This window comes from Synechococcus sp. OH30 (assembly GCF_047462175.1).
In the GTDB taxonomy this organism is placed as follows: domain Bacteria; phylum Cyanobacteriota; class Cyanobacteriia; order Thermostichales; family Thermostichaceae; genus Thermostichus.
In genome coordinates, this window is the sequence record NZ_JANSIP010000008.1 from 56,844 (window position 1) to 114,514 (window position 57,671).

The 57,671-nt window shown below is 60.3% G+C and carries 49 protein-coding genes and 3 tRNA genes (2 of these 52 cut by a window edge); 31 read left to right on the forward strand and 21 right to left on the reverse strand.

Annotated features, from left to right (window positions below; all coding sequences use genetic code 11):
• Positions 1–736: the 3' portion of an iron-containing alcohol dehydrogenase family protein gene (locus tag NW830_RS09695; protein WP_414362533.1), read on the forward strand. The gene continues 386 nt to the left of window position 1, outside the view; only the last 736 of its 1,122 coding nucleotides appear in the window; its start codon lies off the left edge, out of view; it ends in the stop codon at positions 734–736.
• A gap of 6 nt (positions 737–742) precedes the next feature.
• On the opposite strand, the gene NW830_RS09700 is transcribed toward NW830_RS09695, so the two are convergent.
• From NW830_RS09700 to NW830_RS09710, 3 genes are all read right to left on the reverse strand, one after another.
• Positions 743–1,642, reverse strand: coding sequence for a DMT family transporter (locus NW830_RS09700; RefSeq protein WP_414362467.1), 900 nt, complete (start codon positions 1,640–1,642; stop codon positions 743–745).
• Between the two features lie 198 nt (positions 1,643–1,840).
• Positions 1,841–2,959 (reverse strand): glycosyltransferase family 9 protein, encoded by a 1,119-nt coding sequence (locus NW830_RS09705; protein ID WP_414362466.1) that lies wholly within the window; start codon positions 2,957–2,959, stop codon positions 1,841–1,843.
• 79 nt (positions 2,960–3,038) lie between these two features.
• A complete protein-coding gene (locus tag NW830_RS09710) occupies positions 3,039–3,740 on the reverse strand; it encodes a hypothetical protein (RefSeq protein WP_414362465.1) in 702 nt (233 codons plus the stop codon).
• Positions 3,741–3,770: 30 nt separating this feature from the next.
• Between NW830_RS09710 and NW830_RS09715 the strand changes: the two genes are divergently transcribed.
• From NW830_RS09715 to NW830_RS09730, 4 genes are all read left to right on the forward strand, one after another.
• Positions 3,771–3,989, forward strand: a complete 219-nt coding sequence (locus tag NW830_RS09715) for a hypothetical protein (RefSeq protein ID WP_414362464.1) — start codon at positions 3,771–3,773, stop codon at positions 3,987–3,989.
• Between the two features lie 261 nt (positions 3,990–4,250).
• Complete coding sequence (locus NW830_RS09720) at positions 4,251–5,522, forward strand: DUF4912 domain-containing protein (RefSeq protein WP_414362463.1); 1,272 nt, start codon at positions 4,251–4,253, stop codon at positions 5,520–5,522.
• Positions 5,523–5,627: 105 nt separating this feature from the next.
• Positions 5,628–5,701, forward strand: a tRNA-Met gene (locus tag NW830_RS09725).
• Between the two features lie 49 nt (positions 5,702–5,750).
• Positions 5,751–6,047, forward strand: a complete 297-nt coding sequence (locus tag NW830_RS09730) for a BolA family protein (protein WP_414362462.1) — start codon at positions 5,751–5,753, stop codon at positions 6,045–6,047.
• An 18-nt stretch (positions 6,048–6,065) separates the two neighbouring features.
• Here NW830_RS09730 and NW830_RS09735 read toward each other — a convergent pair whose 3' ends face one another.
• Positions 6,066–7,190 carry a PP2C family protein-serine/threonine phosphatase gene (locus NW830_RS09735; RefSeq protein WP_414362461.1) on the reverse strand — a complete coding sequence of 375 codons (1,125 nt, stop codon included), beginning with the start codon at positions 7,188–7,190 and terminating at the stop codon, positions 6,066–6,068.
• 481 nt (positions 7,191–7,671) lie between these two features.
• On the opposite strand from NW830_RS09735, the gene NW830_RS09740 reads away from it, so the two are divergent.
• From NW830_RS09740 to NW830_RS09825, 18 genes are all read left to right on the forward strand, one after another.
• A complete protein-coding gene (locus NW830_RS09740; RefSeq protein ID WP_414362460.1) occupies positions 7,672–9,369 on the forward strand; it encodes a hypothetical protein in 1,698 nt (565 codons plus the stop codon).
• 81 nt (positions 9,370–9,450) lie between these two features.
• Positions 9,451–10,491: an NADP(H)-dependent aldo-keto reductase gene (locus NW830_RS09745; protein ID WP_414362459.1), complete on the forward strand. Its 1,041-nt coding sequence runs from the start codon at positions 9,451–9,453 to the stop codon at positions 10,489–10,491.
• A 126-nt stretch (positions 10,492–10,617) separates the two neighbouring features.
• Positions 10,618–12,090 (forward strand): S-layer homology domain-containing protein, encoded by a 1,473-nt coding sequence (locus tag NW830_RS09750; RefSeq protein ID WP_414362458.1) that lies wholly within the window; start codon positions 10,618–10,620, stop codon positions 12,088–12,090.
• Positions 12,091–12,290: 200 nt separating this feature from the next.
• On the forward strand, positions 12,291–13,154 hold the full coding sequence (locus NW830_RS09755; protein ID WP_414362457.1) for a hypothetical protein: 864 nt from the start codon (positions 12,291–12,293) through the stop codon (positions 13,152–13,154).
• A 62-nt stretch (positions 13,155–13,216) separates the two neighbouring features.
• Positions 13,217–14,437, forward strand: coding sequence for a DUF445 domain-containing protein (locus NW830_RS09760; RefSeq protein ID WP_414362456.1), 1,221 nt, complete (start codon positions 13,217–13,219; stop codon positions 14,435–14,437).
• A 56-nt stretch (positions 14,438–14,493) separates the two neighbouring features.
• A complete protein-coding gene (locus tag NW830_RS09765) occupies positions 14,494–16,155 on the forward strand; it encodes a bifunctional metallophosphatase/5'-nucleotidase (protein ID WP_414362455.1) in 1,662 nt (553 codons plus the stop codon).
• A 149-nt stretch (positions 16,156–16,304) separates the two neighbouring features.
• Complete coding sequence (gene grpE, locus NW830_RS09770; protein WP_414404680.1) at positions 16,305–17,030, forward strand: nucleotide exchange factor GrpE; 726 nt, start codon at positions 16,305–16,307, stop codon at positions 17,028–17,030.
• A 178-nt stretch (positions 17,031–17,208) separates the two neighbouring features.
• Entirely contained in the window at positions 17,209–19,017 is a 1,809-nt protein-coding gene (gene dnaK, locus NW830_RS09775) for a molecular chaperone DnaK (RefSeq protein WP_414362453.1), read from the forward strand.
• An 85-nt stretch (positions 19,018–19,102) separates the two neighbouring features.
• Entirely contained in the window at positions 19,103–20,281 is a 1,179-nt protein-coding gene (dnaJ, locus tag NW830_RS09780) for a molecular chaperone DnaJ (RefSeq protein ID WP_414362452.1), read from the forward strand.
• On the forward strand, positions 20,278–20,541 hold the full coding sequence (locus NW830_RS09785; protein WP_414404681.1) for a sulfurtransferase TusA family protein: 264 nt from the start codon (positions 20,278–20,280) through the stop codon (positions 20,539–20,541). The genes dnaJ and NW830_RS09785 overlap by 4 nt, the downstream gene beginning before the upstream one ends.
• Entirely contained in the window at positions 20,538–21,659 is a 1,122-nt protein-coding gene (gene rsgA / locus NW830_RS09790) for a ribosome small subunit-dependent GTPase A (RefSeq protein ID WP_414362450.1), read from the forward strand. The genes NW830_RS09785 and rsgA overlap by 4 nt, the downstream gene beginning before the upstream one ends.
• A gap of 280 nt (positions 21,660–21,939) precedes the next feature.
• Positions 21,940–23,478, forward strand: a complete 1,539-nt coding sequence (locus tag NW830_RS09795; RefSeq protein ID WP_414362449.1) for a hypothetical protein — start codon at positions 21,940–21,942, stop codon at positions 23,476–23,478.
• A 182-nt stretch (positions 23,479–23,660) separates the two neighbouring features.
• Positions 23,661–24,776, forward strand: coding sequence for an RNA-guided endonuclease InsQ/TnpB family protein (locus NW830_RS09800; protein WP_414404682.1), 1,116 nt, complete (start codon positions 23,661–23,663; stop codon positions 24,774–24,776).
• Complete coding sequence (locus NW830_RS09805; RefSeq protein ID WP_414404683.1) at positions 24,757–25,152, forward strand: zinc ribbon domain-containing protein; 396 nt, start codon at positions 24,757–24,759, stop codon at positions 25,150–25,152. The genes NW830_RS09800 and NW830_RS09805 overlap by 20 nt, the downstream gene beginning before the upstream one ends.
• Before the next feature lie 34 nt (positions 25,153–25,186).
• Complete coding sequence (locus NW830_RS09810) at positions 25,187–26,173, forward strand: pentapeptide repeat-containing protein (RefSeq protein WP_414362816.1); 987 nt, start codon at positions 25,187–25,189, stop codon at positions 26,171–26,173.
• Positions 26,174–26,268: 95 nt separating this feature from the next.
• On the forward strand, positions 26,269–27,777 hold the full coding sequence (locus NW830_RS09815) for a sensor histidine kinase (RefSeq protein WP_414362817.1): 1,509 nt from the start codon (positions 26,269–26,271) through the stop codon (positions 27,775–27,777).
• A 72-nt stretch (positions 27,778–27,849) separates the two neighbouring features.
• A complete protein-coding gene (locus NW830_RS09820) occupies positions 27,850–28,629 on the forward strand; it encodes a sensor histidine kinase (RefSeq protein WP_414362818.1) in 780 nt (259 codons plus the stop codon).
• A gap of 47 nt (positions 28,630–28,676) precedes the next feature.
• Positions 28,677–29,417 (forward strand): response regulator, encoded by a 741-nt coding sequence (locus tag NW830_RS09825; RefSeq protein WP_414362819.1) that lies wholly within the window; start codon positions 28,677–28,679, stop codon positions 29,415–29,417.
• Between the two features lie 45 nt (positions 29,418–29,462).
• Here NW830_RS09825 and NW830_RS09830 read toward each other — a convergent pair whose 3' ends face one another.
• From NW830_RS09830 to rnc, 8 genes are all read right to left on the reverse strand, one after another.
• Positions 29,463–31,109 (reverse strand): DUF3352 domain-containing protein, encoded by a 1,647-nt coding sequence (locus NW830_RS09830; protein ID WP_414362820.1) that lies wholly within the window; start codon positions 31,107–31,109, stop codon positions 29,463–29,465.
• Positions 31,110–31,191: 82 nt separating this feature from the next.
• Positions 31,192–31,686: a ribonuclease H family protein gene (locus NW830_RS09835; protein ID WP_414362821.1), complete on the reverse strand. Its 495-nt coding sequence runs from the start codon at positions 31,684–31,686 to the stop codon at positions 31,192–31,194.
• A 300-nt stretch (positions 31,687–31,986) separates the two neighbouring features.
• Positions 31,987–33,096, reverse strand: coding sequence for a phosphotransacetylase family protein (locus NW830_RS09840; RefSeq protein ID WP_414362823.1), 1,110 nt, complete (start codon positions 33,094–33,096; stop codon positions 31,987–31,989).
• 64 nt (positions 33,097–33,160) lie between these two features.
• Positions 33,161–34,483, reverse strand: a complete 1,323-nt coding sequence (locus NW830_RS09845; protein ID WP_414362824.1) for a TrkH family potassium uptake protein — start codon at positions 34,481–34,483, stop codon at positions 33,161–33,163.
• Between the two features lie 162 nt (positions 34,484–34,645).
• Complete coding sequence (locus NW830_RS09850) at positions 34,646–35,332, reverse strand: potassium channel family protein (protein WP_414362825.1); 687 nt, start codon at positions 35,330–35,332, stop codon at positions 34,646–34,648.
• A gap of 41 nt (positions 35,333–35,373) precedes the next feature.
• Entirely contained in the window at positions 35,374–36,720 is a 1,347-nt protein-coding gene (gene clpX, locus NW830_RS09855; protein WP_414362826.1) for an ATP-dependent protease ATP-binding subunit ClpX, read from the reverse strand.
• Positions 36,721–37,137: 417 nt separating this feature from the next.
• Positions 37,138–39,171: an NAD-dependent DNA ligase LigA gene (gene ligA / locus NW830_RS09860; protein ID WP_414362827.1), complete on the reverse strand. Its 2,034-nt coding sequence runs from the start codon at positions 39,169–39,171 to the stop codon at positions 37,138–37,140.
• Between the two features lie 21 nt (positions 39,172–39,192).
• Positions 39,193–39,981 (reverse strand): ribonuclease III, encoded by a 789-nt coding sequence (gene rnc, locus NW830_RS09865; protein ID WP_414362829.1) that lies wholly within the window; start codon positions 39,979–39,981, stop codon positions 39,193–39,195.
• A 311-nt stretch (positions 39,982–40,292) separates the two neighbouring features.
• Here rnc and NW830_RS09870 point away from each other — a divergent pair, with 311 nt between their 5' ends.
• Positions 40,293–42,740, forward strand: coding sequence for a DUF3536 domain-containing protein (locus NW830_RS09870; RefSeq protein WP_414362830.1), 2,448 nt, complete (start codon positions 40,293–40,295; stop codon positions 42,738–42,740).
• Between the two features lie 6 nt (positions 42,741–42,746).
• Here NW830_RS09870 and NW830_RS09875 read toward each other — a convergent pair.
• Positions 42,747–42,820 (reverse strand) — tRNA-Pro (locus NW830_RS09875).
• Positions 42,821–43,147: 327 nt separating this feature from the next.
• Here NW830_RS09875 and NW830_RS09880 point away from each other — a divergent pair.
• The gene (locus NW830_RS09880) at positions 43,148–43,609 is read left to right on the forward strand and encodes an HHL1-like protein (protein WP_414362832.1); all 462 of its coding nucleotides are present in this window, start codon (positions 43,148–43,150) and stop codon (positions 43,607–43,609) included.
• Here NW830_RS09880 and NW830_RS09885 read toward each other — a convergent pair.
• From NW830_RS09885 to NW830_RS09905, 5 genes are all read right to left on the reverse strand, one after another.
• A complete protein-coding gene (locus tag NW830_RS09885) occupies positions 43,606–44,517 on the reverse strand; it encodes an alpha/beta fold hydrolase (protein WP_414362834.1) in 912 nt (303 codons plus the stop codon). The two genes, NW830_RS09880 and NW830_RS09885, sit on opposite strands and share 4 nt — an antisense overlap.
• Before the next feature lie 118 nt (positions 44,518–44,635).
• Positions 44,636–46,267 (reverse strand): alpha-D-glucose phosphate-specific phosphoglucomutase, encoded by a 1,632-nt coding sequence (locus NW830_RS09890; protein ID WP_414362836.1) that lies wholly within the window; start codon positions 46,265–46,267, stop codon positions 44,636–44,638.
• Between the two features lie 50 nt (positions 46,268–46,317).
• Positions 46,318–47,544, reverse strand: a complete 1,227-nt coding sequence (locus NW830_RS09895; protein ID WP_414362838.1) for a type II secretion system F family protein — start codon at positions 47,542–47,544, stop codon at positions 46,318–46,320.
• Positions 47,545–47,778: 234 nt separating this feature from the next.
• A complete protein-coding gene (locus NW830_RS09900) occupies positions 47,779–48,921 on the reverse strand; it encodes a type IV pilus twitching motility protein PilT (RefSeq protein WP_414362840.1) in 1,143 nt (380 codons plus the stop codon).
• Positions 48,922–48,976: 55 nt separating this feature from the next.
• Positions 48,977–51,034 (reverse strand): GspE/PulE family protein, encoded by a 2,058-nt coding sequence (locus NW830_RS09905; RefSeq protein ID WP_414362842.1) that lies wholly within the window; start codon positions 51,032–51,034, stop codon positions 48,977–48,979.
• Between the two features lie 178 nt (positions 51,035–51,212).
• On the opposite strand from NW830_RS09905, the gene NW830_RS09910 reads away from it, so the two are divergent.
• Positions 51,213–52,265: a dipeptide epimerase gene (locus NW830_RS09910; protein WP_414362843.1), complete on the forward strand. Its 1,053-nt coding sequence runs from the start codon at positions 51,213–51,215 to the stop codon at positions 52,263–52,265.
• A gap of 5 nt (positions 52,266–52,270) precedes the next feature.
• Positions 52,271–53,332: a DUF1611 domain-containing protein gene (locus NW830_RS09915; protein WP_414362844.1), complete on the forward strand. Its 1,062-nt coding sequence runs from the start codon at positions 52,271–52,273 to the stop codon at positions 53,330–53,332.
• A 2-nt stretch (positions 53,333–53,334) separates the two neighbouring features.
• On the opposite strand, the gene lpxB is transcribed toward NW830_RS09915, so the two are convergent.
• Positions 53,335–54,525 carry a lipid-A-disaccharide synthase gene (lpxB, locus tag NW830_RS09920; protein WP_414404684.1) on the reverse strand — a complete coding sequence of 397 codons (1,191 nt, stop codon included), beginning with the start codon at positions 54,523–54,525 and terminating at the stop codon, positions 53,335–53,337.
• Complete coding sequence (gene lpxA, locus NW830_RS09925) at positions 54,522–55,454, reverse strand: acyl-ACP--UDP-N-acetylglucosamine O-acyltransferase (RefSeq protein ID WP_414362847.1); 933 nt, start codon at positions 55,452–55,454, stop codon at positions 54,522–54,524. The genes lpxB and lpxA overlap by 4 nt, the downstream gene beginning before the upstream one ends.
• Positions 55,455–55,788: 334 nt before the next feature.
• Here lpxA and NW830_RS09930 point away from each other — a divergent pair, with 334 nt between their 5' ends.
• From NW830_RS09930 to NW830_RS09945, 4 genes are all read left to right on the forward strand, one after another.
• Complete coding sequence (locus NW830_RS09930; protein WP_414362848.1) at positions 55,789–56,034, forward strand: hypothetical protein; 246 nt, start codon at positions 55,789–55,791, stop codon at positions 56,032–56,034.
• A 95-nt stretch (positions 56,035–56,129) separates the two neighbouring features.
• Complete coding sequence (locus NW830_RS09935) at positions 56,130–56,690, forward strand: SRPBCC family protein (RefSeq protein WP_414362850.1); 561 nt, start codon at positions 56,130–56,132, stop codon at positions 56,688–56,690.
• Positions 56,691–56,785: 95 nt separating this feature from the next.
• Positions 56,786–57,220 (forward strand): 2TM domain-containing protein, encoded by a 435-nt coding sequence (locus NW830_RS09940; RefSeq protein ID WP_414362851.1) that lies wholly within the window; start codon positions 56,786–56,788, stop codon positions 57,218–57,220.
• Positions 57,221–57,325: 105 nt separating this feature from the next.
• A tRNA-Gly gene (locus NW830_RS09945) sits at positions 57,326–57,396 on the forward strand.
• Between the two features lie 272 nt (positions 57,397–57,668).
• Here NW830_RS09945 and hisN read toward each other — a convergent pair.
• On the reverse strand, positions 57,669–57,671 hold the 3' portion of the coding sequence (gene hisN, locus NW830_RS09950; protein ID WP_414362852.1) for a histidinol-phosphatase. It continues 792 nt past the right edge of the window; 3 of the gene's 795 nt are visible here — the last part of the coding sequence; the start codon falls outside the window, past its right edge — the gene reads right to left on this strand; its stop codon occupies positions 57,669–57,671.

Here is a 57,671-nt window from a genome sequence, read left to right on the forward strand (position 1 = left end):
GAGCGCCCTGTCCAACATCTACTCGGAGGCCGGAGCTTTTCAGCGGGATGTGGCCCTGGATCAGGCTCCCGCTGCTTTGATCCTGGACTATGACTTGATTCTGCAAGCACCAGCACGCACTCTGGTGGCCGGGATCGGAGATGCCTTGGCCAAGTGGTACGAGTCTTCTGTGAGCAGCGGCAGTTCAGAAGATGCCCTGGTGATCGGCGCTGTGCAGCAGGCCCGCGTCTTACGGGATTTGCTCTTGCAAAAATCGGTGGCGGCCCTGCGGGAGCCAGGTGGGACTGCTTGGAGGCAGGTGGTGGACGCCTGCATTTGCCTAGCGGGGATTGTCGGCGGCATGGGAGGAGCCAAGTGTCGCACCGTGGCCGCCCATGCTGTCCACAACGGTCTTACTCATCTGGTGGGCCACCGGGCCGCCCTGCACGGCGAGAAAGTGGCTTTTGGCATCTTGGCCCAGCTTCGCCTGGAGGAAATCCTGCAGGGAAGCCAGTTGGCGCTGGCCGCCCGCACCCATTTGCTGGAGTTCTACCGCCAGGTGGGGCTACCTCTTAACTTGCGGGATCTCCACCTGGGCCACCTGGGATCCGCCGAGCTGCTGCACGCAGCTCAAGTGGCCTGCCAGCCAGGCTCGGGCATCCACCACCTGCCCTTCCCTGTTAGCCCCGAAGCCCTGCTGGTGGCCCTTACCACCACCGACTTGACCAGCTCCAGTCCCGTCCTGCCGCGGCTCTAGGCTGGCCTAGGGATCTTCCCGCTTTCCCACTTTGCCAGTCCAGGCGGGGGTTTGGGCCCTCTGCAGCCGAGCTTCCCGGTAGGCGCTAGAGGTGGCGCCTGCCAAGACCAAGGCTCCGCCCATCCAAGTCCACCCATCCGGGATCTCGGCAAAGACCCAGAACCCGAGCAGGCTAGCCCAGAGGAGGCGAAAAAAATCAAGAGGCAGGAGCATCGTCACCTCGGCCAGCTTGTAGGCCTGCGTGAGGGCCACCTGGCCCAGGCTGCCCAGCAGCCCCATAGCTGCCATCCACAGCCACTGCTCCGGCGAAGGCCACCTCCAAACCCAGACGGCAGCCAGAAAAGAAAGAGGGGTCTGCAACAGGCCCATGTAGGCAGTGATCGTGAGGCTGGACTCGGTGCGGGCGAGGATCTTGAGCACGATGGTTACCCAGGCAAAGAGGGCTGCCGCCGCCAAAGCTAGTCCTGTCCCTAAGGAGAGCTCCCGAAAGCCCGGCCTTAGCATCACCAAGGCCCCGGCAAACCCCAGGCCCAACCCCAGCCAGCGGGAGGGACGCATCTGTTCGCCCAACACCCAGACCGCCATGAGGCTGGCAAACAAAAGCTGGACAAAGCTCAGCGCCGTTGCTTCCGCCAAAGGCAACAGGCTGGCTGCCCAGAAGGAAAGCAGCATCCCCAAGGTGCTGATTGCCGAGCGCAGGAGGTAGAAGCCCATCTTGGCGGTGCGCAGAGAGTGGATCCCTGCTTGCAAAAGCAGCGGCACTAGGGCAAGCAACCCAAATAGGTTACGCAAGAACACAATTTCAAAAGGGTGCAGGGCGGGCGTGTTGAGCCGGATGATCGCCCCCAAACAGGCAAAACAAAAGGTGGCCAGCAGCTTCAGGGCAACCCCTTGCCAGGCTCTCATTTGGCCCCCCTCCGCAAACCGGCCCACTGGCGCGTTCTCAACGTTACAGCTCACACCCAAACGTTTAAGTACAGACTTTTCAGCCTTGAACTCTCACCCTAAGCGGACTGTCAGGGATCCAACCTGCGCTCCTGAGCACTCCCTGCCCCCCTGGTCAGCAGGGAAAAAGACTTCAAGAGGAGCCACCGGCTGGAAGTCCTAGGTCTTCTTTAGAATCTCCTGCAGGTAGCCAATGACTGTTTCTGGCCGGAGGTGGGTCATGCAGGGGTGGCCTTCCACCAGGCAGGCTTCGTTTTTGAACTTGTTTTCCACGCAGACCCGGCATTTATAGGAAGTTTGGGTAATGTAAACATGGGGCAGGCGAGGCGCCCACAGCCGCACCGGGCTAGCTCCATCGCCATCGGCATCGTTGCCAAACAGAGCAATGGTGGGGCAGCCCACGGCCGCTGCAATATGCATCGGCCCCGCATCCACAGAGATACAGACCCGCGCCCGCTTCAGGGCTCCGGCCAGCTCGAGGAGGCTGGTTTTGCCCCGCAGGTCAATCATCCCTGTTTCAGCCATCAGTTGCTCTTCGCCGTCACCGTGGTAGAGGGATCGCTGCAGCTCGGGGGCACTGCCAATTAGCCCCACCTGCAGGCCCTGTCCCTGGCACCACTGGATCACTTGGCGCCAGTACTCGAGCGGCCACATCTTGGCACGGCGGGTGGTGGTGATGTGCACCAGGACTTCCGGCACGGGAAAGTCGGGATCCCGGCTGGGCAGCTCTAGGCGGAAAAAATCTGTTTCCACATAAGCCAGGCGGCAGAAGATCTCGGCAATGTAGTTGCTGGTGAGGATGTCTTTGTAGCGCTGCAAAAACTCCAGGCTGTTCCAGTCGTCGTCCTGGAGCATGCGCTGCACCGGGTCGGGGCCGGGATCCAACTTGCGGCGAAAGTCCAGGGTCAAGCAGGCGCCAGCAATGTACTGGGGGCGCAGGGCCGTCACCGCCACCAGGTTGAGCTCGCTAAACTCGTCGCAATTGATGGCCAGATCGTAGGGCCCGGCCTGGGCCACCCGTTCCCGTACTGCTGCTGTTAGGGCCTCGAGGTAATCGGGGCGGCGGCTGTAGAGGGGGAAACTAAAGTCAATGTAGGGGCAGTGGAGCTCAAAGTCGCGGGTAATCTCGCTGCCAAAAAAATCCAGCACACAGCCGGGGTATTTCTCCTTGAGGCCCCGCAGGAGGGGGACGGTGACCACAAAGTTGCCCACCTTGCTGGAAGAAAATACTGCCAGATGGGGCCGTTCCCGCAGGGGTTGGTTGGCAAAGCGCTGCATAGGGTTGGGATCCCCAGAAAAAGCTGTTTGCGTCCGCAGGGCAGAGCACCTTTTGTTAAGCTACCATCCCCAGGGCTACTCAAGGCCGGCTGGCCTGGCTGCCATCCCAGATGACTACCACAGCAAAGCGATCCAGAAAGCCATCGACGGCGTTCATCTGGCGCAGGTTGAAGGCATCTTCGGCGGAGATCACCAGGTCGTAGCCTAGCGTGCGCATGGCGCGGATGCGGTAGGGCCGTTCCCCAATGCGGTTGACTAGCAAGCGGGCCTGCTCTTCCGAGGTGGCGTAGGCGGCGGTGCCTTCGCTGCCCACAAAGGCAACATTGAGGTCCTGGCCAAGATTGGCGGGCGGGTAAACTGGGTTGCCGTCGGGATCCAAAAGGCGCATCGATTGGCTGGGCAGAAAATCCAGGCCGCGGGCATCCACGAGCAGCCCTGTTACCTGCGGGGTTTGCCGCCGGGATCCCGCCTCGAGGCCAGCTCCCCCCCCTGGCCCTTGGCCTGTGCCCACCCCCGAGCCAGGGCTGGAGCCGCGCCCCCCGCTCTGGCCGCTGCCGGGCCCGCTCCCTTCTCCCTGGCCAGAACCCGAGCCACCGCCCCCGCTGCCGAACTGGCGCAGCAACTCCAAATCGAAAACTGGCCCTTCCGACCTTGCCTCCTCGCTAGAAACTACCGACTCTACTTCCAACTGGTCAGGAGTAACTGGCCGCCAGGGCGTTTCTGCTGGGAGCGGTTGTCCCTCGACGACTGAAGCAGGGGGGCGGTAAAGGGGAGGGAACAACGGGGTTTGTGCCCAAGCTGTTTTTGTCCCATGGAGGGGAAGAATCCCTCCCGCCACCACCGTCACCAAGATTGCCCCGATCCCGGCCCTGTGCGGTCTCTCCTTCCAGCACCTCATGCCCACACCTTGTGGCCTGATGACCTGCGCCTCACCCCTCCCCATGCTAGCCAGACCCTGCCGGTTCGGCAGGGGATCCCGCGCAGTCCTTCCTTTGGCTTTTTCTCCCCTGCGGCGGGATCCTTGGCTTAGGGGGGGCTGGGAAAACGAGGTGTTGATCCCCAGCGATCCCCAGGCTCTTGACCAATAGGCAGAAATACGTGAACATGGGTTCATCATGCCCTTGATCCCCGTTGATCCCAAGCTGGGGTCATCAGCGGTTGGAAAGCACAAGGCAGGCTGTTACCCCCGTGAGCCAGGGGTTGCCCTTAGCCACAAGTGGGGATCGGCCTTTGGGTTAGCTAGTGGAGCGTGTGCACAAGCCCAATCTGTTGAGAACAGGAGACCCTGACCATGCCACCAGAGCGGATCCCGTTGGAAGAAATGACCATTCGGCAGTTGCGAGAAGAAGCTGCCCGCTATCAGATCCCCAAGTACAGCCGCATGACCAAAGACCAGCTTATCCAGGCTATTCGGGAGGCCCAGGCCAAGGCTGGTCCCCCCGGGAATGCAATGCCGGAGCCCAGTGGCCAAGAGGTAGTTACCGGGACGAAGTATGTCGGCCAAGTAGCCAGCAAGCTGGATCTGGCTGATGTGGACAAGGGGCTGGGGGATCTGCCCGGGGGCTATGGCGAAAGCCGCATTGTCCTGCTGCCGCGGGATCCCCAGTGGGCCTACGCCTACTGGGATGTGCCCAACGAAGCCAAGGAGAGCAAGCGCCGCGAGGGCGGCCAGCAGTTGGCGCTGCGTCTGTACGATGTAACCGATATTGATTTCGACCGCCAGCCGGCTCACAGCATGCAGGAGTACCCCTGCGATGAGTTGGCGCGGGAGTGGTACTTGCCAATCCCAGTGAGTGACCGCTCCTATTTGGTGGAGATTGGCTACCGGACGGCAGATGGTCGCTGGCTGATGTTGGCCCGCTCAGCGGCAGTGATGGTGCCGCCGGTCTTCCCCTCTGACTGGTTGGAAGAGCACTTCCTAACCGTGCCCTTTGACATGCCCCTCCAGGGCCGCACCCTCTACCAGCTCACCGAGCCCTACAAGCGCAGCGCTGCCGGCATGGGCGTGGTGGCCTACAAAGGCGACGAGCCGCAGCGGGAGGCGACAGCGGATCCCTTCCTGGAAATGGTGGGCGGTTTTGAGGCAATGCGGGTGGCGGGATCCCTGTTTGGCAGCCACCAAATGGGCAGCCGTCAACTGGTGCCCGAGCAGGCCATTAGCTCGTTTGTTATCCCTTCAGGTGTGGGCATGATGGGCATGGCAGAGGTGCCTGCTGCCCCTTGGATGGCTTCTGGATCGGGCCTGGGGCTGTTCTCCGGCGCTTCCGAAGTCCTGCCGCGGCGCTCCCGCAAGTTCTGGCTGGTGGCTGATGCGGAGCTGATTGTCTATGGAGCCACGGAGCCGGACGCCACCGTTACCATTGGCGGGCGCAAGATCCAGCTCAACCCCGATGGCACCTTCCGTTTCCACATGGCTTTCCCGGATGGCAACATCGACTTCCCCATCTTTGCCGTGGCTGCCGACGGCGAGCAAAACCGGGAGATCCACATGACCTTCGACCGCCGCACCCTCTCCCGCCGCACCAACCCCAAGGAGGAAGCCTTCGAAGAACTGCTGCCCTAGAGGTTCTACCCCTACTCTCCTCCCCCCGCCTGCCAGGGGGGCTTTTTCTGCTGTTAACGAGGGACTTGCCGACCTTGGAAGAAACAGGCTAGAGTAAAAGAACGACGCGGGGTAGAGCAGCCTGGTAGCTCGTCGGGCTCATAACCCGAAGGTCACTGGTTCAAATCCAGTCCCCGCTATAGGAACCCAAGCTAGGCAACTGGTAAGCCGAAGGCGGGAAGACAGCACATGGATCCGCGGGAAATTGAGGCCTTGATACAAGCTGCCCTGCCTGGTGCACAAGTGCGGGTAGAAGATACGGTGGGTGATGGCAACCATTTTCAGGCCATTGTCGTGGCCGAGCAATTCCAGGGCCTCCCCCTCCTCAAACAGCACCAACTGGTGAATGAGGCTCTAAAAACCTACCTGCAGGACGGCCGCCTCCACGCTTTGTCCCTGCGCACTTTTACCCCCGCTCAGTGGGAGCAGCTTCGCGGAGGAGATCCCAGCTTAGCTCTTTGGTCCTCCCAATCCCCTTCATCTTGAGCCGGCTTGCGGTAGCCCCTAGCCAAAGCTGATGCGGAGCAGGGAAAAATCATCTTCAAGATCCGCCCTGCCGCGGAAAGATTGGATGTGTTGCAGAACGCGATCGAGGCCAATGCAGGCATGGGCGCCTAGGAACGACTTCCAGTTCTCCATTCCCCAGATCCCTTCCGAGCTGGACACTTCGTAAACCCCGTCGCTGAACACGTAGAGACAACTGTTGGCCGGGATCCGCACTTCGTCCCTAGCAAAGTCCTGATCGGGCAAAATGCCAATGGGCAAATTGGGTGTTTTCAGCTCTAGGGGGATGGGATCTGATTGAGCAACCAACAGAGCGGGGGGGTGGCCAGCGCTGGCAAAAGAAAGCAAGCGAGATCCCGGACGGTAAACCCCATACCAGAGGGTGAAGTACATGTCATGGTGGGATCCCATTTGGAAGGATTGGTTGAGGGCGCGCAACACCGCATCTGGCTGCCGCAGGTCGGTGTCGGGCAGGCTCTGGGAACGCAACTGGTTCATCACCGACACGGACAAGAGGGCGGATCCCACCCCGTGCCCTGACACATCCAGAAGGTAAATAGCTAGGTGATCCTCGTCCAGCCAGTGGTAGTTAAACGAATCGCCCCCCAACTCCTGGGAGGGCAAAAAGCACCACTCGATCGCTATTTGGTGAGGTGAGAAGTCGGCCGGCTTGGGCAAAAGCGAACGCACATAGCTGGCTGCTTCGGCCAACTCCGCCCGCAGTCGGGCAGTTTGCTGCTGCAGGTCATAGCTGAGCTGGTGCAAGCGCAGCCCAGCCCGCACCCGCGCCCGCAATTCATTGGGATCGATGGGCTTGCTGAGGAACTCGTCTGCCCCGGCATCTAGGCCCTGGATGCGGTCTTCGACTTCGGTGCGCGCAGTGAGCAAAATAAAGAAGGTGGTGGAAAACTTGGGATCCGCCTTGATGCGCCGGCAGACTTCCAGCCCATCCATATCCGGCATCATCCAGTCACAGATAATCAGCCCCGGGGTTAGGAGATGAGCTTTCTCCAGCCCTTCCAAGCCACCGCTGGCCATCTCGACGGTGTAGCCCTGCCGCTCCAGGGATCGCTTCAACACCAGCCGAATCGTGGGATCGTCGTCGACAATCAAAATGGCCGTCATGCACCCTAATCCTGAATCAACCCGAATTCAGAACGCATCAAACCGCAACTCCTGGATAGACATACCGGTAGGCAGGCCTTCTATCGTAGCTTAGGGGTTGGGCAGAAAAACTGGCTCGGCAAGAGGGGGGAAAGACTCAGCAACCTCGTCCACCAGAGCTAAAGTTGCGTATCGATCGGTGGAGCCCCAAAACCGTGGTTGCACGCTACCCAAAAGCTGACCGTTCCCAGATACTGGTAGCAATAGATCACAGCGCGAGGTTTTTGGGCAGACTCTGCTTTAGAGACTTCCGTTGGACATAGAGACACAGATCACATCTTACCCATCCTTTGCCGGTCTAGAGTGACCTTCGAGGTTAAACGCCCTTTGCTGCATGAGTGCATCCCCCCTACCTTTATCTCCTCCGTCCGTTCGGGATTCGCAGGCGGCTTCACCCACGGCACCCCGCCAAGCTCCCAGGGGAGAAATCCGGCTGGAGGACTTGGATGAGAAGCAATTTCTGGGCAGCCTCTCCTCAGTGGTGCTTAACCCCGCTTCCTGGAGCTGCTTCAGCCTTAGCGAAACCAGCCGCCTGCTGCGACCTTTGCAAATTTCCCCCGACCTGACAGGAACCCCCGTCCTCTCTCCCAGCGCCACGGCCGAGATTGTGTACAAGTTTCTGAGGAGCGACGGTCGGATTGGAACCATGAAGGGGCTGATCTCGATCGAGGACTTTCGCAGCAAGCGGCTGCATTCTATTTACGAGGAGCTGCGTATTGAAGAAATTATACCGGTTTTTAACGAAGCGGTCGTTGTGCAGATCATCGATCAGTTGAAGCCGATTTTTGCCCGCGACCTGGACGAGCTGCTTTGGCAAGAAAGCTTTTACTTTACCCCTCAAGATCTGCGCCAGCCGGAGTTTTTGCTGCGTGGCCTGCGACCCGAGGCGATCCCGCGCCGCTTTCGGCCCCACTTGCAAAGAGTATACTCCCAGATTATGAGGGTGTGTCGCAGCCTGCCCAACATCGCTTTCCAACTGTGTCTGCGGGCCTACCTGGAGTACAACGAGGTCAAAAACAAGCATCTGTTGGCAATTCTGCTCAGCAAGTATTTTTACACGCTCTATCGCATCGGTGGACTGGACGGTTGGGAAAGTCGGGATCCGGTGGAGGTGGGATCCCTGGGCTCCTCCGATCGGCGGGCTCGGCTGCGGGCTCTTTCTCGCCTACTGACGCTGGATAACGACAGCGACGAACCGCTGGCAAGCCTCGGTGGCCCAGGGCCGGGCGGCAGTTATTTCAGCGGAGAGGGGGAGCTTGCTGCTACCGAGGTGCCGAGCGCAGAAGCGATCGAAAAGCTGCGGCAAGAGGTGGAGGCAGCGCGCAGCCAGGCCGCCGAGGCCCAGCAACTGGTAGCCCAATACCAAGAAGAGAAAAAACAAGAGCTCCTCAACCGCCTGCAGGATCCAAATAAGTTTCTCCTTTTCAGCCTCCACCAATTTTTCGACACTCTCTTGATCTCCCTCCCTGTGGAGGTGAAAAGCGAGTACGGAGCAGCTTGGGTGCCGCGCACCTCCTACTTGGACGAGAAAGAGCGGGACAAGCTAACCGAGCATTTGCACCGGATCACCAGCGAGGCCTATTTGCTTAGCATCCCCTTTGCTGAGGCAACACTCATTGGCTATTGGCGAGTTTTGGCCGATTCGTTCTACAACCAGTGGGTTTTAAACCAGTACAAGCAGTTGCAAAGCTACGGAGTGGATCTGGAGCAGCAGGGCATCCAAATCCTGGAGCGAGAACAATTTTTGCATGAAGTGCAACTGCGCTTTGCTGCCCGCCACCGCGAGATTGTAACTCAAAATGTGGAGAAGATCAGCCAAATTGTGGTGGATAGCCTAGCCAAGCGGGTGGCCCTCAACACCAGTCAGCAAAGCTTCCAGGCGATGCGGGCCAAATTGACCACCGTTTTGGATATGGACATTTCCCGCAAGGACATGGGAGAAGTCAAGCGGCTGATTGACTACTTCACGGATGTGTTTTTGGGCAAGCGGGAGGAGCTGCGTTCTCCCTACCCAGTGGGCACCATCTTGCAAGTAAAGGCAGCCATTGAAGCTCAGCCCCCCGACAGTCGCACCCGCATTGGCCTGGAAATCCTAAACCAGATCTACCGCGAGTACATGCCTGTGCTGCAGCAAGAGTAGGGGCAGGGATTCCAGGGGCTGGCAAGTTTTGGGCACAATGGGGACTGGTGTGCTGTTTAGGGTTGGAGACGGCAAGTTCCCATGCGCTACCGCCAGCTTGGCCACAGCCCTCTGCAGGTTTCGGAGATCTGCCTCGGCACCATGACGTTTGGTGAGCAGAATACCCAGACTGAGGCTTGGGAACAGCTCGATTACGCGGTGGAGCACGGGATCAACTTCATCGATACCGCCGAGATGTACCCGGTGCCGGCGCGGGCGGAAACCCAGGGAGCCACAGAACGCTACATTGGCGAGTGGCTACGGCACCAGCCGCGGGAGCGCCTCATCATCGCTACCAAGATCACTGGCCCGGGGCGACCCTGGCACTGGATCCGCGGCGGGTCTCTCTCGATTAGCCGCAACAATCTTAAGCAGGCAGTGGCTGGTAGCCTCAAACGCCTGAAGACCGACTACATCGACCTCTACCAAATCCACTGGCCGGATCGCTATGTGCCCCTGTTTGGGGGGGTGGCCTATGATCCCAGCCAGGAGCGGCCCACCGTCCCCATTGCCGAGCAACTGCAGGGCTTGGCGGAACTGGTGCAGGAGGGCCTGGTGCGCTACATCGGCCTGAGCAACGAAACCCCCTGGGGGGTCTGCGAGTTCTGCCACGTGGCCGAGCAGTTGGGCCTGCCCAAGGTGGTTTCGATTCAAAATGCCTACAACCTCCTCAACCGCACGTTTGAGATGGGCCTGGCAGAGGTCTGCCGCCACGAGCAGCTGGCCTTGCTGGCCTACAGCCCCCTGGCCTTTGGGCTGCTGACGGGCAAATACCTGGGGGGCGCCAAGCCGCCGGGATCCCGTTTGACCCTGTTTGAGAGCTTTGGCCAGCGCTACCGCAAGCCGAACGTGGAAGAGGCGGTAGCTGCCTACGTACGCATTGCCCGCCAGCACGGCCTGACTCCTGCCCAGTTGGCTTTGGCCTTTGTGCGCAGCCGCTGGTTTGTTACCAGCACCATCATTGGGGCCACCAACCTGGCTCAGCTCAAGGAAAACCTCAGTTGCCTGGAGGTGGAGCTGTCGCCTGAGATCCTGGCGGAGATTGAGGCGGTGCACCAGCGCTACCCCAATCCTGCGCCCTAGGCAGGCAACAAAACGGCCCGCCAAGGAGAACTTTCTGCGTCTAGGGCCACTCTGTCTGAGTTGGTCCCTCTTCTTGGACCCACAGACGTCCCATGACCTCTTTTGGCAGATCGTGAGGTGTGAACAATGCGCGACCTTTTCCTTTGGCAGGGTTGGAAGACGGCAGCTCTGGTGGTAGGCTGCAGCAGCTTGGTTTGGATGGGGGATCCCACTTGGGCGCAACTTTCTGATATCAGCACCTACTGGGGCGCCCAGTACATCACCGGGCTCAATGAGCGGCAGATCATCAGCGGGTTTCCAGATGGCACCTTTCGCCCCAATGAGTCGATTACCCGCGCCCAGTTTGCTGTCATCGTTACCAAAGCTTTTGGGCTAGACACCAACGTTCCCGTGCGTCCTTTTGCTGATCCCATTCCCAGCTGGGCAGCTCCCTCCATCGGCGCGGCGGCAGCAGCAGGGTTGGTTTCCGGCTTTCCCGACGGCACCTTCCGTCCCAACGAGGTCCTCACCCGTGCCCAGGCCATCACTGTCTTGACCCGCGCTGCCACCAACGGTAAGCTCCTCGAGGATCCCGGTCAAATTGAGGCCATCCTCGCGGGGTTTGCGGATGGCGATCGGGTGCCTAACTTTGCCCGCGCCCCCATTGCGACAGCACTTCAAGAAGGGCTGTTGGTGCTCTACCCTGATCCCACCCGCTTGAATGCCCAGGCGGTGGCCACGCGGGGGGAAGTGGCGGCTCTTACCTACCAAGCGCTGGCCAAGGTGGGCCGGGTGCCCAGCCTAGACCCACCGGTGGGAGCTGCCATTCCCAGACCAGGGATCCCCACCGAACTCCTCGCCCAGGTTACCCCCACCCCTGAGCCCCTGGCTACGCCGGACATCCCCGTGGAGCCGCTGGTGGAAACGCTGCCTGCCGCGCCGGAAGTGAGGACTTTCTTTGCCCGCGAGGAGCTGGGATCCGTCAAGCCGGGAGATACCTTGACGGTGTATTTGCTGGGATCCCCGGGGGCGCAGGCGTCTTTCTCCATTCCCGGCATTGCCTACAACCTGCCCCTGCAGGAAACCCGCCCCGGCCAATACGAGGGCAGCTACACCTTCCGCAGCCAAGACCGGGCTCTAGAAGCGCCGGTATTTGCCCGTCTGGAGCGGGATGGGCTGGTGACCCTAGTCCAATTGCCGGACAAAACCATCACCATTGGGCAGGTGACCGACACCACCTTCCCCACCATCAGCGATCTGGCTCCGCCCAACGGAGCGGTGACCGACAACCCGCGCCCATCCATTTCCGCTCGCTTTCAGGATGACCAGGGGATCGACCTCAATAGCTTTACCCTGCTGGTGAACAACGTCGACGTTACCGCCCAAGCCCAGCTCAGCCGCACTGGCTTTACCTATACCCCCGCCGAGCCGCTGCCCACTGATCGACCAACCTTGATTGCCGTCCAAATTGCCGATCCCAGCGGCAACACCGCCCTCCAGCAGTGGTCTTTCCAGGTGCGGGCCACCCAGCTGACCCCGACACCCACACCTACCCCTACTCCAGAACCCACACCCACGCCGAGTCCCCAGGCTGGCGGAGAGCCTTCTCCTAGCCCTTAGGGAAAACTCAAGCCAGGCCTTCAACAGGCCTCAGTTCTAAGAGCTGCCTTCCCCTTAACCTCTACTAAATCTAGGGGGGAACAGGCTGGTTAGGATGTTAAGCTACTGCCAGTTGCGACTGGATGGGATCCATGAGCTCAGGGTTGCAGCCGTTTTTGCCATTGTGGCAAAGGGTTGGCTTTAGGTGGCTGGTGAGTGGGATGGGGTGGGCTGCTGCGGCGGCTGCAGTTGCTGCCCAGCAGTTTGAGTTTACTCCCCAAGCTCCTCAGCCGAATCCCGTTCCCACCCTGCCGCTGCTGAGCGCTCCATCTTCCCCCAGCTCTGCCACCCCCGATCCCCTGCCACCAGTGCCTCAGGTGCCGCAAATGCCGCTGGATCCCACGGCTCCGGCTGTGGCTCCGATCCCGGTGGTGCCCGTTCAAGCGGCCCCAGGTGGACAGGCTACGCCAGGCGAGGCCTATTCCTATCAACGGCGGCCCGACCTCAGTCCAGGGGGGAACCTGGCCGGGGCTGCGCGGGGCGAGCTGCCGGCGGGCACCCGTATTCCCCTCACGGTTTACCGCCCCATTACTTTTCAGCCTTACCAGGCCATCAGCACCAGTCTGGAGGTCTCCGAGCCGGTGCTGGATCGCTTTGGCCAGGTGGTGATCCCGGCGGGGAGCGTGGTGTGGGGCACCTTTGAGCCGGTTTACCAAGAACTGAAGCTTTCTGGTCGGGAGTCGGAGAGCGCCGATCCCCAAGAGCGGGTTGTCGGCAGCCGCTTTGTGGCCAACCGCCTGACCATCGGCTCTTCCACCTATCTCATTAGAGGCCAATCTGCACCCCTCCAGGTTGGGCTGGATCGCAACGCCGATATGGGTACTACCGTCGCTCGGGGGGCAGGCTATGGGGCGGCGGGCGGCTTAGCCTTGGGAGTGCTCACGGGGGGATGGGGCTTTTTGCCCATCTTGGCCGGCAGCCTCGTGGGAGCAGCCGCCAGCACTACCAACATCGACCGAGTGGTGACGCTGCAGCCCAATACCCTGGTGGAGCTGGAACTCGCCGAGAGCCTGATCATCCAGTAGCCTTGACAAAAAGCGGGCAGGAGCGGGTCGGTAGAGTAGAGAAGAGCCCCCTAGTTTGCCCCATGGCCTTCTGGACCTACCTCGTGCCCCCCTTGGCCGGGTTGGTGATTGGCTACTTCACCAACGACATTGCTATCAAGATGCTGTTCCGGCCCTACCGCCCCTACCGGGTTTTCGGCTGGCGCATCCCCTTTACCCCCGGCCTAATCCCGCAGAACCAGCCCCGCCTGGCTAGGCAAATCGCCAAAACCATCATGGGATCCCTGCTCACGCCGGAGGAGCTGCACAACCTGGCTCGCAGGCTCCTACAAACCGAGCGCATGCAGGCAGGGATCCGCTGGCTACTGGGGGTGGCTTTGGATCGACTGCAGGATCCCCAACACCAGCAGCAAACGGCGCAGGTGCTGGCCCGCATCTTAGCGGATTTGTTTAACGAGTCGCTGCCCCGCCTGGTGAAGGTGCTCGCCCGCCAGGAGACCTTCTTGGAGGGGCCAATTAACCAACTGTTCGACCAGGTGCTTCTAGAGCTGCGCCTTAACGCTGAGCAGGCCCGGCAGCTCTCGGAGTGGATCCTAAAGCAGGTGCTGCCCCCCAAGGTGCTGCGGCAAAACCTGGTGGACTTTCTCACCGATCGCAACATCGAAGCTTTGGATGAAGAATTTCGCGAACGGGCCACTGGCTCCTACTGGGTGGTGGCTAACTTATTTGGCCTCAAAAACGCCCTGCTGCGTCTGCGTACCTATTGCCTGGAGGATCCGGAAGGCGCAGAGGCCCTCTTGGCAGATCTGCTCAAGGACCTCAACGCCTCCCGCCGCTTAACGGAGATTCTGCAGAACCTCTCGCTGCAGAACCTACCCCTTTCTGCCGTACGGCAGTTGCGCCGCACCCTGCGCGACGGGATCCAAGACTACCTGCGCTCCCAGGGAGCCGAGGCCATTCGCAGTTTGGGAGAGAGTATTGATTGGGAAAAGGTGGCCAGCTTAGTGTTGGGTCGGCTGCGCAGTTCCAAGGCTGTTATGGCCTCCATCGACCAGATCAGTGCCGATCTTGCCTTGATCCTGGAGCGCTACCTAGAGCGCGACTTAGAATCTCTCATGATGCAGGTGATCCCCGTGTTGAACTTGGATCAGGTCATTGCCGATAAAGTCAACGCCACCTCCCCCGCTGAGCTGGAGCAGGCCATCCGGCAAATTGTGCGCCAAGAGCTGCAGGCCATCGTTAACTTGGGGGGGCTGCTGGGCTTTTTAGTGGGCTGTGTGCAGGTGCTGTTTTTGCTGAGGTAGCAGCTTCCCAAACCAGGAGCTTGGATGGGAGTTTTCGCTTCGGTTAGGATAGTGGAATGCGGTTAACAATTCTCCACACTTCCGATCTCCACGCCAACCTGCACCCTTGGAACTACTTTACCGGGATCCCTGCCGAGCACGGCCTGGCCAAGCTGGCCACTCTGATCAAGCGTGTGCGGGCTGCCAGCGAAGATCCGGTTTTGCTTATCGACAGCGGCGACACCATTCAGGGATCCCCGCTGGGCACCTACTATGCTCAGGTGGAGCGGGTTTCCCCCCACCCCATGGCTTGCGCCCTCAACGCCCTGGGCTATGACGCCTTCACCCCCGGCAACCACGACTTTAACTTCGGGCTCCAGGTCCTGCAGGATTTTGCAAGCGACCTCCGCTGTCCCACCCTCTGCGCTAATATCCTTCGCCACAACGGGGATCCTCTCTTCCAGCCCTACCTCATCCGGGAGGTGGCCGGGCTCCGCGTCGGCCTGGTGGGGCTGACCACTCCCCGCATCGACACCTGGGAGCGTCCTGACTATATCGCAGGGCTGCGCTTTGCCCCCCTGCTGGAAACTGCCCAGCACTATCTGGCCCTGCTGCGGCCCCAGGTGGACGTGCTGGTGCTGATTTTGCACAGCGGCCCCAGCCAATTGCCCCCTCTGCGTACCCCTGAGGGCTGGCTTAGCCTAGATCGCTCCGGCTGGGTCAGCAACAAGAGCTTGGTGGGGGAAAACGAGCTGCTGGCCTTGGCAGAACTCGAGGGCATTGACGTCATTCTCTCCGGCCATACCCACCAAACCATTGCCGGCTTGGGAGGGGCCAAAGCCCTGGTGGTGCAGCCCGGCTACTGGGGTAGCTACCTTTCCCACGTGTCTTTGGAGCTGGAGCGCCACGGCGGACGCTGGCAAGTGATCCGCAAAACCGCCCAGTTGCTGGCTGCGGAAGGGATCCCTCCCGATCCGCAACTCTTGGCCCTCACAGAACCCTATCACCAAGCTACCTTGCGCTACATCCGCCAGCCCATCGGCCACGCCCGTTGTGCCTATCGCGGGGGGCTGGCAGCCCGCTTGGGGGCCAACCCGCTGGCGGAGCTACTGCATCAGGCGCAACTGCAGGCAGTACGGGAGGCCGGCCTTTCGGCGGAGCTCTCCCTAGTCAATATCTGCAGCAATGCTGGGTTAGCGGCAGGCCCCATCTTCCTGCAAGATGCCTATAGCCTCACCGTTTACGACAACACCCTCTGCCTTGTGGAGATCACTGGCGACATCCTGCGGCGGGCCCTCGAGCAGACGGCTGGGTATTTTCGCCAGTTGGATCCCAACCATCTGCCAGAGGATCCTGCCGCCGTCGTGGCCCCCGAAGCCCGAGGCTACACCTTCGACCTCTATCACGGTATCAACTATTGCTTTGATCTCACCCGCCCAGTGGGCGATCGCCTGGTTAGTTTGCAATTTCGCGGCCAGCCGGTGCAACCGGATCAAACCTTTCGCCTGGTAATCAACCACTACCGCGCTGGTGGTGGCGGTGGCTACAGCATGTTCCAGGAAGCCCAAATGCTCTGGATCTCTGCAGAGAGCATCCGCGATTTTCTTGCTCACCACATCCGCACCCATTCCCCCATCCAGCCCATCTACAACTACAACTGGCACCTTATCCCCAACTTGGCTGAGATCTACTTTCCCCAGAGCTTGGACCGGTCTCAGGAGAGGCTGCTGGTGGGCTAAAGCAACTAGGGTCCCAACTGGCCGGCAGGGCAACCGGTAGAATACGATCAGCACAGAGCCTAGTTTGGCTAGCTGCAGCGGTAGTTTTGAGGTGCCAAACTGGGAACGTAATGCCACTGCTAAGTGCTTGTCCTCTTGTTGACCAACTTATGACTGCTGAAGAAAAGCAACCCATGCCTCCAGAAGATACCCACCCTGAGCTCCAGGAAGAAGAGCTCAACGTGGAAGCAGAGCTGGAGAAGCTTATTTTGGAAGACCGTGAAGCAGAAGTCGGCACCCCCGCTGGCGAGACTAGTGCTGAGGCTTCTCCGGATCTCAACGAAACTCTAAAGCAGCTCCAACAGGAGTTGGAAATAACGCGCCAGAAACTGAAGGAGAAAGAAGACTCCTACATTCGCCTTTATGCTGACTTTGAAAACTACCGGAAGCGTACTCAGCGAGAACAGGAGGAGCTCAGCCAAAGAGAACGGCGGAGATTTGTGCTGGAGATCCTGCCTGTTGTAGATAGCTTTGAGCGGGCCCAGCAGCAGCTAAGGATCGAGACTGAGCGCGAGCGGGAACTGCACAACAGCTACCAGAGTGTCTATCGCCTGCTGGTGGAATCTTTGAAAAAAATGGGTGTATCCCGCATGAAGTCAGTGGGCCAGCCCTTCGATCCCAGCCTGCACGAGGCCATAGCCCGCCAACCCAGCAGTGAGTACCCCGAAGATGTGGTAGTGGCCGAGTATCAGCCAGGCTACAAGCTGGGAGATGTGGTGATTCGCCATGCCCTAGTAGCCGTCTCTGCGGGTAGTCCCAGCCCTGAGCCCTCCCCCCCAGACGAGAGGGCCGACGCCCAGCCCGAGGCTGAAGGTAAAACTGCCCCCAATTCGTAGCAAAGCTGCTTTCTGGAACCCTAGACAAGTAGGGTCTACCCGCCTTCCCAAGGCTACAGTAAAGCTAGGGAGGTGAGAGCGCTACCGGAAGGTTTCTGCAGGATGCTGGGCAGAATGCTCTTAGGAGATCCCGGGAATCCATCCTGGGTTGGGATTTGCCACACGGGAAGAGGGGGCCATGGGTAAAGTTATTGGAATTGACCTGGGAACCACCAACAGTTGCGTGGCGGTTTTGGAAGGCGGTAAGCCCATTGTGATCACCAACGCCGAAGGAGGTCGTACCACCCCCAGCATCGTCGGCTTTGCCAAGAACAACGTCCGCTTAGTGGGCCAACTGGCCAAGCGCCAGGCGGTTACCAACGCGGAAAACACCATCTTCAGCATCAAGCGCTTCATTGGCCGTACCTTTGCCGAAACCGAGGAAGAGCGGAAGCGAGTTCCCTACAAGGTCATTCCCGGCCGGGACAACATGGTGGAGGTGGTTGTGCAGGATCGCGCTTACACGCCCCAGGAGATCTCCGCCATGATCCTGCAAAAGCTCAAGGCCGACGCGGAAGCCTATCTGGGGGAGCCGGTGACCCAGGCCGTGATTACTGTTCCCGCTTACTTTACTGATGCTCAGCGCCAGGCTACCAAAGACGCCGGCACTATTGCAGGGCTGGAGGTGCTGCGCATCATCAACGAGCCGACAGCAGCGGCTTTAGCCTACGGGCTAGACAAGCAAGATCAGGATCTGCGCATTCTAGTTTTCGACTTGGGCGGGGGCACCTTTGATGTCTCTGTGTTGCAGGTGGGCGGCGGCGTGTTCGAGGTAAAAGCAACTGCTGGCAACAACCACTTGGGCGGGGATGACTTTGACCAGCGAATTGTGGATTGGCTCATCCGCCAGTTTCTCGAGAAGGAAGGGATCGACCTTTCTCGGGATCGCATGGCCTTGCAGCGGATGCGGGAGGCAGCCGAGAAGGCCAAAATTGAGCTCTCCAGCACCCAGGTTACCCTCATCAACCTGCCCTTTATCACCGCCGACGACTCCGGGCCCAAACACCTGGAAGTGGAGCTGACCCGCGCCAAGTTTGAGGAGTTGGTGCGGGATCTGGTAGAGGCCACCGTAGAGCCTACTTTCCAGGCCCTGCAGGATGCCGGCCTCTCCCCCGAAGACATCGACCGCGTGCTGCTGGTAGGGGGATCCACGCGGATCCCGGCTGTCCAGGAGAAAATTCGGCAAATCTTCAACAAAAATCCCGATCGCTCCGTCAACCCCGACGAGGCAGTGGCCCTTGGCGCTGCCATCCAGGCGGGAGTATTGGGCGGAGAGGTCAAAGACTTGCTGCTGCTGGACGTGATTCCCCTCTCCATTGGCGTGGAAACCCTGGGGGGAGTGTTCACCCGCATCATTGAGCGCAACACCACCATTCCCACTAGCAAAACCCAGATCTTCTCCACTGCTACCGACGGCCAGACGGTAGTGGAAATTCACGTCCTGCAGGGGGAGCGGGCCATGGCCAAGGACAACAAGACCCTGGGCCGTTTCCAGCTGACTGGGATCCCACCAGCTCCCCGCGGGGTGCCGCAGATTGAAGTCTCGTTTGATATCGACGCCAACGGTATCCTCAAGGTCTCGGCCCGCGAGAAGAGAACCGGGATCGAGCAAAGCATCAAGATCACCAACCACGGCGGCCTCAGCAAGAGTGAGATTGAGCGGATGCGCCAGGAGGCCGAACTCTATGCCGAAGAAGATCGCCGCCGGCGCCAGTTGGTGGAAGCCCGCAACCAGGCAGATAGCTTGCTCTACAACTACGAGAAGACGCTGCAGGAGCACGGCAGTCGCCTGAGCGAGAGCCGCCTTCAGCGGGGGGCCCAGGCGGCGGGCACGTTGAGGGCATTGCTGGCAAATGATAACGTAGACTTAGCGACTTTGCAGAAGGCAATGGAAGAGCTAAGGGCAGCTCTCCTAGAGATGGGGAGCGAGATTTACGGTCCTCGCTAAGCGACTTGACAGATTAGCCTGAAGTAAAGTTGCAGTCAGATCTCTGGCCAGCTGTGTTTCCAGCCTAGTTTTCTGAAGCGTTTCTATGGCCCGCGACTACTACGAAATCTTGGGGGTTAGCCGTGGTTGCTCCAAGGAGGAGATCAAGCGCGCCTATCGCCGGCTAGCTCGCAAGTACCACCCTGATGTCAACAAGGAGCCTGGGGCTGAGGATCGCTTCAAAGAGATCAACCGTGCCTATGAGGTGCTCTCCGATGACGAGCTAAGAGCCCGCTACGATCGCTATGGCGAGGCAGGGCTAAGCGGAGCAGCAGCCAGTGGGTTCCAGGATTTCGGTGGCATTAGCAGTTTTGCTGACCTGTTTGAGAGCTTTTTCACCAATTTTGCTGGAGGGGGAGTCGGCTATACCCGTAGCCGCCAAGGGCCCGTACGGGGGGACGATCTGCGCTTTGACCTAAAGTTGGAGTTTCTCGAAGCCATCTTTGGGGGCGAAAAGCAAATTCGCATCAGCCACCTGGAGACCTGTCCTGTCTGCGGGGGCAGCGGCGCTAAACCAGGCATGGGTATGAAAGCCTGTCCCACCTGTGGTGGCATTGGCCAGGTGCGGCGGGCCACCCGCACGCCCTTTGGCAATTTTACCCAGGTTTCAACCTGTCCTACTTGTGGAGGTACCGGCCAGGTGCTGGAGGAGCCCTGCCACCACTGCCATGGGGAGGGGCTGGTCCAGACCACCAAGAAGCTGCGCATCAACATCCCCGCTGGCGTGGACAGCGGCACCCGGCTGCGGGTTGCGGGTGAAGGAGATGCGGGCCGGCGGGGCGGTCCGCCTGGGGATCTCTACGTCTACCTGTTTGTCGAGCCGGACCCCGACTTCCAGCGGGATGGCCTCACCATTTTCTCGGAGGTGCGGGTGAGCTATCTGCAGGCCATCCTGGGAGCCAAAGTCTCCGTGCCTACGGTAGACTCAAAAGCTGGCCTAGAGGAAGAAGCGGAGCTCATTATCCCGCCTGGATCCCAGCCGGGCACGGTGCTAACTTTGGAGGGCAAGGGAGTGCCGCGTCTTGGCAACCCAGCAGTGCGGGGTGACCACAAAATTACGCTGGTGGTGGAGATTCCCACCCGCCTCAGTCCAGAAGAGCGGGAGCTGCTCCTGCGCTTGGCTGAGCTGCAGGGGGAACGCACCAACAAGCGGGATGGCTTCTTGAGCGGACTGTTGCGCGGGCTGGCCCAAATGCCTGGCCACCGGGAGCGGGAGGAAGAATGATGGCAGAAACAGTTCCCCCCCAAGAGGTGAAGTTGGTTTTGGATCAGCGGGGGATCCCCTGCCCGCTCAACTACGTGCGGGCCAAGTTACGCCTAGAACGCATGGCGCCAGGGGAGCTGCTAGAGCTGTGGTTGGATGCAGGGGAGCCCTTGGAGCAAGTGCCCAAAAGTCTGGCGATGGCTGGGCATTCCATTGAAGGGCAACAAGCGGCGCCTGAGGGGCACTACATCCTCTGGGTACGCCGCGGGGACCTGGCATGAGCCACCTGCACCAGAACGGATTGCAACAAGCTGTCCAAAGGGAGAGGCAGGGATCCACCTGTACCGGCTGGGTGCGAGCGGCCCAGGCCAACTTTTATCGCGTGCGCATTGATCCCAAGCTGGCTGCCCTGTTTCCCGAGCTCAAGGCGCATTTCCCGGCTCAGAAGCCCACTCCGGCAGAGCTTCTCTGCACAGCACGGGCCAAGCTCAAAAAATTGGGGCAGCAGGTGATGGTGGGCGACTGGGTGGAGGTTAGCTTGCCGCCAGTTGCCGACTCTCTCTGGCCGGAGCGGGGGGCCATTGAGGCCATTTTGCCGCGACGCACTCAGCTGTCTCGGCCGGCGATTGCCAACGTGACCCAGGTCTTGGTGGTGGTAGCTCTGGTGGATCCAGAGCCTGAGCCCGAGGCGCTCAGTCGCTTACTGGTACAAGCAGAAGCCAGCCATCTGCGGGTTCAGGTGGTGTTCAACAAGAGTGACTGTGTCGAAGCGGCGGTAGCCGAGGAGTGGCAGCAGCGTTTGCAGCGGTGGGGGTATGAGCCTGTGGTGGTCAGCGCCCTTACTGGGGCCGGGCTCCCTGAGCTCTACCACCGTTGTCGGGATCAAATTTCAGTGGTAGTCGGTCCCTCGGGGGTGGGCAAATCCAGCTTGCTCAACCGACTGCTGCCGACTGTTCAGTTGGCTACCCAAGCTGTGTCGGAGAAGTTGCGCCAGGGGCGGCACACCACCCGCCATGTGGAGCTGTTTCCCTTGCCAGAGGGCGGTTGGATTGCCGACTCTCCAGGGTTCAATGCTGGCGAAGAGATCCCACCAGTTTCGCCTCAGCAACTAATACGCTGCTTTCCGGAAGTGAGGGAGCGGCTGGGCACCTGTCAGTTTCGCGATTGCCTGCACGATCGGGAACCGGGCTGTGGGCTGCGGGGGCTAGATTGGGAGCGACGCGCATTCTACCTGCAGCTTTTACACGAACTCCAGGAAGCGCAAGCGGCAAACTTTGCCCCCGCTCGTCCAGAGCCTAAGCGAAGCGGGGAAAGGCACCACCCTCCCTCCCGTAAGCAGAGCCGTCAGGAACTTGACTGGCAGGAGGATTGGCAGCCGCCGTCCGGTTCTTGGCCCTAGTGGATTGCTGCTGCTTGCTGCCTCTGGGGGCGGGATACCCCACCGTATAGACTGCGCTTGGCATGACCCAACTATCTCCTGCAAGCTCAAGGTGTCTGCCTTGCAAGCTGCAAAGCTAGATGCGACCTTAGAGGCTTTTGCCTAGGCCTTGCTTGCGCCAGCGGGACGGAGTCCTTGAGTTTAGAGGGGTAGTTTATGATGGTAGGACCTCCTGTGCCATGCTCCGCCAGAAATAGCTGTCGCCAACCCCAAGGCTTAAAACTCCCGCTGGGCAGCTCTTATGGTTTTCTTGGATCCCCTTGGCCCTGTCGTGCAGGAAATGCTGCAGGGCGGGTACGCAGACCGGGTAAAAAAGCTGGTTTACTTTACTTACACCCGCACTTGGGCAAACGACGCTGGCAAGCTAAGTGAGGAGGAGCTAAGGGCTCTGTTGGAGCAGCTTTGCCGGGAGAGTGCCACCCTTGAGGACTTAGGCCGGCGTTTTCGCGAAGCCATCAGTCGCCTTAACAAGAAGGCCGAATATGCCCGCGTTGCCAAACTCCTGCTGAGCAAGCTCCAGCCCCTCTACCAGTCCTCCCAGTCATCTCAAAGGGATCCCGGCAACCCCTTTCCCTCCTCAGCCAGGGCTCCTTCCCCTGGGGTAGCTCCTCCGCTTGGCCTACCGCTGGGCTACAGCGGCCTGCAACTGCGCAAGCAAGCCTACGATCCCTTTGAAGTGCGGGCTTGGGTGATGCAGCAGACCAGTCCTTTGCGGGCCAAGCTGGTTCTGTTCACGGCTTTGCACCACAAGCTGGAGCCCACAGTGCAAGGGTTGGCAGCCCTGAGGCGCTACAGCCTTGACGAATTGCTCAAGGCCCTCTATGACGCCTGCAGCTCCCCTCAGGAGCTGGAAGGGCGGCTGCAACAGGCAGTGCAGCAGCTCCAGGAGCCTGAGCAAGATGCCCAAGCAGCCAACGCTGTGCTGCAGATACTGCAGCCCCTCTATACCTACGTGCTTCCAGAGGCCGGGGCGGGTGGGGGACTGGCTGCCGAAACCTCCAACGCCAATCTCGACTGGCTAGATGGGGAAAGTGCCGCTGGTGGGGTGGAGGCCAGTCGCATCACCTGGTTAGAGCCAGAAATTCCGGAATGCGAGGAGGGCGAGCCTGAGGTTGCTCCTGTTTCTTCCCTACCTGGCCCTCCTGCCATCGCGGTCCAAGAGCTCCCAGAGCTCTGCCGCCAACTGCTGCAGCGCAGCGCCGGAGCCCTGATGGTTACTCTTGAGAACACCCTGAGCGACTTGGGCAATGCTTTAGACGAAAGCCTACAGGACGGGAATCCAGCCCACTACTTGAACCTCAAACACCAGGTGCTGCGCGGCTTTCTCAAGGAGGTAGAGGGATCCGCCGCCCTTTTCCAAGGGATCCTGAGTAAGCTGGAGCAATCGGAGTGGAGTTTGCTGCGGCCCGCTGGCCAGGGGGGACAGCCAGGGGAGATAGCCAAGATGCCGCTTCAGGTGGGGGGGGATCCCCATGCTGCTCTGCGGCAGGTGCTGGCCACCAGCGAGCTGGCGCGGCAAAAGCCCCAGTTGGAGCAGGAAGTGATGCGCTTGGTGCGGCACAGCATTGGCGCGATCAAAACCGCCATTGAAAATGCCCTGGACGAGCTGGGCCAAGCGTTGGACGAACAGTTCCAGAGCCGTCCTCCAGAAGAAGCCTTAATTCTCAAGTACCAGACCTTGCGCGCCTTTTTGCAGGAAGTCGAGGAGATCTCCAGCAAGTTCGCCGCCTTTCTAGCTCGCCTGGAAGAGGCGGAGCGCCGCCTGTTTGGTCTGGTTTGAAGGCCAAGTTTTCCCCGCCAACGCCAAGAGCCAGAGCCGGACCTCGTTAACGTAAGGTGCGGAATTCCCCACCGTCTATACGGTGGGGATGTATTGCTTCACAATTTCTAGGGAGCAAATCATGCCAAAGCCTAGCCCTTCCCAATACACTTTAGTGACCAGTATTTTGTTACAAACACTACGTGCAAGTGAATTCTAAAAACTGCGTCAGCCTCGCTTCTGAGTCTGCCATTCTCGATGCTACACTTTCTGTGGCTTCGACTAAGTCACAAAAGGTGACTGAAACTGTACTGGTAGTCAGGCGGCAGACCTTTCGGCTGTACCCCAACAAAACCCAAGAGCGGGCTTTGTTGTCTGCTCGCCGTTTGCACTGTTACCTCTACAACGCTTGTGTTGCTCACCGACGCTATGAGTACCGACGCAACCGCCGGACGGTTACTTACCTTGAGCAGCAGAACCTTCTGCCGGAGTTCAAGCAGGCGTGGCCGGAGTTCGCTCAACTCCACGCCCAATCTCTACAAGCTACAGTTAAGCGGGTAGATTTTGCCTATCAGCGTTTCTTCCAAGGGCTAAGCAAAAAGCCCAAGTTCAAGTCGATCAAGCGGTACTCCGGCTGGACCTATCCCAGCACTTCAGGGTGGAAAGTAACCAGCAATGGTAAGCATGGCACTGTTACTCTCAGGGACCTGGGCATTACCCTGAGGATGCGGGGCAAAGCCAGTCACGTTAGCGGGACGGAGTCCTTGGACTGGGGGAAGCCTACCACACTGACTATTGTCTACAAACCAACTTTGCGACAGTGGTATGCTTCCTTCACCGTAGAGGTGGAGGTACCTCGGCCTAGGTTTGGTTCCCGGTCAGATTTGAAGTATGAATCTATCGTTGCCTACGATTTGGGTACCGAAACGGCCATAACCTTATATGACGGGAGTGAGTTCTATGAGGTTGCTAATCCTCGGTTTACGCAGAGGAGTGAGGAGAAAGTTCGCAAGGTTGCCAAGCTCAAACGGCGGAAGCGTGCACCTAGGAAGGGGGTGAAGGCTTCTAGGAGATGGAAGAAAATCAACCGGCTGGAAGCTAAGCTCAAAGCCAAAGTTGCCCGTCAGCGTAAAGACTGGCAACACAAGGTTACCTCAGAGATTGCGCGTCGTTATGACATCGGGGTAACGGAAAAGCTCAACGTCAAGAACATGACCCGTAAAGCTAAGGGTAAAGGGAAGAAGCGCAAGGCCGCACTAAACATCTATTTTGTCGGTGGGGTTTGGTACGCTGAACCAAATGCTGACCTACAAAATTGAGCAGAAGGGTGGTTTGGTCTTGTTTCTTCCCACGCAAACCCTCAAGCCGTCTCAGCGCTGCCCGCAGTGTGGTGCAATTCACAAGGAGTGGGCAGAGCTAAGTAATCGTTACCATGTCTGTTCTGCCTGTGGGTTTGCGATACCGCGGGACAGGGGGACGGTGATGGTACTGTACAACGTTGCTACTAACCAGCAACCGGGGCTGGGAACCAGCCTCGTGAGTCTTGGATGCTTCAGCTCTACTTCACAGACCCGGTACACGGGATTGGACTCCGTCCCGCTGCCGCGAACGATGAAGCAACTGGGGCAGAAGAAGAGACAAAAGCTCTGCTGTCAAGCGGGTGAGGAAACCCCACCCGCCTGCGCGGTGGGGTAGTTCATAATGGCCCCTAGGAGCGGATAACCTTGCCATGGATGCCAAAGATCTGCTCCGGCTATACCGGGCGGGGCGCACTTCCTTCGTAGGCGAGAACCTGGCTGCCCTTGACCTCAGCCGAGCCGACTTGATTGGGATAGACCTCTCCCAGGCTAACCTCCAGGGTGCCACCTTCCTCTTTGCCTACTTGGGGCGGGCCAAGCTGACTAAGGCCAACTTAGTGAGAGCCAACCTCAGTGGAGCCAATCTCAACCAGGCAGACTTGAGCGAGGCAGATCTCAGGGATGCTCAACTGCACGGTGCCACTCTGCAGGGGGCGGACTTGCACAGAGCCAACTTGACGCTGGCCCTATTGATTGACGCCAACCTCATCGATGCAGATCTCCGCTGGGCCGACTTAACCAGTGCTAACCTGGAGGGGGCTTGTCTGCGGGGGGCCAATCTCCGTTTTGAAAGCCGCCGAGGGGCCGTGTTGCGCAGCGCCAATCTTAGCCGCGCTGATCTCAGGGGAGCCAACCTATCGGGCGCAGATTTAACCCGGGCCAATCTCAGCAGGGCCAACCTCAAAGAGGCCAGTCTAGTTGGGGCGCGGTTGCAAGGAGCCAGCCTGCAGCAAGCCTGCTTGCAGGGAGTCATCCTCAGCAATGCCGACCTGAGGGAGGCTCGCTGTCTAGGTGCAGACTTGCAGGGGGCGCAGATGGGAAAGGCCAATTTAAAGGAGGCGCTGCTTAGCCAGGCCAACTTGGCAGAGGCCAACCTCAGCGAGGCAAACCTGACAGGGGCCGATCTTTCCGCCGCCTGTCTGTACTCCGCCAAACTGGCGCGGACGGACCTGAGTCGGGCCAATCTAGCTGGAGCTGATCTGCGGTCTGCTAACCTTGTGGACGCCTACTTGGGCCGCACCAGCCTAGAAAATGCCGATCTCAGCAACGCCATCCTCACCCGCGCCGATCTAAGCACAGCCAACCTCAGCGGGGCCAATTTGCGGGGAGCTACGCTTCCCGATGGGCGAACTGGCTGAGGCGGGGATCCACCCCGTAAAAGGTGAGGTTTTCCGCTGTCTGAGGAGCACTGCAACCGCTACTCTACAGGGGGAGGGTGGAAGCAGAGGGAGCCGTGAAGAGCCGCCGATTTCTGTCCCTGCTGGATGCCCTTTGGGCCGAGCTGCCTTTGCCAGAATGGTTGCCGGGGGCGGGGGAGCGCGCTTGGCAGCAGGCAGTGGCTGCGCTGCTGCGGCTGTGGCAGGAGGTGGGTCAATTTGGCGTGGTTATTGGCGGGCCGGTACCCTGGTGGCCTCCCTGGGTAAGCGGGGATCCGCCGCCTGTGGACGCCGTGCAGTACCGCCCCCGCCAGCCGGCGCGGGAGGCGCCCTGGCTGTTTACTCCGGATTTGTCGCCTGAGTCCATCCTAGCCCCCGGCCAGACAGTGATCCCCCTGCTGCGCCCCGACCCGCTGGCGGAGGAGCTATTTCTACTGCTGCTCACTCCTGTTTTTGCCGTGATAGTTGCCCAGGGGTACCATCCCCACACCCGGCAAAGGGGAATGATGCTCTCTTTTGAGCCGGAGGTGGTGCAGCGGGCCTGGCAGAACCTGGAAGAGCGAGTGCACCAGGGCAGGCCCGATCGGCTAGCTGCTTGGAGGGATCTAGCTATCCACTATCCCCTGAGAAAGCCCCATGGGCGGGTGCTGGCCCGCTTTAGCAGCTTCCTCCTACTGGGTTCCCTAGCTGAGACGGGATCCCCCCCTGCCTGCCTGCCCCCCGCTAGGGCAGAAAAGGAGCCTGCCCCTAGGCCTTCTCCGCCACCAGCCACGGCCAAGAGGCCAACCCCTGCGTCTTCCTCTTCCGCTGCCTCGCCACGGCTCGAGTCCCCTGCCCGCGGCCCCTCCTCCACCCCCCAAGCCGAGCCAGAGCAAGCGGGTAGCCTTTCAGAGGCAGAGCTCTTGCGGGCCCTCATCCACGAGATCCAGACGCCCCTCTGTACCATTCGCACCTTGGTCAGCCTCATCCTAAAGCAGCGCGACCTGCCACCACGGGTGCGGGAATACGTGGAGAAGATTGACCGCGAGTGCACCGAGCAGATCAACCGTTTTGGACTGTTTTTCCAGGCCACAGAAACGGTCATGCCCACTGCCCCTCCGGGCGAGGGACGGCGGTTGCACCTGGAGCCAATTGCCCTGGTGGATCTAGTGCGGCAAAACCTACCCCGCTGGCAAGACCAGGTAGAGCGACGGGGATCCCGCCTGGAGCTGGAGATCCCTGATGAGCTACCCGATGTAGTTAGCGATCCCAAAGCCCTGGAGGCCGTGCTATTTGGCATTGTCGACCGCCTGGCCCGGAGCACCCCTGCCGGCAGCCACATCCGCGCCCAATTGCTTAGCGCTGGCGAGCTGGTTAAGCTGCAGTTTCAGGTGAACACCCCAGAGGGGAGCGACAGCCCCAGCTCGGAACTCAAGTCCCCTCAAGCAATTGGCCAGTTGCTGGTGGTGCAGCCAGATACAGGCGCTATTAGCCTTAGCCTGCCAGTAGCCCAAACCCTGTTCCGAGCCTTGGGGGGCTACCTAACTGTGCGCCATCGGGCTCGCCAAGGGGAAATCCTCAATATCTACTTACCCCGCCAGCTCTAGTTTGGATCCCAGCTCCAAGGAGATAGGGCTAGGATCATTGAGGTGCCCCAGGAGAGTCAAGAGAGGGGATCCATGCCGAGAGGGAAAAAAGTTGCCGAACCCCACCCAGAGCCCGAGCCTGTCTGTGGGGCCAGGGCTGCGAGGCCGGGGGAGAGGGTCACGCTGCCTGCCCAGCAGCTTTCCACCCTCATCCACCAGATGCGCAACCCAATCGCGACCTTGAATATGCTGGCCAAGCTGCTGCAAAAGCGCCTGCCCCCTGAAGATCGCAACCACTGGATTGGGCTCAGTATCGAGAAAGAGTGTAAGCGCCTGCAAGAGTTACTGGGCGAGTTCGAGCGCTTGGATGGAGCTCCAGCCCCCCTGCAACTCCGGCCCCTTGCCCTGGGCGAGCTGCTCCAGGAGTGGATCCCCCTCTACCAAGCCCTCGCAGAAACCCAAGGGCATCGCTTCCAGGCCATTCTGCCCTCCTGGCTGCCCCAGGTTCAGACAGATCCCCGTGCCCTCCGCCAGGTGTTGGACAACTTAATTGACAACGCTTGTAAATATACCCCTCCCCCTGGCAACATCCAGCTTAGGGTGGAGCTTAGCCCTGCAGAGGCAGCGGAAAATGCAAGCGGCTTCCCTCGGCAGGAGGTGTGGATTGCTGTCTGCGACAACGGCCCTGGCATCCACCCCGAGAACCTGGAGCGGATCTTCGATCCGTTTTTTCGTGCCGATCTCTCCAAGCCGGGGCAGGGGCTGGGGCTGGCCATCAGCCGCAACTTGGCCGCCCAAATGGGAGGGAATCTCCAGGTGGAAAGCTCCCCCCAGGGCTCCTGCTTCCGCCTTAGCTTGCCTACGGTCCAGTAGGACTTGCCTCCCAACCAAAGTTTTGCAAGCTACCTAGGAGCTGCCCTATGGCCTCTTCCGCCAACACCAAACCCGAAACTGCTGCTAGGCCAGTGGCCCGCATTCTGCTAGTCGATGATGAGCCAGGCCTACGGGAAGCAGTGCAAGCCTACCTTGAGGAGAGTGGCTTTGAGGTGATCCCGGCTGCCAATGCCCAGCAGGCCCTGCAACTGCTCAGCACGGCCCAGCCCCAGCTAATTATCTCCGACATCATGATGCCGGGCATGGACGGCTACCAATTTTTGGCCCAATTGCGAAAACTCGAGCCCTACAGTCATCTGCCGGTGGTGTTCCTCACCGCCAAAGGGATGACCGCCGACCGCATCCAGGGCTACCGGGCCGGCGTCGATGCCTATTTGCCCAAGCCCTTCGATCCGGAGGAGCTGGTGGCCATCGTCTCCAATCTCATTGAGCGCTCCCGCGCGGCCAGCCCTTCGGAGGTGGTTGCCCGCGAGCTGGCCTCGATTCGCGCCCTGCTGTCGGAGCGCACCCTTGCTGCTGCCCCTCCCCCCCAGCCCGCTGCCCCCAACCCCTTGCCTCCACCCATCAAGGTGGAGCTGACGCCGCGGGAACAGCAGGTGTTGGAGAAGGTGGCGGAGGGGCTGATGAACAAAGAGATTGCCAAACAACTGCAAACCAGCGTGCGCAACGTGGAAAAATACGTCACCCGCCTCCTCAACAAAACGGGCACCAGCAGCCGCACCGAGCTGGTGCGCTACGCCCTCACCTACGGCCTGATCCGGTTGTAGCCCTCACCCCTGGCCCCTCTCCCTTTGGGAGAGGGGAGAAGGATCTTACGGCTGTGGCTTGGGCGGAACGGTAACCAGCAGCTCCAGCCCAAAGGCGTGCTCCCCGGCGGGGTAGCTGGTGATCCCCACCCCATCGATGCGGGTCAGCAGCTCGCGGGCTTCTGGCTCTACGCTGGCCAGCCCACCCGGCAAGGCGGCTTCTAGAACCGTGCGGAGGCCTCGCCAATTCAGCAAAAAGTAGCCATAGTTGGGCTTGGGCAACTGGTTGTAGAGGGTTTTCAGCGGCTCGGTTTGAGGAAGCAGATGGCCCTGGCGTTGGGCAAGGCTTTGCAGTGCCGCCGTGCTGGTGGTAACCATCAGGTAGTTGCCTTCCCAGGCACGGGTTAGAAGCGGACGGTTAAACAAGGGATCCGCCCAGCTCACCTGGCCGCCGGCTTCTGTTACCTGGGCGCCGGACTCTTGGGCCAGCCGATCCAACTGGGCCAGAGCCGCGTTGGCCTTGTCTTTTTGGCTGCTCTCGATGATCAAAGCCGCCCCCATCCCTTGCAAAAGGGGATGGGCCTGCTCATCGGGCGCTACCAACAAGGCCATCTCCCCGTCCAGCCAAGCCATTAGGTCTCGATCCAAATCCAGGCGGGTGTTGGCGCGGAACTCGGACCGCAACTCATCCAGGAACTCTTTGGCCTGGGGATCCTTTTCCAGCTCCGCCACAGCCGCTTGCCAGCGTTGGGCAACCTGCTGGGTGGTGACTACCAGCAGGGCATTGCCGGGCAACCGCTGGATCAGCTCGCCCCGGGCCGGCTGCCACCTGCGCAGCAGGGGAGTTTGGGGATCCAGTTGGGTGAGTAGGCGCATCTGCAGGCCCTGCTCCCGCCAGTGGGCAGCCATAGCCAAAGAGCGCAGCGGCTGCAGGAATCCCAGCTCCACTGGATCCCAGTCCCGCGTCCAATCTCGGAAAGACTCGGGATCCTCCTGCAAAGCCTGGAAGTTGAAGTAGGCAAAAGCCAAGGTGCCCGGCTTCTGGTAGAGATCGCCCACGGCAGTGCGGAAGCCTTCGGCGCGGCTAATGGGCTCCGTCTCGCCGCGATAGACAGCAATCGCCTGCTCCATCACCTTGGGGTCGTTGGCCAGGGCCACGAAGCGGTTGCCAAACTCGGCCGTCACCCACCGTTCGCCCGGCTCTCCATTGGTTTGCACGTGGAGAGTTACCCCTTGCTCCTGGCGCTGCTCGAAGTTGGCCCCCTCCGCCTCTGCCTGTTGCCGCACTTGGGCCAGGAATTGCCTGGACAGATCGGCGTTGCGGGTGCTGGCTCCAAACAGGATCCCGGGCACCGGCTCCGCAGCCCCCGGCACTAGATTGGGGATCACCACCGCCAGCGTGAATTGATCCCTGGCCCAGGCCTGGATTTCCTCCCGGGAGAACTCCTGGCCGGCGCTAGCCCAAGCTTTGTCTGTCCAGCTCTCCCACTGAGCCAAAAGGTCAGGGTGGGTGCGCAGCGCCTCTTCTGGTTTGGTAGAAAAGGCCAGCACTAAGGGTGCTGACTGGGGCACCAGCGCCGTCTCCGGCAGGACATCGCCGGGCAACTGCACCTGGGGTGCCCTAAGCTGGCAGGAGCCCAAAAGCCAAGAGCTCCCCACTGCCATCAACGTGAGGGAGAGCGGACGCGACCGAGGAGGGAGGAGGACCTGCATACCACACCTGCAACGAGCCGTCCTCTTGAGCATAAGCGATGAACTCGAAGGCTGTCTGTGATCCCAGGCCCGTCCATGGAAATTAGTTGGATCGGGCGCGGGCAACCAGCTTATCCACGTATTCATTCCAGCGCAGACCTCGATGAGCCGGGAGCCAGACCACCCGCACCTGAGGGCATTGCTGTTTTAGTTGATGCAGCTCTTGCACCAGATCCAAGTTTTCCACCGGTCCGGTGCGCCGCCGCCACCCCTGGGCTGCCCAGCGCTCCATCCAATCGTTGTAGGTCTGCACACAGAGATGGGAGTCGCTGTAGATGGTGTCCATGCGGTTGTCCGGGGTATCGCGGCAGTATTGCAAGGCCCGAATGAGACCGGTCAATTCCATGCGGTTGTTGGTGCTGGCGGGATCCCGTCCCCAAAACTCTTCCACAATCTGGTTATCTTGAACCACCACCACCGCCCATCCCCCAGGTCCAGGGTTGGGAGAACATCCTCCATCGGTAAAAATGCCACTGCGGGGGCAATCCGCCAGCCGTCGCGCTACTTGGCGGTTGCCTAGGTGTGAGCTTTTGGCCATGATGGAATCCCTAACCGACAGCAGAAGCTACATTCTATCCTCCAGCTATTGAGTGTGGATGGCCCTGGAAAAGTATGCTTTCGCGCTACCCGCAGCATAAACTTGTAGAGGTACGAGAAGCCAAGTTGTCTGCCCAAAAAGCGCGAATAAAAACCCCCAGAAAAGCTGGGGGAGGAGTGGTGTGTTGAGGTGATGATTACTTGCATGATATCTCCTATAGCGGGTGGGGAGCCACAAATAGCAGGCAATCTGAGAAAGTGCAAGACACGAGCAATCCGGAGGGTAGAGAAGCCTCAGCTTTTATGCGCCCGCTGCCGACACGAGGGATGGTGTCAGGCCCAGATGGGCGTAAAGGCGGGAAAAGTCAAAGTTTGCTGACATGAGCTCCTGGATACAGCGGACTTTGACCTCTTCATGCAGGCGGATCCGGCCGAAAGCCCGCTCGATGCGGTTAATGGTGGTGAAGGTGTCCAAATCCACCGAGAGGATCGGTACTTCCAGCTCTTCTGCTCGAGACTGAATGCGGGGATCCAAAGGCAGCTTGCCGGTCAAGATGAGGCAGAGGGTGGAAGTTTCTAGGGCAGCCAGTTGAATGTCGGTGCGATCTCCACCCGTGATCACCGCCTTGTGCTCCAGCTTGCGGAAGTACTTCAAGGCGGAGTTGACGTTCATTGCTCCTACGGCAATGTTTTCAACCATTAAGTCCATCCGATCCGGGCAGCAGAGCACCTCCGCCTCCAATTGCCGCGCCAGTTCCCCGACGCTGATGCTGCGCAAAATGCGGTGGGAAGGCAAGATGCCCAAGACTGGGATCCCTTGGGCCTCGAGGAAGGGTCGAACGATGGTCTCTGCCGGCTCCATCTGGTCGGGCGGCACATCGTTGAGCAGCACGCCAGCCAGATGGGATCCCAGTTGGCGATGGGCAAAAAGGAGGACCTCAACAGCGAAGGGGGAATGATAGCGGTTGATTAGCAGCACCGGGGCACCTAGGGCTTGGGCCATTCTGGCCAAGGAGAGGCCGAACAGCTCTCCTTCGTAGAGATCGGCGGGGCCCTCTAGCAGGATTAAATCCGCAGACGATTCCGCGGCAAACTCCAGCAGAGGGGCAACCGAGCAGGTTGGCGCCAGCTGATTCCTTGAAAACTGCTGGATGTGGTCCAGCAAAGCCTCCTTGTCAAGCTGGAGGAGGAGGGGAGGCATCTGGTTTATCGCCAGCCCCAGACTCTCAGCCACAAAGTGCATATCTGGATCCATCCCTCCCCGGGAGCCATCCTCCCTAGCCCACGATCCAATTGGCTTGCCGTAGGTCACTTTCACCCCCTGCCGCTGCAGGTGCTTGCCCAAACCCAAGATGGCTGCTGACTTGCCGCTGTAGGGCTCGGTAGAACCAATTAAAAGGAACTTGGACACGGATGGCTCCTAGAACGCCAGAGACAGAAAACCCCGATCCCCAGTCTAACGAAGACTGCTTTAACTAACCGATTAAGATTGCCTCTTCGGGGTAGGTCACTAACTGACGGGGCTGCTGCTGGGCCAAAGCTAGGACAATTGTCAGGGCCCCCAGCCGGCCCCAGAACATCACCAAAACAATGATGAGCTGGCCAAACCAGTTGAGGCTGCTGGTAAACCCCACCGAAAGGCCACAGGTGGCAAAGGCAGAGATCACCTCAAAGAGCACTGGAGCCAGCTCGCTATGGCTATGGGTAATCAGAATCAGCCACGCTGCCAACAGCACGACAAACAGGGAAACCGTCAGCACTGCTGCCGCTTTGCGCACCATTGAGGGATCCAAACTGCGCCCGGCAATCTGGGCGCTGGGCAGGCCGCGGGCATAGCCCCACAGAGCCAGCACCAACACCGCCAAGGTGCCGGTGGTCATGCCACCTCCCATGGAAGCCGGAGCTGCCCCAACAAACATGAGCGCCATCAGCAACAACTGACTGGCTGGGGTCAGATCCTCAATGGGGATCCCGGCAAAGCCGGCAGTGCGGGCCGAAACCGACTGAAAAAACGTCAGGCCCAAGCGACGGGGCCAGCTTACCTCCAGCAGCGACCCGCCGGGCAAGCTTTCGGCCAAGAACATGCCCAGGCCGCCCGCGCAGAGCAAGACCACCACCACAACCAGAGTGATGCGGGTGTGCAGGGAGGGGCGGTGGCCCCGCGGCCAGGTCAACAAATCCGACAACACGGGGATGCCCAGACCGCCAATAAAAATGAGAGTGCCCAAGATCGCTAGCGACAGGCCATCGGTAGGGATCCCCTCCTGCCCAAATAGGTCAAACCCGGCGTTGCAAAAAGCGGAGACGGCGTGAAAAATGGCCAGAAAAACCGCCCGACCTGGCCCGTAGAGATCCCGCCAATGCACCCAGAGCAGCAGGGCCCCCCCTAGCTCGATGAGGGTGACTCCAATCAGAACCCGCCGCGTCAATTCCAGAATCGCCCCCGGGTCGATGAGGCCTAGGGAGTTGCACAGGGCTAGGCGGTTGAGCAGAGAAATGCGCCGCCCAAGCAGTTGAAAGACCACCACCGCTAGCACCATGAAGCCCACGCCGCCAATTTGGATGAGGAGCAGCAACAGGATCTGGCCCAAGAAAGTGAGATCCTCTGCTGCCACAATTGTCGAGAGTCCCGTTACGCTTAGGGCCGATGTGGCTGTAAACAGGGCCTCACTCCAGCTCAAAGGCTCCTCGCGCCCGATCCCTGGCAGCTTCAGCAGCAAAGTCCCCACCACCACCAGCAGGCCCAGTCCCACCACCAGCCGTGAGGGCGGTGGTAGCGGCCGACGCCTGTCCCCCACCAGGAGCCGATGCCAGCGGTTCGCTGCAACTGCAGGGAAGGGAGGCAGAGCCAAGCCTGGAGCAACCGACCGACGGGCACCCTCCGGCCTGGGGGACACCCCTGCCTCAGACTCCCTGGAGCGCGACGGCGGGGCGGCGTCCTCTTGCATCGCCTTCCTCCCTCACATCTCATTCAGCCGCGAGATGTTGGTGTTGGCCCCCAGCACCACCAGCAGATCCCCCTTCTCCAGCCGGTAGTCAGCTGGCGGCGAGACCACCAGCGATTGTTTTCGCTTCACTACCAAAACTGTGATGCCAAAGCGGCGGCGCAAGTCCGACTCCGCCAGCGTATGGCCCACCAGGGCCTCCGGCACCTCCAGCTCCGTAATGCTATAGCCCGGCTCCAGCTCCAGTTGGTCCAGGATCCCTGGGGCTGTTAGCACCTGCGCCAAGCGCCGCCCTGCCTCTTGCTCTGGCAACACCACCCGATCGGCCCCTACCCGCAAGAGAATCGAACGCTGCCGCTCCGTCGAAGCCTTGCAGATAACATTGCGTACCCCCAAACTCTTAAGGGCTACCGTCGTCAGCAAATTGCTCTCAAAATCACTGCCGATGGCCACCACCACCGTGTCAAAGGAGAGAATGTCCACCGCCCGCAGGGCATCTTCATCGGTGGAATCCAGCGCCACCACCTGAGTCAGCTGATCTGCCAAGCGCTGTACAATTTCTCGGCTGCGGTCGATCCCCAAAACGTTGTGCCCTCGCTCCATCAAGGTGAGGGCTAAACTTGTGCCAAAGCGTCCCAACCCAATTACCGCATACTCCCGCTCTGCCCGCCCCATCCGCTCCCATGCTCTAAAACCAACCATCAATCATAAGCCATGCAGCCGGGCTGGGTAGGGCTGCAGCTCTAAGCAGACTCCGGCTGGGGCAAGGTGGAGGGGTGAGGGATCAACTCGCCCGTAGAGCGACGCTCCACCATCTCGGCGGTGATGCGCACGTGCTTGATGTCGCGGCGAGAGGGAACCTCGTACATCACGTCCAGCATTAGCTCTTCCACAATGGCCCGCAGCGCCCGTGCCCCGGTTTTGCGGCGGTAGGCCTCCTTGGCAATGGCAGAAATGGCAGCTGGCTCAAACTCCAGCTCCACTCCGTCCATGCGCAACAGCTTTTGGGCCTGCTTGAGGATGGCATTTTTGGGCTGCGTCAAGATGGCCTCCAGGGCTTTTTCGTCCAGGGGATCTAGGGTGGCCACCACCGGGAGCCGACCAATGAATTCAGGGATCATGCCGTACTTGATCAAATCCTCTGGCTCCAGGGCCTTGAGGGCATTGGCCAAGCGTTGCTCGCGGGTAACTGCCAGCTGATCCCCTGGTTTAATAAAGCCCACCGATCTTTTGCCGATGCGCTGCTCGATGATCTTCTCCAGGCCAACAAAAGCACCCCCACAGATAAAGAGAATGTTGGAGGTGTCCACTTGAATGCAATCTTGGTAGGGATGCTTGCGACCTCCCTGCGGCGGCACGTTGGCAATTGTCCCCTCCAACATCTTCAGCAGGGCCTGCTGGACGCCTTCTCCGGAGACGTCGCGGGTAATGGAGGGGTTTTCACTCTTGCGAGCAATTTTGTCAATCTCATCAATGTAGACAATGCCACGTTGGGCTTGCTCCACATCCATATCGGCTACCTGCAGCAGGCGCAGCAGGATGTTTTCCACATCCTCCCCCACATACCCAGCTTCCGTGAGGGTTGTGGCATCGGCAACGGCAAAAGGCACATCCAGCAGACGGGCTAGGGTCTCGGCCAGCAGGGTCTTGCCAGAGCCCGTAGGGCCAATGAGAAGGATATTGGACTTTTGCAGCTCCACCTCCTCCAGCTCTGCCAACCCAGTGCTGCCAGGGTTGGCTTTGGCGGCTAGCCGCTTGTAGTGGTTATAGACGGCTACCGATAGGATCTTCTTGGCCTTTTCTTGGCCAATTACGTACTGGTCGAGATACTGCACAATCTCCCGAGGCTTCGGCAACTGAGCCAAGGAAGGCAAGCTGCGGGAAGGCTTTTTAGGAGCTTCCCGACGGTTGGCAGCAGGGGCTGCGGCTGCCGAGCTGTTGCCGTTGTAGAGTTCCTCCTCCAAAATTTCGTTGCACAGCTCCACACATTCATCGCAGATGTAGACCCCTGGCCCTGCAATGAGCTTGCGCACCTGATCCTGAGACTTGTTGCAGAAAGAACACCTCAAGTGGGAGTCCTGCTTGGCCATGGGATCCTCGTCGCTAGTGGCTGGTGAAGTGGGTATCCGAAAGGGAAGTGGGCGTTCCCTCGCCGCCGCGAGGGAGGAATGGACTATAGCCGAGTTAACTCCCCTAGTCTAACATTTCCCTCGCCAGGGATCCCTCCTAGTCCCCCTTGGCTTGCTTAAGCCTATAGGAAAACCGCTCGACTTGACGCCGAGCGGCGGATGGTGTGAGGAGTGAACGGAAACATGCGTCTCCGCTACTTCCATGATAGTGGAACACTACTGCCTACCGCCAAGAGGGCCTTAATCCAAAAGGGGAAGGGACTGTCCTTGTTCCGTCCGCTTCCCCCTCTGGCGTCCACTCCTCACAGAATCGAATGATAAACCATCTCCAAGGCTAGGACAAGCTGGGCTGCCCAAAGTTTTTGAGGTCCGCCCCTGTCAAGGAGGCAGATTACCGCCCTCTAGGGCCAACAGCTCGGCTTCGCTCAGCAAGGGGATTCCCAGTTCTTGAGCCTTTTTGAGCTTGGAGCCAGGGTCTGAACCCACTACCACATAGTCCGTTTGGCGGCTAACGCTGGTGGTTACCTTGCCGCCGCGGCTTTCAATCCAGGCCTTGGCCGCTTGGCGCGAGAGAGTGGGCAGGGTGCCGGTAATCACAAACTTCTTCCCAGCCAGCACCTGAGGAACAGCAGGGGCCTTTTGCCGCGGTAGGGCGGGGATCCCCAGCTCCCCCAGCTCCTGCAGCAGCCGCTGGTGGGCAGGATCGGCAAACCAGCTCACCACCGCCTCGGCAATTTCTGCCCCTATCCCGTAGATTTGGGCGATGGCCTCAACGTTAGCCTGGGCTAAGAGCTCTGGGGTAGGGAAATGCCGGGCCAAGATCTGGGCCGTCACCACGCCCACATGGGGGATCCCCAAGCCGTAGAGCACCCGCTCCCAGGGCTGTTGGCGGGAGCGCTGGATGGCCTGCACCAGCTTCTGGCTGGAGCGGGATCCCATCCCCTCCAAGCCGGCCAACTGTTCCGGGGTGAGGCGGTAGAGATCGGCCACGGTGCGCACTCCTAGCTTTTCCACCAGCTGGGCCACCCGCTTTTCCCCCAGGCCTTCGATATCCAAAGCGTCGCGGCTGGCCCAGTGCTGCAGTTGCCCCCGGATCTTGGCCGGGCACTCCGGATTGGGGCAACGGGTTATCGCCTCACCAGCAGGGCGAACCAAGGGGGTGTGGCATTCGGGGCAGTGGCTGGGCAAGCGGTAGGGAACGGCGTCGGGGGGACGCAGCTCCTTAAGGATTCTCACCACCTCGGGGATGATTTCCCCTGCCTTGCGCACAACGGCCGTGTCGCCGATGTGCACATCCAGCTCCTCTAGGCGATCAGCATTGTGCAGGCTAGCGCGGCTGACGGTGGTGCCAGCCAGAAGCACTGGCTCCAGCTCCGCCACCGGGGTGACGGCTCCGGTGCGGCCTACGCTGGCCACAATGGCCCGGATGCGGGTGGGAACTTCCTGGGCAGGGTATTTGAGGGCAATGGCCCAGCGGGGGAATTTTTGCGTAAAACCTGCTTCTTCCTGCAGCCGCAGGGAGTTAAGTTTAACCACCACGCCATCGCAGGCATAGGGCAGCTGAGCCTGCCGCCACCGTTCGTAGAATTGGGCCACCTCTTGGAGGCCCCGACAGATCCGGGAGAAGGGATTGACGGGCAATCCCAGTTCTTTCAGCCACTGCAGACACTCCCACTGGGTTTGGGGGGGATCCCCAACTGGCCACCCCTCCGGCCAGTGGAGGGCATAAGCAAAAAAGCTGAGCTTGCGGGCAGCAACAACGCGGCTATCCAGCTGACGCAGGGTGCCAGCGGCACAGTTGCGCGGGTTGGCAAAAGGGGGATCCCCTGCGGAGCGGCGCTCCCGGTTGATGCGCTCGAACTCAGCAATGGGAAGATAGGCCTCTCCCCGCACCTCCAAGACCGGCGGGGGATCTGCCGTTGCCAGGCGCAGGGGAATGGAGGGGATGGCGCGGACATTGGGGGTGATGTCTTCGCCCAGCTGGCCATCGCCACGGGTGGCCCCTCGCTGTAGCAGCCCATCCACATAGGTCAGGGCCAGGGCCGCGCCGTCGATTTTCAGCTCGCATACGTACTCCAGCTCCCCTTCTTCAGGAGTACGCCCCAGCAGCCGCAGCAGGCGCTCCTGCCACTCCTTGAGCTCTTCCAGGTTGAAGGCATTTTCCAAGCTGTAGAGGGGAATGCGGTGGGAAACAGTGGGGAAGTGCTCGGCGGGTTTTTCCCCTACCCGTTGGGTAGGGCTGTCGGGGGTAATCAGCTCGGGGTAGGCCTGCTCTAGCTCCTGGAGCTCGCGGTAGAGGCGATCATAAACGCTGTCTTCCAAGATGGGGGCATCGTGGACGTAGTAGGCAATGCTGGCCTTCTGTAGCAGAGCACGCAGCTCGCGGGCACGTTCTTCCAGTTTGGGATCCATACCGTCGTATCCAGCTAGCCCCTAGGGGGAACTAGAGTCTTGCTCTACGCTTGTTTTAGCAGCCTTGGGGATCTCCTCCGGCCTAGCCGCCCATTTCTGCCCCTGCAGGTAGTGGTAAGCTTGGGCAGCAGCAGCCATTTCCGCCGCCTTCTTGGAGCGGCCCTCGCCGCGGCCCCAGCATTGGCCTCGGCCCCAGACTTCCATGGTGAAGCGGGGCGGGTGTTCCTGGGCAGCCACCAGGCGATACTCTGGCAAAATGCCCCACCAGCGTTGGGTCAGCTCCTGCAGGGCAGCTTTGGGGTTACGCCGGGTGGGATCCTGGAACCACTGCTCCACCCGTTGGCGAAAGTAGGGATCCAGCCAGGGATGGAGCCGAGACAGGGTGTGGATGCCCCAGCTGAGGTACAGGGATCCCAGCAGGGCCTCAAAAGCATCCGCCAAGCGGCGCGCCCGACCAGCCAGGTCGTTTTGGCAGCTAGATCCCAGCTCGAGGTAACGCTCTAGGCCATGCAGATCCGCCAGTTCCGCTAGGTAAGCATCGCTGATGAGATCGGAGCGAATTGCGGTGAGTTCTCCTACTGACAGGTGAGGATAGGACTGGAACAAGAACTCGGTGGCCAAAACCCGTAGGACGGAATCCCCTAAAAACTCCAGCCGGTCGTTGTTGCACTGGCCATCTCGGGAAGGATGAATCAAAGCCTGATCCAGCAAATCCCAGCGCAATTGCTCTAGCCAGGTGGGATCTTTGAACCCTAAGCGAGCTAGCAACTGCTCCAAGGAGCGGCGACGAGGTGAGATGAGTTCAACCATACAGCCCAAGCCCGACTTGCAGCACCTTGACCCAGGAGGGCAAAAAGGGAGAAGGCGACTTAACCCTCCTAGGCGCTGCCTTTTAAGTTTCTGTCCAACTACATTAACAGCCATCACTGGCGATCGCGGTAACGTGGGGATATGGCCTGTCCCCTCTAGCAGCGGCTCTAAAGGCAGGCAAAGAGTGAGGTCTCATGCTGCCAAGTGGCTCCAAAAACTCCCCCCAGCCGGGGGCGCCGTCCGGGCAAGGAGATTTAGTTGGGTCTGGGGCTGAGTCGCCAGGCCCGCGGAGTACAGCCACTGCTCCCTACGTGGTGCTGCATGGCCATTTCTACCAACCACCGCGCGAGGATCCCTGGTTGAACCGCATTGAGCGCCAGCCCAGCGCTAGCCCTTTCCACGACTGGAACGAGCGCATTTTGGCGGAGTGCTATCGGCCCAACGCCTTTGCCCGCATTCTTGATGAGCAGGGGCAGGTGGTGCGCATTGTCAATAACTATGAGTTCATGAGTTTTAATTTCGGCCCCACCCTCCTCTCCTGGCTGGAGGAGCACGACGTTGAGGTCTACCAGCGCATCCTGGCTGCCGACCGCGTCAGCGCCGAGCGGCTGGAGGGACACGGCAATGCGATTGCCCAGGTCTACAACCACGTCATCCTGCCCCTGGCCAACGAGCGGGACAAGTACACCCAGATCCGCTGGGGGATTGCCGATTTCCAGCATCGCTTTGGCCGCTTCCCCGAAGGCATGTGGCTGGCGGAAACCGCCATCGATGCAGCAACGGTTAAAGCCCTGGTCGACTGCGGGATCCGCTTTGTTATCCTCGCCCCCAGCCAGGCGCAGTGTATTCGTCCTTTGGGGCAAACGGAATGGATCGATGTCAGCCAGGGCCAGATCGATCCCAGCCGGCCCTACCGCTGCTTTACCCCGGATCGCAGCGGCTACCTAGATGTTTTTTTCTTTGACGGCCCCATCTCTCGGGATCTTGGCTTTGGCGATATTGTCTACAGCACCCAGGCGCTGGCGGAGCGGCTCCAGTTGGCCATTCGCCCTGGCCGAGAAGTCCAGTTCATTAACTGTGCCACTGATGGCGAGACCTTTGGCCACCACAAACGCGGCACCGAGCGTACCCTGGCCTATGCTTTCTGCGAGGAGTTTCCCCGCCGGGGCTGGCAGGTGGGCAACTACGGCCATTTCCTTAGCCACCATCCCCCCACCTGGGAGGTGCAACTCAAGCCAGTTACGGCCTGGAGCTGCGCCCACGGGGTGGGGCGGTGGTCGCGGGACTGCGGCTGTGGGGCAGTTCCAGGCTGGCACCAGCGCTGGCGGCAACCACTGCGGGAGGCTCTCAACTGGCTGCGGGATCAGTTGGCGGAGATCTACGAGACGGAGGCCAAGGCCTACCTGCGGGATCCCTGGCTGGCCCGGGATCGCTACATCGAGGTGATCTTGGATCGGGAGCGCTGCGAGGCGTTTTTGCAGGAGCACCAGAGCCACCGCCTCAGTGCCGAAGACCGGGTGCAGGTGCTGCGCCTGTTGGAGATGCAGCGCTACAGCCAACTGATGTTCACCAGTTGCGGCTGGTTCTTTGAAGAGATCTCTCGCCCTGAGGGGGTGCAAATCCTGCGCTATGCAGCGCGGGCCATTCAGTTGGCAGCAGCAGTGACGGACGTGGATCTAGAGGAGGAATTTCTGCGCCGCTTGAGCAAAGCCCCCAGCAACCTCGAGCTCTACAAAGATGGCCGAGGGGTTTACCAGGCGCTGGTGCGCCCCTGCCTAGTTAGCCCGCAGCGGCTGGTGGCTCAGCACGCCATGCTTTCCCTGGTCAACACCATGCCTCGCTCCTCCGGGTATGTGCTGGAGCCGCTGGATCAGGAGCGCCTAGCTATAGGGGGATCCACACTGCTGGTTGGGCGGGCGAAGCTCTCTTTTCCCACCACCTTTGAGGAGCATGACCTCATCTACGCTCTCCTCCACCTGGGCGGCTGGGACTTTCAATGTGGCGTCAAGCCATTTACAGGGCGGCGCAGCTACGAGCAGTTGAAAGCTCGCCTGCTGTCTGGAGCCCACAGCCGCATCCAGCTGGTCCTAACCCTGCAAGAGCTGTTTGCCCCGGAAACCTTCGACCTCAACGCTTTGACGGAGGAAGATCGGCAGCAGATGCTGCGCTGGTTAACCCAGGATACCCTGGATCGCCTAGCCCAGCTCTACCGCCAAACCTACCTGGAAAACTACGGGGTTTTGATGGCTTTTCGGGCCGATGGCCTGCCAATTCCAGAGGAGCTGTTGGCTGCTGCGCAGATCACCCTCAACCAGCGCCTGTTAAGCAGCTTGCGAGCGATGGAAATCGAAGAGGGCAAGCGGGATCACCTGCTGGAGTTGCGGGCCATTGCCCGCGAGGCGGAGCAGTTGGGGTGCCAGTTGCGGCGGGAAGAGGCGGCCCGCGTCTTGGATCGGCTCTTGCAGCGGGGGATGTGGCAGTTGGCCCAGGCAGCCGACTTGGAAACTCTCAGCGAACAGCTCCACAACCTAGAAGAGTGGCTGCGCCTAGCTGCCGATCTCAACCTGCCTATCCGCCTGGATCGCCTCCAAGAGCTCTACCTGCTGCGCCTAGAGCGGCAGCGATTAGAGGCGCTCTGCAGGGATCCTGGGATCCCTGGCGAAGTCCTCCACCGCTTGCTGCGGCTGGGGCAACAACTTCGCATCAATGTTGCTGCCTGTCTCCAGCACCTACTGCCTCCAGCAACTGCTGAGGGCTAGCTCCCATCGGGATGACAGGATTCGAACCTGCGACCCCTTCGTCCCGAACGAAGTGCGCTACCAAGCTGCGCTACATCCCGCAATCCCAAGGCGCACCAATTTTAGCACAGTAACGTCCTCCCAGGCCTCATGCCAACGCCTAGAGGACAAGCTTCCTGGCTTACCCCACCCTCTGCGGGATCCTCTAGTCCCTCCCCAAACAGACACGGGAGGTGCCGCCTTTCGGCAACGCCGTTTTGTCCATTACCCTCGTAGCGCGGGGAGGGCTGTATCCCGACCCTGACCTTGCAGGGACAGCGCAGGGCTCATCCACCCCCGTACCCCCACCAGCTCACTGGCCAAGCGCGATCCTTGCTAAGCCAATTTGCGCTAAGCTGCAAGAGCCCACCTTTCCGTAAGTGAGAGGTATGCATCCCCCCAAGGGTTTCAGCCCCTCGCAGCCCGAAAAACAGGCAGCAAAAGCCAAAGCCGCTAAGCGCAAGGAGGCGGCTAAACGCTACGACGAGCTGAAAGCCAAGGGAATGCCCGAGTTTACCATTTTCGCCCGGCGCCGCCAGGTCCCCTCTGGGCAACCCAACCCTTGGTTGCCGGTGGGATCCCTAGCGGTCAGTCGCTCCAGCGCCATCCACCAGGCCATCTTCCAAAACGAGGAAGAGCTCAAAAAAGCAGCCGTCCGCCTCTTTCCCCGTCTTAGCAAAGTCAAAGACGAGCTGGAGTTTGGCTTTCGCCTTAAGGACAAAGAGTTTCAAGACGAGCCCATTCAGGTGGCAGTTCGGCCCCAGCCTTCGCCCCTTCAGAGCTGGATAGACAGGGTGCGCAAGTGGCTGGGCCTGGGCAAAAGAACTACCCAAGCCTCCAAGAAAGGCTAAGCCGTGGCAAAGGCTTTGGGTAGCCAGCTCAAAATCAAGGGGTTGACAATCTCTGGGCGCTCGTCGTGGGGGCAATGGCCCGTATCGGGAAGAGGGAAAAATTGGTAGTCGATCCCCTGCACATGGTTTTGAAAGCCGCGGCCCCGTTCAATAGGGGTCCAGGGATCCCGTTCGCCCCAGATCACCAGCAGCGGGCAGCGCACCTGGGGCAGCAGCGCTTCGGGGGTGGGGCCAGGGGGAGCGGTGAGAATGGCCGCCAACACCTGCTGCGCTCCCACGTCACAGGAAGGGGCGTAGAGGATCTCCACCAGCTCGTCAGTGATGGCCGCAGGGTTGCAGTACACCTGTTCTAAGGTGGCGCGGATCCGCTGCCGCTGCCGCAGCCAATTAAACAGCAGTGGCCCCGTGACTGGCGAGGCCACCAGAGCAGTGAAGGTGGCCATGAAAACGCGGGCCATCGGGCTGAGCTCGTGGGAGCGATGGTTGAGGCCGCCGGCACAGTTGAGCAGCACTGCCCCTGCGGTCAGTTGCGGGTGCTGGGCGGCCATGAGCAGGCTAAGCAGGGCGCCGATGGAATTGCCAATAAACACTGCCGGCTGCCGCACGTGCTGCTGCCAAAAATCTGCTAGCAGCTCGGCCCACAGTTCTAGGCTGTAGGCAAGAGCTGGCTTGGCCGAGCCGCCAAACCCCAGCAAATCCAAAGCATAGACCCGGTATCCCGCCGCCGCTAGCACAGGGATGTTGTGCCGCCAGTGGCCAATGGAGGCCCCAAAGCCATGCACCAAAATCAGTGGGGAGCCAGATCCCTGGACGACGTAGCGAATGGCGTGACCCCGCCAGCTCCAGGTTTGGGGAGCAAAAGGGGCAATGGGATCGGCTGCCAAACTAGCAGGAGGAGCAGTGAACACAGCCAGAAAAATGTGGGTTCCTACCTCCTCATCCTACCGCCACTCTCGAGTGCCCTTCTCTGCTGGCCATCGCCCCCACTCCCTTTCTCCGAGGGGATCTGGCTTCTTGGCAAGACTCTCAGGTAACCACATCCGGCTGCTGCCGGCCGGTGCGAGCGCGGATCTGGGCGAAGTGATCCGCCAGTTGGATTAGCTCGGCTAGGGCCACCTGGGGATCCAGGCCATGCCGGCTGGGATCCGGCTCAAATCGCTCCAAGTACACCCGCAGAGTGGCCCCGTGGGTGCCGGTGCCGGAGAGGCGGTAGACGATGCGGGAGCCATCCTCAAAGCCAATGCGGATCCCTTGGTTGTGGCTGGTGCTGCCGTCCACCGGATCCGTGTAGCTGAAGTCATCGGCATAGGCCACCGTCTGGGAGCCAAAGCGCTGCCCCACCCAGCTTGTCACGGAGCGCCGCAAGTGCTCCATCAGCTCCTCGGCCACCTCCACCGGCAGCCCCTCGTAGTCGTGGCGGGAGTAGAAGTTACGCCCGTAGGTGCGCCAGTGCTCTTCCACAATCTGCCGCACCGACTGCCGTCGCACAGCAAGGATGTTCAGCCAAAAGAGGACAGCCCAGAGGCCATCTTTTTCGCGGATATGGTTGGAGCCGGTGCCGAAGCTCTCCTCGCCGCAGAGGGTCACTTTGCCGGCATCCAGGAGGTTGCCGAAAAATTTCCAGCCGGTAGGAGTCTCATAGCAGGGGATCCCCAGCTTGGCTGCCACCCGGTCTGCCGCCTGGCTGGTGGGCATGGAGCGGGCGATCCCGGCTAGCCCCTCCCGGTAGCCGGGCACTCGCTGGGCGTTAGCCGCCAGCACGGCCAAACTGTCGCTGGGAGTTACGTAGAACTGGTGGCCCAGGATCATATTGCGATCCCCATCGCCATCGGAGGCGGCGCCGAAATCCGGGCCGTCCTCCCGAAACAGCAGCTCCACCAGGGCGCGGGCATGCACCAAGTTGGGATCGGGGTGGCTGCCGCCAAAGTCCGGCAGGGGCTGGCTGTTGAGGACGCTGCCCGGCGCTGCCCCCAGGCACTCTTCCAGGATGGTGCGGGCATAGGGGCCGGTGACGGCGTGCATGGCGTCGAAGGCGATGCGGATCCCAGAGGCCAGGTAATCGCGGATGGCGTCAAAATCAAACAGGCGCTGCATCAGGGCCAGATAGTCGGCCACCGGGTCGATGACGGAAAGCGTCAGGGATCCCAGCCGCTGCTCTCCCAAGCGGTCTAGATCCACATCTGGGGCTTCCAGGATGCGGTACTCCCGAATCTGCTGGGTGCGGGCGTAGATGGCCTCGGTCACCTTCTCCGGGGCAGGGCCGCCGTTGCCGATGTTGTACTTGATGCCAAAGTCTCCCTGGGGGCCGCCGGGGTTGTGGCTGGCCGAGAGGATGATGCCGCCATAGGCCCCGTATTTGCGGATAAGGTGGGAGACTGCCGGCGTGGAGAGGATCCCGCCCTGGCCCAGCAGCACCCGCCTGATGCCGTTGGCTGCTGCCATTTTGAGCAGGATCTGGATGGCTTCCCGGTTGTAGTAGCGCCCGTCCCCCCCCACCACTAGGGTTTGGCCGGCGGATCCCTCGAGGACATCAAAGATGGACTGGACAAAGTTCTCCAGGTAATGGGGCTGCTGGAACACCTGAACCGGCTTGCGCAGGCCGGAAGTGCCGGGCCTTTGGTCAGGAAAGGGAGTGGTGGCAACGGTGCGGACGCTCATAGCCTAGTTGGGGAAACCCTCCCCTTGCTGGCAGGGGTTAGTTTAACCCCCTACTTCACCAGCTCGAAGACGTTGAACATGGGCAGGTACATGGCCACAATGATGCAGCCTACCATACCCCCCAAGATTACAATCATCAAAGGCTCCAGCAAGCTGGTCAGGGCGCGCACCGCCTCCTCCACCTCCAGCTCGTAGAAGTCGGCTGTCTTCATCAGCATTGCGTCCAGCTCCCCTGTCTCTTCCCCGACGCTGATCATCTGAATGGCCATCAGGGGGAACACCTTCGCCTTATCCAGAGCGGGAGCAATCTGGCCCCCTTCTGAAATTGATTGGCGGGCAGCGTCAATGGCATTGGCCACCACCTGGTTGCCCGACGTATCCCGCACAATTTCCAAGGCAGTTAGCACTGGCACGCCAGAGCGGGTGAGGGCGCCAAAGGTGCGGCAGAAGCGAGCCACCGCCGACTTTTGGATCAGATCCCCAAAAATTGGCAGTTTCAGGGCCAGCGCGTCGATGGTCTCCTTGCCAGCGGGAGTGCGGTAAAAGCGCTGGAAAGCAAAAAAGACTAACGCCAAAAAGCCCACCAGGCCCAAGCTGTATTGGGGAGTGCGCAGAAACTTGCTGATGTTGATAAAAAACTGGGTAAAGGCAGGCAGCTCCCCCCCCAAGTCGTTGTAGATGCTCTCAAAAGTGGGCAAGATGAACAGCACCATGCCCAAGAAAATCAAGACGGCCAGGATGGTCACCACCACCGGGTAGGTCAGGGCTGACTTGATCTGCTTCTGCAGGCGATCCATGTCCTCCAGCAGCTTGGCTAGGCGGTTGAGCACCTCGTCGAGTACGCCACCCACCTCTCCTGCCTGCACCATGCTGCAGTAGAGGCTGTCAAAAGCATCCGGATAAGGGCGGATGGAGTCGGACAGGTTTTTCCCTGCTTCCACCTCCGCACGGATGGCCCGCAGATATTTCTTGAGCTTAGGGTTGCCGGTTTGCTCCTCCATGATGGTGAGAGAGCGCACCATCGATACGCCGGCGTTGATTAGAGCGGCAAATTGCCGGGAGAAGACCGCCTTGTCGCGGATGTCGATGGACTGCAGCATCGAGAAATCGAAAGACGTATCCAGGGAGAAAAAGGGCTTTTCCTCCTGAATGTCTTCCGGTTTGGCATAAATCCCCTCGCGGCGCAGCTGTGCGCGGGCCTCCATCAAGTTGTTGGCCTTCACCGTCAGGCGTACCGGCTGACCGGCCTTTAACCCCCGAACCTTGTAGCGCGGCATAACTTACCCCTACTTGGATCTCCCTACCGAAGCTAGGTAACCCCAACCTCAGCTAGAGCTTAGCCGCTCCAGAAAACTTATACAAGGACAACCACTCTGCCCAAGGGAGTCAGTGGGACCTGGGCCTCCCTCTGGCTCCTCAACCCGTAGCTAGGGGAGAGGGATCTCCTCAGCTCTGGGTAAATCAGCGGGGGTGGCTATCCCGCCTCTGGCAGTCCAAGCTGGCAGCTAGCCTTAGCGGCGGACGGCAGCTCCCGCAGGGCGCTGGGATTGAACTGCCGCAGCTGGTGAGGGCCCGACGACGTTGCCCAAAAGCCGCTGCAGTTCCTCGGGGCGAGAGCTCTTCGACATAGCTGTTTCGAAATCAATCTTGCCCTGCAGGTAGAGGTTGGCCAGATCCTGCTCCAGGGTCTTCATGCCCTGCTTACCGCCCGTCTGGATAGCCGAGTAGATCTGGGCGGTTTTACCCTCCCGAATGAGGTTGGCGATGGCCGGGGTAACCACCATGATCTCCTGCACCAGCACCCGACCCGGCTCTCCTGGCTTGGGGTTGAGGCGGCGGGCCAAAGTTTGCGAGAAGACAGCCTTGAGGGAGTTGGAGAGCTGCACGCGGATCTGCTGCTGTTGCTCCGGTGGGAACACGTCCACCAGGCGATCCACCGTCTGGGCGGCAGAGCTGGTGTGCACCGTGGCAAAGCAGAGGTGGCCGGTCTCGGCAGCGGTAATGGCCAACTGGATGGTTTCCAGATCCCGCATCTCCCCAATCAAGATCACATCCGGATCCTCCCGCATGGCTGCCCGCAGGGCGTTGGCAAAGCTCTTGGTGTCCTCACCCAACTGCCGCTGGTGGATGATGCTGCGGATGGGGGTGTAGATGTACTCGATGGGATCCTCAATGGTAAGGATGTGCTCGGCTCGCTCACGGTTAATGAAGTCGATGATAGCGGCCAAAGTGGTGGATTTGCCGGATCCCGTTGGGCCGGTTACCAGCACCAGGCCCCGCGGCAGACGCGCCACTTCCTTGCAGATCTCCGGCAGCCCCAGCTTCTCGATGCTGGGGATTTCCGAGGCCAGAGCTCGCATGGCACAGGCATAGGCGCCGCGTTCGCGATAGACGTTGACGCGGAAACGCCCGATCCCGCGCACGCCGTAGGAGCAGTCCAACTCCCAATTTTGCTCCAGTTGTTTGCGCTGGGTGTTGTTCAACATGCTGAAAATGAGCCGCTGCACCTCCTCAGGCGTGAGGGGATCATACTCTGTTGGCTGGAGTTCCCCATTGATGCGGAAATAGGGAGGTAAGCCAGCGGAAATATGGATATCGGAACCACCCCTGCGGACAATCTCTTCCATCAAGTCTTCAATCATCAGTTGTTTCATAGGACTTCCCTCTCCAATGGTGTGAGTGGGTTTGCTCTGTTAAAGCAAGGCTAAACTAAAACTTCGGCGTCAGGCAGTAGGGACAATCCATCCACTCCACCCGCAGGGCAGCGCCGCAGTTGCGGCAGGTGCTAAGGGCCTTGGCACGAGCCTTCAGCTCAGTTTCCAAGCCCTTGTCGGTGAGGATAACCCGATCGACCTCCTCCAACGTAGTCAGGCCCTGCCTCACCAGCATCAAACTATAGGCCAGGAGCGTCTTCATGCCGCTTTCGACAGCTGCTTCCTTAATTACCTCGGTGGGGGCCCCTTTGTTAATCAACTCGGCCAGGCGATCGTTCATGCGCATGAACTCGTACACTCCCACGCGTCCCTTGTAGCCCACCCCCCCACACTTCTCACAAATAGGCTTGCCGGTGGCCTTGCGCTGCTCCACCTCTTTGGGGGAGAGCTTGTTGGCTTTGTAGAAGGTCACCTGCTCGCTGTCGCCACTGAGGTTGAGGCCATAGCGGGCCAATTCCTCGGGGGTGGGGTGATACGGGATCCGACACTCAGTACAGACCCGCCGCAGCAGACGCTGGGCCAGCACCCCCAGCAGCGAGCTGGAGATCATGAACGGCTCGATCCCCATCTCTGTCAGTCGGGCAATGGCGCCAGCAGCATCGTTGGTGTGGAGGGTGGTCAGCACCAGGTGGCCGGTAAGGGAGGCTTCGATGGCAGTTTTGGCCGTCTCGTGGTCGCGGGTCTCCCCCACCAGGATGACATCCGGGTCTTGCCGCAGAAAGGCGCGCAGGATCATGGCAAAGTCCATGCCCTTCTCACGGAGGACCTGCACCTGGGTGATCCCAGGCAGGGAGTATTCGATGGGATCCTCGGCGGTGCTGATGTTGATGCCGGGATCGTTGAGCTCTGCCAGGGCCGAGTAGAGGGTAGTGGTTTTCCCCGATCCCGTTGGCCCGGTTACTAAGATCAAACCAAAGGGTCGCCTGACAACCTCCTTGAAGCTAGCCAGGGTTTCTGGGTCGGTGATCAGCTTGTCCAGGCCGAGCTGGGTGGCGGAGTTGTCCAGAATCCGCAGCACGATCTTCTCCCCATAGCGGGAGGGCAGAGTGCTAACGCGAAAGTCCACCTTGCGCCCTTTAAAGACCCGCCGAATCCGCCCGTCCTGGGGCAAGCGCCGCTCAGCAATGTTGAGGTTGGACATGATTTTGAAGCGGGCGGTAAGGGCGGGGACAATCTTTTTGGGAAAGTTCTCAAAAGCCTGCCGCAGCACCCCATCTTTGCGGAAGCGGATGCGCAGGTATTCTTCCTGCGGCTCGATGTGGATGTCCGACGCCCCGTCCTGCAGGGCCTTGACCAGGATCTGGTTGGCGAGTTTGATGATCGGGGCATCGTCTGCCGACTTGAGCTGCTGCTCCAGGGATGCCTCGCCGACCTCATCCCCGGCCACATCCTCGATGCTGTCCAGGTCGATCTCGGCGGTATTGACCACCACCTCTTCTTCTTCCTCTGGGGCAGCAGCCGCGTCGGCGATCCCCTTGAGGGCCAGCAGCTCCGCTTGGGTATCCATGTAGCGGTTGATGAGGACCTCAAAGTCCTGTAGGGTAAAAACCCGCCGCTGCAGCTTCAGTCCTCGGACGCGGAAACGCTGCTGGATGTCGTCTATAGCCTGCAGGTTGTCGGGCTTAACCATTGCCACCAGCACTTGGTTGTCTTGGCGGCGGATGGGCAAGAACTTGTAGCGGTTGCAAATATCAAGGGGCAAGAGCGAGTCGATGAGCTCACCCATCTCCGCGAGATCCACCTGTTCCAGATCGGTGTCGAGGGAGGGGATCCCGTAGATAATTTTCAGCTCAAAGAGCTGCTGCCGCTTGTAGACCCGCGCCAGGTCGGGAGGGAGCTCTCTGCCAACAATACTTTTGACTGCCAATGCTAAGGCCTTGCTGCCGCCTTCGCGATTGGCTTTGAGGGCATTTTGAATGTCCTGGATTTGCTTGTCGTCGGCAAAACCCAGCTCCTTTAATTTGCGGCCAAAGGGGGTGATGCTGGTATTGGCAATAGCCAGGGCTTTACTAGCGGCGCTGCGACGGGTTAGAGGAAGAGGAAGGTCGTTCATGCTACCGGACCACCTAAGCTGTGCTCATATGATAATGGCTGCAGTTAACCTCTAGGAACAACGGTAAAGACCCGCAGAGCTACGCCTGCCCTCCACAGCCTGACTAGGGAGGCAGGGAAAACCTCAAAGGGACCGAGTTGGCCCAACGTGTTCAGAATTGATCTCTTGGAAATCGCCCATGCGGCTCTACGTTGAATCTTTCACGGTTCACAAGCGCTATGCCCTCACCCTCAGCCGCGGCACTCACACAGAGGCCACTTTGGCCTGGGTGCGGATTGAGGAGGAAGGGATCGAGGGGTGGGGAGAGGCTTGCCCCTTCTCAGTGAGCGAGGACTACCACCAATCTTTGGAGGATATCTTGATGGGTTTGGAGGTAGCCAAAGGGCTCCTACGCCGCCACTCCCCCTGGGAGCGACAAGCCATTGAGGCAGAACTGCTGCGGGCCGGGATCCCCTCAGCGGCACGGGCGGCGGTGGACATGGCCCTACACGACTGGATGGGCAAGCGGCTGGGGATGCCCTTGTGGCAGCTGTGGGGGCTGGATCGCTCCCGCATCCCCCCTACAACCCTAACCATTGGCATTTCTACCCCTCAGGAGGCGCGCCAGCGGGCTTTGGCCTGGATGGAACAAACCCAGCAGGCGCGGGCCTTTAAGATCAAGCTGGGCAGCGAACTGGGCCTACTGGCCGATCAAAACCAGCTAATTGCTGTACAGGAGGTGATCCCGCTGGGATCCCTGCTGACGGTGGACGCCAATGGGGCTTGGACGCTGGAGCAGAGCCTGAGCATGAGCAATTGGCTGGCAGGGCAGGGGGTGAGCTACCTGGAGCAGCCCCTGGAGAGGGGACAGGAGGCAAAGCTGATCACCCTGTGGCACGAGTCGAAGCTGCCCATCTTTGTGGATGAGAGTTGTTTCGACAGCCGCGATATTCCTGCCCTGGCGGATCGCGTGCACGGCATTAACATCAAGCTGATGAAGTGCGGCGGCCTCAGCGAAGCCTGGCGCATGATCCACACCGCCAGATCCCATGGGCTCCAGGTGATGCTAGGCTGCTACAGCAACACCGCTCTGGGCAACACGGCAATGGCCCACCTGGCACCGCTGGCGGATTATGTGGACTTAGATAGCCACCTCAATCTTGTCGACGATCCCTTTTCCGGAGCCCTGCTGCAGGAGGGCTGTCTCATCCCCACCGACCGACCGGGCCTGGGGGTGGAGTTGCGGGAGTAGGTACCATGGAGGAAGTGGGATCCCTCTCCAGTCACACTCGCATAGCTATCCTGCTCCACGGCGGCCTGGTGGGGGAGCACGGCAAAACGGGGCTGGGGCTGCTGCGCTACGGGCCCTTTCCGGTGGTAGCCGTCATTGACCGAGAGCAGGCAGGGGGATCCCTGGCGCAACTGACTGGCATTGCCAAGGACATTCCCATCGTAGCCTCGGTGCAAGAGGCCCTGGTGTACAACCCCGAGGTGCTGGTGATTGGGATTGCCCCTTCTGGTGGACAGTTGCCGCCGGAGTGGCGGGAGGAGCTCTACCAAGCCCTGCAGGCCGGTCTATCTCTAGTGAATGGTCTCCACACGCCTCTGGCCGAGGATCCCCAATTGCGGCAGTGGCTGCAGCCGGGAGCCTGGATCTGGGACATTCGCCGCGAACCTCCTGGTCTTGGGGTAGGGAAAGGCCTAGCCCGCTCCCTCCCCTGTCGACGGGTGCTGACGGTGGGCACGGATATGGGCGTGGGCAAAATGTCCACCAGCCTGGAACTGCACCGGGCCAGCCTGAAGCGCGGCCTGCGCTCCCGCTTTCTCGCTACCGGGCAGACCGGGATCCTCATCAGTGGCGATGGGGTGCCCCTAGATGCGGTGCGGGTGGACTACGCCAGCGGTGCCGTGGAGCAACTGGTGCTACGCCACGGCCTTGACCATGACATTCTGCACATTGAAGGCCAGGGATCCCTGCTCAACCCCGCCTCTACAGCAACCCTGCCCCTGTTGCGGGGATCCCAGCCCACCCACTTGATCTTGGTACACCGGGCTGGCCAGACCCACATCAAAGGGATGGACTACGTACCCATCCCTCCCCTGCCCAAGGTCATCGAGCTGTACGAAGAAGTGGCCGGAGCTGCCGGTGCCTTTGCCCCCGTACCAGTGGTGGGGGTGGCCCTTAATACCTTTGGCTGGGAGGAAGAAGCCGCCCTGGCCCAGATCCGCCAGGTGGAAGCGGAGACGGGCCGGCCCTGTACTGACGTGGTGCGCTTTGGGGCGGATCCCCTCTTGGATGCCATTCTCTCGACAGGCTAGCCTCAGGGATCTCCCTTAGGGCGAGTTTCGCTGTCGAGCACTTCCAGGATGGCCTTGGCGGCGCGGGCCAAAACTCCCGGCTCCCCCAGCGCTGCCCGCATAGCAGCATAGTCGGCCTGCAGTTGGGTGCGGCGCTCCGGCTGAGTCAGCAGCTCCAAGGCCAGTTGGGCAACCCGCTCCGGCTGGGCCTCCTCCTGCAGCAGTTCCGGCACAATGGGGCGCATCAGCACCAAGTTGGGGGGAGACATAAAGGGCACCGAGACCTTTAGCCAATGGCGGGCTAGCCAAAAGGTAATGGGGTTGAGGCGGTAGATCACCACCTGCGGGATCCCCAAAATGGCCGCTTCCAAGTTGACGGTGCCCGACTTGGCCAGCACCAGGTCAGCGGCGGCCAACAGCAGGTGATGCGCCTTTGGCGGGGAAGGGCGAGGCAAGACAAGGGTGAGATCGTCCAGTTCATAGCGGCGGGCAGCCCGAGCAATCGGGGCGGCAAAACGGGGCGAGGCCAGCGGCGCCCAAAACCGCACCTGAGGCAGACGAGCCCGCAACAGCCGCGCTGCCTGGAGGAGGATGGGCAGAACGGAGCGCAGCTCCTGGCGACGGGAGGCGGGCAGCAGCGCCACCACCGTTGCCTCCTCAGGGATCCCTAGCTCAGCCCTGGCCTGAGCGCGACCGGGTACCCTCGCCAAAATATCCAGTAGGGGGTGGCCCACATAGCAAACCTGGGCGCCTGCTGCGGCGTAGTAGCGGGCTTCTTCTGGGAAAATAGCCACCATTAGCCGCATCTGCTGAGCTAGGCGGTAGGTGAGGCGGCTGTTGGGCGACCACACCCATTCCTGGGGGGCAATGTAGTAAACGGCAGGGATGCGCCACCGCTGCAGCAGGGGGACAAGGCGGCTGTTGACGCCGATGTAGTCCACCAAGATGGCCAAATCCGGCGGGTCCTGCGCCAGGAAGCGGCGGATCTTCCACTCTGTCCACAGGGCAGGGAGGACGAAGGGGAGGGCCTCCAGGATGCCGATGGAGCTAATCTCCGTAGTGCGGTGCAGCAGCCGGGCTCCGGCAGCGGCCATTTCCTCTCCCCCAACGGCCGTGATGCGCAGGTGTGGACGCTGGCGCAGCAGCTCGCGAATGAGATGGCCAGCCTGCAGATCCCCGGAGACTTCTCCGGTGCAGATAAACAGATGGCTCACAGGTCGTCCTCTTCTCTGCTGCGGCGCAAGGCCGGCAGAGGGCCGCGCCGTTGGGGTTGGGAAAGGGAATCTTCCAAAAATTGCAGCAGATGGAGCAGGGATCCCGTCTCGTCCACCAGTTCTTTTCCCTGCAGCGAGAAGATGCTCCGCCCCTCCTCGGTTCGCAGGCTCTCCCGCAGCGTTTGCAGCGCCTTTTCCAGGGGCAATCCAGAGCGGTAGAGCAACCGGTAGGCCTGGCGCAAAGCTGGCAGGGATCCCTCCATTCCCTTTGTCCGCCGCAACCCCACCAAGTTGAGGCCACGGATGCGGGCGGGATGCCCCTCCACCAACATGTAGGGCGGAACATCGCGATCCACCCGGCTCATGGCCCCCACCATCGCCAGGCGCCCCACCCGGGTAAACTGGTGGATCCCGACCATGCCGCCAATGCGCGCCTGGGACTCAATGTAAATGTGGCCAGCCAGGGAGACAGCGTTGGTGATTACTACCTGGTTTTCAATGACGCAGTTGTGGGCGACATGGACGTAGGCCATTAACAAGTTGTAGTTGCCAATTACCGTCGCCTCCCCCTCGTTGGTGGCCCGGTTAATGGTAACAAACTCACGAATGCGATTGCCTTTACCAATAACCACCTGCGAGGGTGCGCCGTTGTACTTCAGATCCTGGGGCTCTGTGCCCAGCACTGCTCCCGGAAAAATCTGGTTGTCCTCCCCAATCTCCGTCCAGCCGTCGATTACCACGTGGGCCCCCACCACCGTGTTGGCACCAATGCGCACATGTTCACCAATAACTGCATAGGGGCCAACCTGTACTGTCTCGTGCAATTCAGCCTTTGGATGGATCACGGCAGTGGGGTGAATCCGCTCACGGGAGCGGTGGGGCACACTTGCAAAGTCGGGAGGGGACCCTGCTGAAGCTAACACACTCATCTTCACTCTAGCCAGCAACTGTGGCGACACTCCCAGCTGTCTCTAGCTTGCTCTGGGGGATAAGATCCCTCAACCGCCTGTTTTTGGCATCTCCCCGCCTCCTTCTTGCGCTGTGCACGGCAATTCCTCCGCCCTCTGGCCAAGGACTCCGTTCCGCCACCCCCCCGGCCGATCCTTGCTTCCAAGCTCTAGCACGGTGGGGTTGGCAATGGCAGCAGTGCACTCTCCAGATCATCCCGGCTGCTTGCAGGTGCTGCATGGCTCGATTGTACTCTTGGAAGGGCGGCTTTGCTCTTTGTTAGAGACCAAAACCTAAGCTCAGGGGGAGGGTGCGATGGTCCTGGAGACACTGCCGCTGGTTGCTGCTGTAGCCATCGCCATTTTTATGCTGGTTTTCTGGGTGCGGGTGGTTCGGGAGGCCATCTGGACAGCGGCGGGGATCGTAGTTCTCCTGGCCGTGCTGTACGTGGTCTTTAGGATTGGCCCGCGCCAGGTGCTGCAGGAGCTGCGGGATCCCTTTGCCCTCCTCGACCAAGTTTGGCAGGTCATCCTAAGTTGGTTTCGGGCTCTTTTCTCCTAGGAGCGTTATCCCCTATACAATGCTCCAGGGGAGCTCAGCCTGTTGCGGGGCTAGCCTAGCAGCTCCTCAGTTGGTCTGTCGGCTATCTTCTTGCCATGCTTTCCAGCTTTGAACAGGATCCCCAAGGTCACCCCCTTCCTGTCCTCCTCAGTGGAATGGAGCCCTCAGACATCCAGGTGGAGGTGGAGGACCTGGGGGGGCGCCGCCGCCGAGTGCAAGGCCGCATCCTGATCCCGGTAGAGCGACGACAGGTCTGGCAAGTTTTAACGGACTACGACCACCTGGCGGAGTTTATCCCCAACTTGGTGGAAAGTCGCCTCCTCGGCAGCCAGAATGGCCGCAAACTGGTGCGTCAGGTGGGATCCCAGCAAGTTCTGTTTGCCCGGTTTTCTGCAGCGGTGGTGCTAGCTATTGAGGAAGTATTTCCCCACCAACTGCGCTTTCAAGAAGTAGAAGGGGACTTTCTCATCTTCGAGGGGTTTTGGGAGCTGGCCGACTGGCTAGACCAGCAAACCCTGCTGACCTATCATCTGCAGGTACAGCCACCGCGCCGCATGCCGGTCGGCCTAGTAGAACGGCGCATCTGCCGCGATCTGGCCTGCAACCTCCAGGCCATTCGGGAGCGCTGCCTAAGCCTAGGGGGATCCTCTCCCTAGGTTGGCCATTGGTTGGGCTCGAAAGGAAAGGCAACTTGCGGCGCCGCCAAGTTGGGCTGCCTTAAACTAAGAGTCATCAAGTTCCCTGTAGTCAAATGTCGGGATCCCGCTACAGCCAAGAGGACGTGCAGCAGATCCTCCAGCGGGCCATTGCTCGCCAGCGGCGCCTTGGGGAGTTTAGCCGCTCCCAACTGGAGGAAATGGCCGCCGAGCTGGGGATCTCCCCCCAAGAGCTGGAGGAGGCCGAGCGGGAATGGAGAGCCTGGCAACAGCTGACCAACCAACATCGTGAGTTTCAACGCTACCGCCAGCGGCAGTTTTACCAGTTGTTGGGGCGGTATGCCATCGTTAACAGCTTCCTCGTGAGCCTAGATTGGCTCTCTGGGGGAGGGCTGTCTTGGTCGCTGTTTATCCTGATGGGCTGGGGTCTGGCGGTTGCCCTCAAGGGCTGGAACACCTACCAGACTGAGGGGGAACGCTACGAAAAAGAGTTCCAGCAGTGGCGGAGAAAACGCCAGAGAAAAACATAGACCCTCTCCCCTACCGGGATCCTGACCTAAAGCCAAAGCAGGGAAGACTTGAGGGAAGACGCCAGGGGATGCTAGCATAGCTTGCTAGCAGTATAAGCTACCTGGGCGGGCGTAGTTTAATGGTAAAACCGCAGTCTTCCAAACTGCTGTTGTCGGTTCGATTCCGTCCGCCCGCTTCCAGAAAATAAACCTGCTCTAGATGAGCACTCTCAGCCTCAAACCTTAGCTGGGGGTAGATTTAGGTTCTGAATTGGGGTCGAAAGCTGCCAATAGAGTGTCTAAGGGGTGGAAAAAGTTAGTAGCCACATACATTCCCTGTGGGATTTTGCTTTTGAGCTGGCACTACTGGGTGTCGAGGGAGGTGCCGGACAGAGAACTTGGCTAGAGCCTTACCCGGCAATGAACTAACAATCGCTCTCCAAAGCTCGCAACCAATCTAGGCTAGGAACTA

What these genes read in the sequence shown, in the direction of transcription:
- clpX (WP_414362826.1), bottom strand. Translation starts at nt 36,720, where the DNA reads ATGGCCAAGCAGGACTCCCACTTGAGGTGTTCTTTCTGCAACAAGTCT.
- NW830_RS09895 (WP_414362838.1), bottom strand. Translation starts at nt 47,544, where the DNA reads ATGCCGCGCTACAAGGTTCGGGGGTTAAAGGCCGGTCAGCCGGTACGC.
- NW830_RS09830 (WP_414362820.1), bottom strand. Translation starts at nt 31,109, where the DNA reads ATGCAGGTCCTCCTCCCTCCTCGGTCGCGTCCGCTCTCCCTCACGTTG.
- NW830_RS09910 (WP_414362843.1), top strand. Translation starts at nt 51,213, where the DNA reads ATGCGGCTCTACGTTGAATCTTTCACGGTTCACAAGCGCTATGCCCTC.
- NW830_RS09880 (WP_414362832.1), top strand. Translation starts at nt 43,148, where the DNA reads ATGCATCCCCCCAAGGGTTTCAGCCCCTCGCAGCCCGAAAAACAGGCA.
- NW830_RS09935 (WP_414362850.1), top strand. Translation starts at nt 56,130, where the DNA reads ATGCTTTCCAGCTTTGAACAGGATCCCCAAGGTCACCCCCTTCCTGTC.
- NW830_RS09820 (WP_414362818.1), top strand. Translation starts at nt 27,850, where the DNA reads ATGCCGAGAGGGAAAAAAGTTGCCGAACCCCACCCAGAGCCCGAGCCT.
- NW830_RS09835 (WP_414362821.1), bottom strand. Translation starts at nt 31,686, where the DNA reads ATGGCCAAAAGCTCACACCTAGGCAACCGCCAAGTAGCGCGACGGCTG.
- lpxA (WP_414362847.1), bottom strand. Translation starts at nt 55,454, where the DNA reads ATGAGTGTGTTAGCTTCAGCAGGGTCCCCTCCCGACTTTGCAAGTGTG.
- dnaJ (WP_414362452.1), top strand. Translation starts at nt 19,103, where the DNA reads ATGGCCCGCGACTACTACGAAATCTTGGGGGTTAGCCGTGGTTGCTCC.
- rsgA (WP_414362450.1), top strand. Translation starts at nt 20,538, where the DNA reads ATGAGCCACCTGCACCAGAACGGATTGCAACAAGCTGTCCAAAGGGAG.
- dnaK (WP_414362453.1), top strand. Translation starts at nt 17,209, where the DNA reads ATGGGTAAAGTTATTGGAATTGACCTGGGAACCACCAACAGTTGCGTG.
- NW830_RS09890 (WP_414362836.1), bottom strand. Translation starts at nt 46,267, where the DNA reads ATGAGCGTCCGCACCGTTGCCACCACTCCCTTTCCTGACCAAAGGCCC.
- NW830_RS09705 (WP_414362466.1), bottom strand. Translation starts at nt 2,959, where the DNA reads ATGCAGCGCTTTGCCAACCAACCCCTGCGGGAACGGCCCCATCTGGCA.
- NW830_RS09930 (WP_414362848.1), top strand. Translation starts at nt 55,789, where the DNA reads ATGGTCCTGGAGACACTGCCGCTGGTTGCTGCTGTAGCCATCGCCATT.
- NW830_RS09940 (WP_414362851.1), top strand. Translation starts at nt 56,786, where the DNA reads ATGTCGGGATCCCGCTACAGCCAAGAGGACGTGCAGCAGATCCTCCAG.
- NW830_RS09750 (WP_414362458.1), top strand. Translation starts at nt 10,618, where the DNA reads ATGCGCGACCTTTTCCTTTGGCAGGGTTGGAAGACGGCAGCTCTGGTG.
- NW830_RS09900 (WP_414362840.1), bottom strand. Translation starts at nt 48,921, where the DNA reads ATGAAACAACTGATGATTGAAGACTTGATGGAAGAGATTGTCCGCAGG.
- NW830_RS09795 (WP_414362449.1), top strand. Translation starts at nt 21,940, where the DNA reads ATGGTTTTCTTGGATCCCCTTGGCCCTGTCGTGCAGGAAATGCTGCAG.
- rnc (WP_414362829.1), bottom strand. Translation starts at nt 39,981, where the DNA reads ATGGTTGAACTCATCTCACCTCGTCGCCGCTCCTTGGAGCAGTTGCTA.
- grpE (WP_414404680.1), top strand. Translation starts at nt 16,305, where the DNA reads ATGACTGCTGAAGAAAAGCAACCCATGCCTCCAGAAGATACCCACCCT.
- ligA (WP_414362827.1), bottom strand. Translation starts at nt 39,171, where the DNA reads ATGGATCCCAAACTGGAAGAACGTGCCCGCGAGCTGCGTGCTCTGCTA.
- NW830_RS09765 (WP_414362455.1), top strand. Translation starts at nt 14,494, where the DNA reads ATGCGGTTAACAATTCTCCACACTTCCGATCTCCACGCCAACCTGCAC.
- NW830_RS09760 (WP_414362456.1), top strand. Translation starts at nt 13,217, where the DNA reads ATGGCCTTCTGGACCTACCTCGTGCCCCCCTTGGCCGGGTTGGTGATT.
- NW830_RS09805 (WP_414404683.1), top strand. Translation starts at nt 24,757, where the DNA reads ATGCTGACCTACAAAATTGAGCAGAAGGGTGGTTTGGTCTTGTTTCTT.
- NW830_RS09825 (WP_414362819.1), top strand. Translation starts at nt 28,677, where the DNA reads ATGGCCTCTTCCGCCAACACCAAACCCGAAACTGCTGCTAGGCCAGTG.
- NW830_RS09700 (WP_414362467.1), bottom strand. Translation starts at nt 1,642, where the DNA reads ATGAGAGCCTGGCAAGGGGTTGCCCTGAAGCTGCTGGCCACCTTTTGT.
- NW830_RS09915 (WP_414362844.1), top strand. Translation starts at nt 52,271, where the DNA reads ATGGAGGAAGTGGGATCCCTCTCCAGTCACACTCGCATAGCTATCCTG.
- NW830_RS09730 (WP_414362462.1), top strand. Translation starts at nt 5,751, where the DNA reads ATGGATCCGCGGGAAATTGAGGCCTTGATACAAGCTGCCCTGCCTGGT.
- NW830_RS09735 (WP_414362461.1), bottom strand. Translation starts at nt 7,190, where the DNA reads ATGACGGCCATTTTGATTGTCGACGACGATCCCACGATTCGGCTGGTG.
- NW830_RS09720 (WP_414362463.1), top strand. Translation starts at nt 4,251, where the DNA reads ATGCCACCAGAGCGGATCCCGTTGGAAGAAATGACCATTCGGCAGTTG.
- NW830_RS09745 (WP_414362459.1), top strand. Translation starts at nt 9,451, where the DNA reads ATGCGCTACCGCCAGCTTGGCCACAGCCCTCTGCAGGTTTCGGAGATC.
- NW830_RS09785 (WP_414404681.1), top strand. Translation starts at nt 20,278, where the DNA reads ATGATGGCAGAAACAGTTCCCCCCCAAGAGGTGAAGTTGGTTTTGGAT.
- NW830_RS09905 (WP_414362842.1), bottom strand. Translation starts at nt 51,034, where the DNA reads ATGAACGACCTTCCTCTTCCTCTAACCCGTCGCAGCGCCGCTAGTAAA.
- NW830_RS09810 (WP_414362816.1), top strand. Translation starts at nt 25,187, where the DNA reads ATGGATGCCAAAGATCTGCTCCGGCTATACCGGGCGGGGCGCACTTCC.
- NW830_RS09715 (WP_414362464.1), top strand. Translation starts at nt 3,771, where the DNA reads ATGGAGGGGAAGAATCCCTCCCGCCACCACCGTCACCAAGATTGCCCC.
- NW830_RS09850 (WP_414362825.1), bottom strand. Translation starts at nt 35,332, where the DNA reads ATGGTTGGTTTTAGAGCATGGGAGCGGATGGGGCGGGCAGAGCGGGAG.
- NW830_RS09755 (WP_414362457.1), top strand. Translation starts at nt 12,291, where the DNA reads ATGGGGTGGGCTGCTGCGGCGGCTGCAGTTGCTGCCCAGCAGTTTGAG.